Here is a 55,603-nt window from a genome sequence, read left to right as displayed (position 1 = left end):
CGTTGCTGGCTACTGATGCGGAGTTGTTGGATCGGGTGTTGACCGAGATGGCTCGGCAGGTGTGCGAGAGCGATCCGCGTACGTTCGGGCAGCGCCGCGCCGATGCGCTGGGGGTGTTGGCGGCCCGCGGCGACCGGCTGGTCTGTCAGTGCGGTGCCTCGGATTGCCCGGCGGCGGGGCCGGATGCGCGGGCGGCGGCGGTGATGATTCACGTGCTCACCGATGGCCTGCCGGTGCCGGTCGCTGATCCGCTGCTGTCCGGGGATCCGGCCGCACCGCTAGTGCCTGAGCCAGCGCCGCCCGCGCCTGTGCCTGAGTCAGTGATCGAGCCGGTGGTCACGCCCCAATCTGAGCCGGCAGCCGATTCGCGGCCTGCCGAGGCACCGGCCCCTGCTGCGGCCGACGCGGCCGGCGACCCCGCGCCTGCTCCGGCGGCTGACGCGGCGCCCAGCCCCGTTCCCGTCCCGTCTTCGGCTCAGCCCCCGGCGCCGGTGCGTACCCCGGTGGGCTATGTCGTCGGTGGCGGGGCGGTCCCGCCGGCGGTGCTGGCGGATCTGGTGGCGCGCGGCGCGACGGTCCGCGCCGTCGCCTCGGCTACCGATTTGGGCGCGGTGGCGCGGTACCGGCCGTCGGCGGCGATGGATGAGTTCGTGCGGATGCGGGCGATGACGTGCATGTTCCCGGGGTGTGATCACCCGGCTACCGCCTCTGATATCGACCACACGATTCCGTGGCCGGCCGGGCCGACCCATCCGGGCAATCTGAGCCCGAAGTGCCGCAAACACCACCTGCTGAAAACGTTTTACGGCGGGCCCGATGGGTGGCGGGACCGTCAGCAGCCCGATGGCACCGTTGTGTGGACCGCGCCCACCGGTCACACCTATATCAGCGTGCCCGGAAGCCGAATCCTGTTCCCTCGCAGGCGGGTTGACACGCCGTTACCGGACGGGCCGCCGCCGGATTCCGCCGACCTCGACACTGACGCTCCGCCGGCCCCCGGCCGGGGCGTCATGATGCCCATTCGCGGCCGCACCCGGGCGCAGAACCAGGCCCAGCAGATCGCCTACGAGCGCGCCCTCAACCAAGCCGACATCGACGCTCAGCAGGCCGCGCAAGAAGCCTTCGAGCGCCAACGCAAAGAACGCCAAGAACGCGAAGCCGCCCGCGAAAGCGGCCGCCAAGCCGATGAAACACCGCCATCCACCGAGCAACACACGCCCACTGAAAACGACATCCCACCACCGCGGTGAGTGCTCGGATCGATTGATCTGCCCGCCCGCGACGATCGTTGTGTCGGTCTGCGCCGGCCGGGGCACGTCTGCCATGCGCGGCAGGACTTGGTGCGGCTGACAGAATGGCACGGTGTCGGAAGGTCTCTGGATCGCGATAGCGATCGTTGCTGTTCTCGTTGTCACCGCTCTGGTGGTCGGATTCGTCCGCTACCGGCGCAGCAGGATTTCGTTGTCCGCGCCGGAGGAGACTCCGAAGCTGGACCGTTCCGGCGGCTACACGGCGTCATCGGGCATCACGTTCAGTAGTTCGGACACCGCGGAGAAATTGCCGACCGTCGGCGACGACGCCGAGATTCCGCGGGACTCGCGCAAGCGCACCATCGCCGATGTCCAGCTGCCCGAGCCGGAGGTCGTGGCCGAGCCGGAAGTGGTTGCCGAGCAGCCGGAAGTCGTTGCCGAGCCGGAGCCGACGGTCACGCCCGAACCTGAGGCAGCACCCGAGCCTGAACCGGAGGCAGCACCCGAACCGGAAGCTGAACCCGAGCCAGAGGTTGCTCCGCGCGATGAGATCGCACCGACCGCGGGCCGGTTGGAGCGCCTACGTGGCCGCCTGGCCAAGTCGCAGACAACGCTGGGCCGCAGCATGCTGGGCCTGCTGGGTGGCGGCGACCTCGACGAGGACTCGTGGGAGTCCATCGAAGACACTCTGCTGATCGCCGACCTGGGTCCGGTCGCCACCGAGTCGATCGTCAGCGCGCTGCGCAGCCGCATGGCCGAGGCCAACGTGCGCACCGAGACCGACGCCCGTGCGGTGCTGCGTGACGTGCTGATCAACGAACTGCGGACCGACCTGGACCGCTCCATCAAGGCGCTGCCGCACGCCGACAAGCCGTCGGTGTTGCTGGTGGTGGGCGTCAACGGAGCGGGCAAGACCACCACCGTCGGCAAATTGGCCCGCGTGCTGGTCGCCGACGGCCGCCGCGTCGTACTCGGCGCCGCAGACACCTTCCGTGCCGCCGCGGCCGACCAGCTGCAGAGCTGGGGCGCACGCGTCGGCGCTGACATCGTGCGCGGCCCCGAGGGCGCGGACCCGGCCTCCGTGGCGTTCGACGCCGTCGACAAGGGCATCGCAGCGGGCGCTGACGTCGTCGTGGTGGACACGGCGGGCCGGCTGCACACCAAGACCGGTCTGATGGACGAGCTGGGCAAGGTCAAGCGCGTCGTCGAGAAGCGCGCCAAGGTCGACGAGGTGCTGCTGGTGCTCGACGCCACCATCGGCCAGAACAGCCTGCCGCAGGCCCGCGTGTTCGCCGAGGTGGTCGACATCACCGGCGTGGTGCTGACCAAACTCGACGGCACCGCGAAGGGCGGCATCGTGTTCCGGGTGCAGCAGGAGCTCGGCGTACCGGTGAAGCTCGTCGGCCTCGGCGAGGGACCGGACGACCTGGCACCGTTCGAGCCTGCGGCCTTCGTCGACGCGCTCTTGGGCTAGCCGCCGCCTCCCGAGCTGTCGTGAACACTTGTGAAAACCCCCTATTTCGACCGAAATAGGGGGTTTTCACGACTGTTCACACGGCGCCGTAGGGCCGACGAAGAGGGCCTTAACCGCGCCGAAACGTAACTGGTCGATCCGTTCACATACGTGAAACGCCCGCGCGCCGTCGGCGAAACAACCGATGCGCAAAGTTCTGGCCTAGGTCATCGGCGTCTGCCCATGACATAGGTGAAGGAGGAAGCGGCCAGTGGATGGATTCCCTATCTTGGGCACGCCGGACACCGGTGACACAGCATGGATGTTGGCGAGTGCTGCGCTCGTGCTGTTGATGACACCCGGTCTGGCGTTCTTCTACGGCGGCATGGTGCGCCGTAAGGGCGTGCTCAACATGATCATGATGAGCGTCAGCGCCATGGGCGTCGTCACCGTGTTGTGGGTGCTGTTCGGTTACTCGTTGGCATTCGGCAACGACAAGTGGAGCTTCGTCGGCGATCCGACGCAGTACTGGGGACTCAAGGGCCTCATCGGTGGCAACTCATTGGTGCCGCACCTGGCCGCGGGAGCCACCGCGGCCGTCAAGATTCCTCTCGCCGGGACCATCCCACAGCTGGTGTTCGTGGCGTTCCAGCTGATGTTCGCGATCATCACCGTCGCCCTGATTTCCGGCGCCGTCGCCGACCGCCTCAAGTTCGGCGGCTGGCTGCTGTTCGCCGGCCTGTGGGCCACCTTCGTCTACTTCCCGGTCGCGCACTGGGTGTTCGCGTTCGACGGCATCACCGGCGAGCACGGCGGCTGGATTGCCAACAAGCTCAAGGCAATCGACTTCGCCGGTGGTACCGCGGTGCACATCAACTCCGGTACCGCGGGCCTGGTGCTGGCGATCATCCTGGGCAAGCGGGCCGGCTGGCCCACCACCCCGATGCGGCCGCACAACCTGCCGTTCGTGATGCTGGGCGCCGGGCTGCTGTGGTTCGGCTGGTACGGCTTCAACGCCGGCTCCGCGCTGAACTCCGACGGTGTCGCCGCGTCGACGTTCATCACCACCACCGTGGCGACCGCTGCCGCCATGCTGTTCTGGCTGCTGACGGAGAAGATTCGCGACGGTCACGCCACCTCCCTGGGCGCGGCATCGGGCATCGTCGCCGGCCTGGTGGCCATCACCCCGTCCTGCTCGTCGGTCAACGTGCTCGGTGCGCTGGCGATCGGTGCGGGTGCCGGTGTGGTCTGTGCGCTGGCGGTCGGCTTGAAGTTCAAGCTGGGCTTCGACGACGCGCTCGACGTCGTGGGCGTCCACCTGGTCGGTGGTCTGTTCGGCACTCTGATGGTCGGCCTGGTGGCCGCTCCTGAGGCCCCGGCCGCGGTCAAGGGTCTGTTCTACGGCGGTGGATTCGACCAGCTGTGGCGTCAGGCCGTCGGTGCGTTCGCGGTGCTCGCGTACTCGGCGATCGGTACCGCTATCTTGGCCTTGATCGTCAAGTACACCATCGGTCTGCGCCTTGACACCGAAGACGAGGCCAACGGTATCGACGAGGCCGAACACGCGGAAACCGCTTATGAATTCGCGTGATCGGGAAGGATTTACGGTGACATCCACGGGTACCGCGGTTATTTGGAAGGAATTGCTCAAATGAAGTTGATCACGGCGATCGTCAAGCCGTTCACGCTCGAAGACGTCAAGACCGGTCTCGAGCAGATGGGCATCCTCGGGATGACCGTCAGCGAGGTGCAGGGCTACGGGCGCCAGAAGGGCCACACCGAGGTTTACCGTGGCGCTGAGTACTCGGTGGACTTCGTGCCCAAGGTTCGAGTTGAGGTCATCGTCGACGACACGTCGGTCGACAAGGTTGTGGATGTCATCGTGCAGGCCGCGCGGACGGGCAAGATCGGTGACGGCAAGGTGTGGGTCACCTCTGTCGAGACCGTTGTCCGCGTCCGCACGGGTGAGCGGGGCAGCGACGCCATCTGACGTCGGCTGACCACCAGATGACAATGCAGACACCAGATTCCGCTGCCGGAGCCGACGATACTTCGGTTTCGCCTGCTTCGGCAGCGGGATCAACCCGTCCGGCAAGCGACCTGAGCGCTGCGGTCGAGCAGTTGCTCACCGGCGGCGCGCGCCGCCTCGATTCGGTGGCGTTGCGCGAGGCTCTGGTCGATCTGTATGAATTCTGGCTTGCCGCAAAGGCAACCGAGATCGGTATCACCGAGACCAGTGGATTCTCCATCGTGGCCACTGGCGGTCTCGGACGGCGGGAGATGCTGCCGTACTCCGACCTGGATTTGATGCTCCTGCACGACGACCTGCCGCAGGCCGACGTCACCGAGGTCGCCGAGGCGCTGTGGTACCCGTTGTGGGACGCCAACATTCATCTCGATCACAGCGTCCGGACGGTGCCGCAGGCACTCAAGACCGCGGCCGGTGACGTCTCTGCCGGGCTGGCCATGCTCGACGCCCGGCACATCGCCGGCGATTCGGATCTGTCGTCCCTGTTGGTCGGCGGGGCCCGGCGGCAGTGGCGGACCGGGATCACCTCACGCTTCACCGAATTGATCGAACACGCCGCGGCGCGGTGGGAGCGTTCCGGTCAGATCGCGCACCGTGCCGAACCGGATCTGAAGAACGGCCGCGGCGGCCTGCGTGATGTCCAGCTGCTCAACGCACTGGCCATGGCGCAGTTGGCCGACGTCTACCCGAGTCGTTCCGTGGCTTCGCCGATCGGCACCCTGGGCGACGCTCACCTGGCACTTCTCAACGTTCGCACCGAGCTCCATCGCGTCTCTCACAAGGGCCGCGAGATGGTGCTGGCCCAGTACGCCGACGAGGTCGGCGCCGCGCTGGGTATCGGTGACCGCTTCGATCTGGCGCGCATGATCAGCGATGCCGCCCGCACCATCAGCTTCTACGTGGACGCCGGCGTGCGGACCGCGGGGAATGCCTTGCCGCGCAGAGGCTTTGCGGCACTCAAACGGCCCGTCCGGCGACCGCTGGACGAGGGTGTGCTGGAGTTCGGCGGCGAGGTGATCCTGGCCCGCGACGCCAAGCCGCAGCGCGACCCCGGCCTGATTCTCCGAGTGGCCGCCGCGGCGGCCACCAACGGACTGCCCATCGCGGCCTCGACGTTGGCGCGGCTGGCCGAGTCGGCGCCCGAATTGCGGGCACCGTGGCCGAAAGAGGCACTCAACGACCTGCTGGTGATGCTGGCGGCCGGGCCGGGTGCGGTGTCCACCGTGGAGGCCCTCGACCGGACCGGCCTGTGGGGCCGGCTGTTCCCGGAGTGGGGCGCGATCCGTGACCTGCCGCCGCGCGACGTCGTGCACATCTGGACCGTCGACCGGCACCTGATCGAAACCGTTTCCCGGGCAAGCGCTTTCACCACCCGCGTGGACCGGCCCGATCTGCTGGTGCTCGGTGCGCTGCTGCATGACATCGGCAAGGGCCGTGGTGGCGATCACAGTGTGATCGGCGCCGAACTGGCCAATCAGATCGGTATCCGGCTCGGCCTGTGGCCGGCCGATATCGAGGTGCTGGTCAAGATGGTGCGCTACCACCTGCTGTTGCCGGAGACGGCGACTCGGCGAGACCTGCAGGACCCCAACACCATTGCCGCGGTGGTCGACGCGTTGGGCGGCGATCCGCTACTGCTGGAGCTGCTGCACGCGCTGGCCGAGGCGGATTCGCTCGCCACGGGTCCCGGCGTGTGGGGCGACTGGAAAGCCTCCCTGATCGGCGATCTGGTCCGGCGGTGCCGGCTGATGATGGCGGGGGAGGACCTGCCGCACCCCGATCCCATTGATCCACAATTACTTTCGCGAGCCGACCAGAGCGGTGTCCACGTAGAGCTCACCGCGGCGGACAGTGCGCACCTGTTCAACGTCACGATGCTCGCCCCGGATCGGCGCGGCCTGCTGTCCAAGGCTGCCGGTGTACTGGCCCTGCACTCGCTGCGGGTGCATTCGGCGTCGGTCAACAGCCACGAGGGGCTGGCCATCAATACGTTCGTGGTGTCGCCGCATTTCGGCGCGCCGCCGGCCGCCGAACTGCTGCGCCAGCAGTTCATCCTGGCGCTCGACGGCGATCTCGACGTGATCGCCGCACTCGAGCAGCGCGACGAGGAAACTCCGGCCGCGACGCGGCGGGCCGGTGAGATTCCGGCAGCGGTGCCGGGCTACCACGCGATCGCGCCACCCCGCGTGCGCTGGTTCGAGGGTTCCTCGGACGAAGAGTTCGTGGTGCAGATCCGCAGCGCCGACCGGCCCGGCCTGCTCGCCCGCCTGGCCGCGGTGATCGAGCGCAAGGGCGTGGACATCGCCTGGGCCAAGGTGACGACGCTGGGCGCCACCGTCGTCGACGCGTTCGGTCTGGTGGTTCCCGAGGACTTCACGGCCGCCGAGGCCCGGACCGCGTTCGAGCAGGATCTCTACGCGGTGTTGCCTGCGCCCGTGCCTGTCAAGCCAGCGGTGATCACGGCCGAGGTGAGTTAGCGAGCTCGGCGCTTCCGCACCAATTCGTGACGGCGTCAGGGGCTGCTGCCGCGTCCCCGGCCCACGCGACGTAGCCGTCGGGCCGGATCAGCACGGCGGGCGGCAACTGGTCATCGACTGTGACCGCGCAGGTGAGGTCGGTGCGGTCGAGCGTCAGACCCCTCTTGGTCAGCAGTAGGAATCGGCCGTCACGCAGCAGTTCGTAGACCCGGGTGCCGGTGCACGCCACGTCGGGCATCCGTCGCCCGACCAGCGGGTGATCGCCGCGCTTGCGGGGATAACTGATCCCGATTCCGCTGAGCCGCCCTCCCATGGCGCGCCTGGTCGGCCCGGTGCTCAGTAGCGCGGTGATCGCGATGCGCCGCAGGAGTCGCCGCGGCAGGCTGCGGCCCAGGACCAGTTGATTGAACGCGTCGGTGAGTTTGAGCACCTGTGCGCCGACGGCATGGCGTTCGCGCTGATAGCTGTCCAACAGCCAGGCCGGTGCGGTGCCCTTGACCGCCGACGCCAGCTTCCAGCCCAGGTTCATCGCATCCTGGATTCCGGTGTTCATGCCCTGTGCCCCGAGGGGTGAGTGGACGTGGGCCGCGTCCCCGGCGATGAAGCAGCGGCCGACGCGATACCGGTCTGCCTGCCGGCGCTCGGACAGGAATCGGGTACTCCAGCGCATCTCGCCGACGCCGAAGTCCGTTTTCGCGATGCGGTGCAGGGAGTCCGTGATCTCTGAAAGCGGTACCGGCTCGCCGAGTGGCACGTCTTCCCGGGTCCGGTCCCACGCGATGGCGCGGAACCAGCCGTCGCCGAACGGGACCAGCAGTACGACGCCGTCGGGACTGTTCGCGGCGGCCAGCCCACCGGCCGGGGGGTTCGCCAGCCGGACATCTGCCAGCAGGATGTGGGTCTGGTACTGCTTGCCGGCGAACCCGATGCCCAGCATCGTGCGCACCGGGCTGTGCGCACCGTCGCAGCCGACGAGGTAACCGGCGCGAACCGAGCTCTGGTCCGCGAGTCGCACGGTGACCCCGTCGCTGTCCTGTGCCAGGCCGACCACCTGCGCGCCGTAACGGATTTCGACGCCGAGTTCGATGGCGCGTGCGGTCAGCACCCGTTCGGTCAGGCTCTGCGGTGCCATCAGCACCATCGGGTAGCGCGTGGGTAATTCCTGCAGGTTGATCGCGGCGCCGGGAACGGGGCTCACGCTCTGGACGGGGAGCCCGCGCTGCACGAGTTCGTCGGCCAGACCGCGGGCGTCGAGCAGTTCCAGGGTCCGCGCGTGCACGCCGAAGGCCCGGGTGATGTTCGGGATGTCGCGGCGTTGTTCGAGCAACTGCACCGCGACACCGCGCATGGCGAGTTCGCATGCCAACGTCAGGCCCGTCGGGCCGGCGCCGACAACGACGACGTCCGTGGTGTTCATGGTGGTCATCTCAGACTCCTCAATTAATTCATCAGGTAATGAATTCATCGTGTGATGAAATACTGCGCGCCGGGACGTCACCGTGTCAAGGGCACGGTGGTGCCGAAGTACCGGCGACGGGCGCTGCGGTTAGGCTTAACCCCGTGTTTGAATCCCTGTCCGACCGGTTGACCGGTGCGCTGTCGGGTCTGCGCGGCAAGGGCCGGCTGACCGACGCCGATATCGACGCCACCGCCCGCGAAATCCGCCTGGCCCTGCTCGAGGCCGACGTGTCGTTGCCGGTCACGCGCGAGTTCATCGGCCGGATCAAGGAACGGGCCAAGGGCGCCGAAGTCTCCGGTGCGCTGAACCCGGCGCAGCAGGTCGTCAAGATCGTCAACGAGGAGCTCATCGGCATCCTCGGCGGCGAGACGCGCCAGCTGGCGTTCGCCAAGACGCCGCCGACGGTCATCATGCTCGCCGGTCTGCAGGGTTCCGGTAAGACGACCCTCGCCGGCAAGCTGTCGAAGTGGCTTAAGGATCAAGGACATACCCCACTGCTGGTGGCCTGTGACCTGCAGCGCCCGGGGGCGGTCAACCAGCTGCAGATCGTCGGTGAGCGGGCGGGCGTCAACGTCTTCGCGCCGCACCCGGGGGTCTCGCCCGACGGCGTGACCATCGACCAGATGACCACCGGTGACCCGGTGTCGGTCGCGGCCGCGGGTCTGGCCGAGGCCAAGGCCAAGCACTTCGACGTCGTGATCGTCGACACCGCCGGCCGCCTCGGTATCGACGAGGAACTGATGGCCCAGGCCGCCGCGATCCGTGACGCCGTCAAGCCGGACGAGACGCTGTTCGTCCTCGACGCGATGATCGGTCAGGACGCCGTCACCACCGCCAACGCCTTCCGTGAGGGTGTCGGCTTCACCGGTGTCGTGCTGACCAAACTGGACGGCGACGCCCGCGGTGGTGCCGCGCTGTCCGTGCGTGAGGTCACCGGTGCGCCGATCCTGTTCGCGTCTGCCGGCGAGAAGCTCGAGGACTTCGACGTCTTCCACCCGGACCGCATGGCCTCGCGCATCCTGGGCATGGGCGACGTGCTCACCCTGATCGAGCAGGCCGAGCAGGTCTTCGACCAGAAGAAGGCCGAAGAGGCCGCCGCCAAGATCGGCTCCGGGGAACTGACGCTCGAGGACTTCCTCGAGCAGATGCTGATGATCCGCAAGATGGGTCCCATCGGGAACCTGCTGGGCATGCTGCCGGGCGCCGGTCAGATGAAGGACGCCCTCGCGGCCGTCGACGACAGCCACCTGGACCGCATCCAGGCCATCATCCGCGGCATGACCCCCGCCGAGCGGTCCGATCCGAAGATCATCAACGCCTCGCGGCGCCTGCGCATCGCCAACGGTTCCGGTGTCACGGTGGCCGAGGTCAACCAGCTCGTCGACCGCTTCTTCGAAGCCCGCAAGATGATGTCGCAGATGGCCGGTCAGATGGGAATGCCGTTCGGCCGCAAGAACTCTCGTAAGGCCGCCAAGGGTAAGAACAAGCAGGCGGGCAAGGGCCGGAAGGGTGGCCGGGGCCCGACGGCGCCGAAGGCGCCGGCCAATCCGTTCGGCCTGGATCCGAGCGCGCTGCCGGGCGGTTTCCCGGACCTGTCGAACATGCCGCAGGGGCTCAACGAGCTGCCGCCGGGTCTTGCCGACTTCGATCTGTCGCAGCTGAAGTTCCCGAAGAAGTAGCCGTCGTGGCGCTGCACGTTCGCGGTCGGGGATTGCCCGATGGCGACGAGGTGCAGTGGTGGATACACAGCGGCGTGCTGTCGGCCGAGCCGATCGCCGGCGCCGAGACGATCTTCGACGGCGGCTGGATCATCCCCGGCCTGGTCGACGCGCACTGCCACGTCGGTATCGGGCCGGGCGGCGCCGTCGAGCCCGACGAGGCCGAGCGGCAGGCCGAGACCGAGCGGCAGGCCGGTGCGCTGCTGCTGCGCGATGCCGGATCGCCGGTCGACACCCGCAGCTTCGACGACCGTGACGATCTGCCACGGATCATCCGGGCGGGCCGGCACCTGGCCCGGCCCAAGCGTTACCTGCCCGGCCTGCCGATCGACATCGAGGACGAGTCGCAGCTGCCGCAGTACGTCGCCGAACAGGCCCGTCGCGGTGACGGGTGGGTCAAACTGGTCGGCGACTGGATCGACCGCGGCGTGGGGGACCTGGCGCCGTTGTGGTCCGACGACGTCCTCAGCCAGGCCATCGACGCCGCTCATGCGGCCGGTGCCCGGGTCACGGCGCACGTCTTCGGCGAGGACGCGCTGCCGGGGCTGATCAACGCCGGCATCGACTGCATCGAGCACGGCACCGGGATCACCGACGACATCATCGAGCTGATGCTCGCCCACGGCACGGCGCTGGTGCCGACCCTGATCAACATCGAGAATTTCCCCGGGATCGCCGAGAAGGCGGCCAAGTTTCCGACCTATGCCAAGCACATGCGCGATCTGTACGCGACGTGCCCGCAGCGCGTCGGTGCCGCCCACGAGGCCGGCATACCCATCTACGCCGGTACCGATGCCGGCGGCATGATCGCCCACGGCCGCATCGCCGACGAGGTTGCCGCCCTCGGCCGGGTGGGACTGAGCCCGACGGACGCCTTGGGCGCCGCCAGCTGGGATGCGCGAAAGTGGTTGGGGCGTCCGGGATTGGAGCACGGCGCCTCGGCCGATCTCGTCTGCTACGCCGAGGACCCGCGGCTGCCGGGCGTGCTCGACCACCCCACGTTGGTCATGCTGCGCGGCCAGGTCTACTGACTCAGGCGTATTGGCTGAAACCCCAGTCCAGCAGCTGCCGTGCCTGCGGGTAGAGATCGCCGGTGCCGTACATCTGCACCACGACCAGCCGGTGGTTACCTCGTTGCGCCGCGCCCACGTAGGTCTTGCGGGCCCGGTCCGTGTAGCCGGTCTTGCCGGCGACATCACCCGGGTATCCCGTCAGCAACTCGTTCTGACTGGTCAGGGTCTTGCCGGGAAACTGAGCCGACGTCTGCCGGAAGATCTCGGCGATCACGGGATACGTCAGCGCCGCCCGGTAGATCACCCCGAGATCGCGCGGTGTGGTGATCGACTCCCAGCCGGGTCCGTCGAGCCCCGACGGTGAACCTGCGCGGGTGCTGCGGGCGCCGAGCGCCGCGGCCTTGCGATTCATGGCGGCCACCGTGACGCGCTGGCCGCCGAGCATGTCCGCCAGCATGTTCGCGGCGTCATTGCCCGACACCATCAGCAGCGCATCCAGGAGCTGGCGCACCGAATAGACCTGGCCGGGTTTGAGCCCGACGCACGAACACTCGACCTTGGTGTGCGACTCGTTGGCGCGTCCCAGGGCATCCGGACGCAGGTTGTCCAGGACCACCATGGCCAGCAGCGGCTTGATGGTGCTGGCCGGCGCGTATGAGCCGCCCGGATCCTGTGACGCCAGCACCTGGCCGGTGTCGAGGTCGGCGACCAGCCACGCTTTGGCCGGGCCGTTGGCGAATGCCTGTGCGCCCGTGGGTTGCCCGGTGGGTTCGGCCGTCGCGAAGGGTGTTGCGAGCGGCGCCGCCAGAATCGCGCCGAGTGCCAGCGCGGTCGCCGTGAACAGTTTGCGCACGAGCGCCGACGCTACGGACTCCAGGCTGCGATCAGCTCGCGCCGAGATTCCGGTCGGGTATCGGTTGTTTTCGGGCTAGAGCGAGCCGACGCTGACCGAGCGGTCCTGCGCGAAGCCCCAGTCCAGCAGCTGCGCGGCCTGATCCCAGTAGGTCGGGCCGCCCTCGTGGACCAGGCCGTACATCATTGCGATGACCAGCCGGCGTCCGCCGCGGTCGGCGGCGGCCACGTAAGTCTTCTTGGCGGCGTTGGTGAAGCCGGTTTTGCCGCCGATGGTGCCCGGGTACCGCTGCAGCAGCTGGTTCTCGTTGACGATCTGCTCGTTGCCGTTCTTGCCGGGGAACGTCGCGGCGGGCTGCGCGGTGATCTGCGCGAAGTACGGGTTGGCCATCGCGGCGCGGAAGATGATGGCCAGGTCCCGGGGTGTGGTCCAGCCCGAACCGCCCGCGCCGTCGAGGCCCGACGGGGTGGCGGCGTGGGTGTCGACGGCGCCGATCGCGGCGGCCTTGGCATTCATCTTGGCAACGGCGACGTCGTAGCCGCCGATCATGTCGGCCAGGGCGTTGGCGGCGTCGTTGCCCGAGGCGAGCAGCACGGCGTCCAACAGCTGACGGGCGGTGTAGACGTGGCCGGGGACGATGCCGGCGCAGTTGCACTCCACCTGGGTGTCGGCGACGGTGCCGGCCACGGTCGCGTCCAGGCTCGGCAGCTCACTGAGCGCGGTCAGCGCCAGCAGCGTCTTGATGGTGCTGGCGGGCGGATGGCGCAGGTCGATGTCCTGCCCGGCGAGGATCTGGCCCGAATCCATGTCGGCGACGATCCAGGCCGGGGCCGGCCCCGCCGGAATCTGCACGGTGCCGACCGGCTGGATGTCGGGGTCGGCGGCCGCCACCGGCGGCGCGACGAGGAACACGAGCGTCAGGGTCGCCATGACGGCGGTTGCGAACCTTCCCATGGAGCCAGCAGCCTACTGGCCGAACCTGGACGGTGTCGTCTCGGCGACGGTCCGGTGGTGTTCAATCGGATGATGCTGAGTCTGGAAGAGATCTCGGACCGTCTGGAAATCCAACAGCTGTTGGTCGCCTACTCGACGGCCATCGACACCCGTCAATTCGACGATCTGGCACGGGTTTTCACACCCGATGCCTACATCGACTACCGGGCGATGGGCGGCATCGACGGACATTTCCCCGAGGTCAAGGAATGGCTGGCGCAGGTGCTGCCGAATTTCCCGGCCTACGCGCACATGCTCGGCAATTTCGACGTCACCATCACCGGTGACACCGCGAAATCGCGCACCATCTGTTTCAACCCGATGGTGCTGCCCACCGGGGCGAGCGAAGCGACGGGGCAAGGCTCGGCCGAAGCCGACGCGCAGCCCCAGGTGCTGTTCTGCGGTCTCTGGTACGAGGACGAGTTCGTCCGTACCGCCGAGGGGTGGCGCATGACGCGCCGCGTCGAGACCAAGTGCTTCGACCGGGTGGTCTAGCGCCGCCCACGGGATTTGGGCCGGTCGCAGCTGCTCTGGCAGAATGGTCGGCTGTCTGTCCGCGACTCGTTCAATGCGCCGCGCGGCAGTCACACACGTGAGGCAAGACCGGACCGGGCAATCCGCCTGAGTCGCTGAATTGCAGCGTGGCAATCATCAGGAGAAGTGCAGAACATGGCTGTCAAGATCAAGCTCACCCGGCTTGGCAAGATCCGCAACCCCCAGTACCGCATCATCGTCGCCGACGCGCGCACCCGCCGCGACGGCCGCGCCATCGAGGTCATCGGCCGGTACCACCCGAAGGAAGAGCCGAGCCTGATCGAGATCGATTCGGAGCGCGCGCAGTACTGGCTGGGCGTCGGCGCACAGCCGACCGAGCCGGTCGCCGCCCTGCTGAAGATCACCGGTGACTGGCAGAAGTTCAAGGGCCTGCCGGGCGCCGAGGGCACCCTGAAGGTCAAGGAGCCCAAGCCGTCCAAGCTGGACCTGTTCAACGCCGCGCTGGCCAACGCCGACGCCGCCCCCGGTGGCGAGGCCGTGACGCTGAAGAAGCGCAAGGACAAGAAGGAAGAGGCTGCTGAGGCGGCCGCCGAGACCCCTGCCGCCGACACCGAGGCTTCTGCATCTGAGGCCGAAGCGCCCGCCGAATGAGCAGTGTCGTCGTCGACGCCGTAGAGCACCTGGTCCGCGGGATCGTCGACAACCCTGACGACGTCCGGGTCGACATGGTGACCAGTCGCCGCGGTCGTACCGTCGAGGTGCACGTGCACCCCGACGACCTGGGCAAGGTCATCGGGCGCGGCGGCCGCACTGCCACCGCGCTGCGGACGCTGGTCGCCGGTATCGGCGGCCGCGGCATCCGCGTCGACGTGGTGGACACCGACCAGTAAATATGGACCTCGTGGTCGGCCGCGTCATCAAGGCGCATGGCATCAGCGGCGAGGTTGTCGTCGACGTACGTACCGATGATCCCGGCGAGCGTTTCTCGCCGGGATCATCGCTGCGTGGTAAACCGGGAGCCCGAAATCCCGGTCCCGAACGCACCTATGTCGTCGAATCGATGCGCGAGCACGGCGGCCGGCTGCTCGTGCGTCTCGAGGGTGTGGCCGACCGCAATGCGGCAGATGCGTTGCGCGGCACGCTATTTCTGGTGGACTCCGCCAGTCTGCCGCCCATCGAAGAGCCCGACGAGTTCTACGATCACCAGCTCGAGGGCCTCAAGGTCCGCACCGTCGACGGCGTCGACGTGGGTGTGGTGACCGAGGTGCTGCACACTCCCGGCGGCGAATTGCTCTCCATCCGAACAGAACCCGGTGCCGAGGTGTTGGTGCCGTTCGTCACCCAGATGGTGCCGACGGTGTCGCTGGCCGACGGTCTGGTGGAGATCGATCCCCCCGACGGCCTGCTCGAGATGGACTGACATCCATGCGGATTGACGTCGTCACCATCTTCCCGGCGTATCTCGATGCGCTGCAGCAGTCCCTGCCGGGGAAGGCCATCGCCAACGGCACCGTCCAGCTCGGTGTGCACGACCTGCGGAACTGGACGCATGACGTCCACAAGTCGGTCGACGACTCCCCGTATGGCGGGGGACCGGGCATGGTGATGAAAGCGCCCATCTGGGGCGCCGCCCTCGACGAAATCTGCACGCCGGAAACGGTTCTGGTGGTCCCGACGCCGGCCGGCCGGTTGTTTACACAGGAACACGCGCACCGGTGGACGACTGAGAAGCACCTGGTGTTCGCCTGTGGCCGCTACGAGGGCATCGACCAGCGGGTGGCCGACGACGCCGCCCGGCGCATGCGGGTCGAAGAGGTGTCGATCGGTGATTACGTGCTGCCCGGCGGCGAGTCCGCGGCGCTCGTGATGATCGAAGCCGTTGTCCGGTTGCTGCCCGATGTCCTGGGCAATCCGGCGTCGCACCAAGATGATTCGCATTCGGCGCACGTCGGGGGAGTGCTGGAGGGGCCGAGCTACACCCGGCCACCGGTCTGGCGTGACCTCGAGGTGCCGCCGGTGCTGCTGTCGGGCGACCACGCCAAGGTCGCCGCCTGGCGCCGCGAACAGGGCCTGCAACGGACGCGGGAAAGAAGACCTGACCTGTTGCGCTAGACCGATTCCGGCGTCGCTTCGCTCGCCCCGGCTAGCTGATCCGCCCGCCCGGGAACATCGTCTTGACGGCATTGGTGATCGTGGCGCGTGCCGTGGCGTCATCGGTGGGCTGCAGCGAGCCGATCGCCATCACGTAGCGCCGGTCGGCGCCGATCACGCCCGTCGACATGTGCATCCAGTTGTTGCCGCCCCACTCCGGCATCCAGCCTTGCTTCACCGCAACCGGTTCGCCGTAGAGGCCGTCCGGGATGCCGAAGCGCTGCGGGTAGCCGTCGGCGCCGGCAGGCGTGGACGCGGCCAGATTCGCCAGGATGATGCTGGCCCGCTCCGGCGGCAGCCCGCCGGAGCCGTTCAACAACTGGTCGTAGTAGTGCACCAGGTCGGTCGTGGTGCTCATGGTGTTCCACCACTTGCCGTCGTACGGCACCGACGTGGAGCTCAGCCCGTAGCGGGCCGCGACGCGCGTGATGACGCTGTTGCCGCCACTGCGATTCCAGAACACCTCGGCCGCGGAGTCGTCCGACGAGCGGAGCATGGTGTCCAGCGACTGACGGTCGGCCGCGGTGAGCTCGATTTGGCCCTTCGCCTCCTGCAACAGCAGATCGTCGGCAATGAACAACTTGGCCACCGACGCGATGGGCATGGCGGACTTGTCGCCGGTCGCGATCAGTTGGCCCGTGTTGCGATCGAGAACCGCGGCGCTGATCGACGCGCCGGCGGCGGCGGCATCGTTGGTGGCACTACGTTCGCGAGCATCGAGGCCCGTCAGGGCCGCGGCGGGCTCGGCGGCCGGAGCCTCCGGCATCTCCAGTGCGGTGACGACCGGTACGACGGTCAGCGCGATCTTGTTCGGCGGCGCGGCCCCGTAGACCTTGGCCTCGCAACCAGCTGTGAGCATCACCGTTGCCGCGGCAGCGGTGATGGTCAGCAGCTTCAATTGCTGCGGGCGCATGAGTCTCCTCGGATCACGACGGATAAAAATATGATTGATCAGCGTAACGGGTAATCGTGTGTTGGGTGTGACGTCTGTGGCGGCGCCGCGTGTGATGTCTGCTGCAGCGGGCCGGCTGGGGTCACGATTTCGTGACCCGGCGGCTGTCTGGCACAATTGAGCAGTTGTCTGCGCTGGGCGCGGGGTCGGCGTCTGTTTTCGGATGTGTCCCCGCCCGCTATGGCATCCGACCAAGTACGTCCGTAAAGAGAATGGCTTTCCGTCGCGCCGCATGGTGTCCGGCGGCTGTAGCCCGCGAGTTAGCAAGGAAGTGTCACCGATGAAAACGCTGGACTTCGTCGACCAGGCGTCGCTGCGCGACGACATCCCGGCCTTCAACCCCGGCGACACCCTCAATGTGCACGTCAAGGTCATCGAGGGCAACAAGCACCGCATCCAGGTGTTCAAGGGCGTCGTGATCCGTCGCCAGGGCGGCGGCATCGGTGAGACCTTCACCGTCCGCAAGGAGAGCTACGGCGTCGGCGTCGAGCGGACCTTCCCGGTGCACTCGCCGAACATCGACCACATCGACGTCGTCACCCGCGGTGACGTCCGTCGCGCCAAGCTGTACTACCTGCGCGAGCTCCGTGGCAAGAAGGCCAAGATCAAGGAAAAGCGCTGAGCTTGTTCGGCGACCTTTCCGCCGAGCTGATTAGCCTGGTGCCGTGACCGGCCCAAGCGAAGACAGCACCACTCCGGACAGTCCGACGACGGACGACGCCGACACGACAGCGAGCGGCAAGGCCGACGAGGCCGACGAGGCCGAAGCGACCGACGAGGCCGAAGCGACCGACGAGAAGCCCAAGTCGAAGCTCGCCGCGCTGCGCGAAGGTGTCGTCCTCGTTGTCACAGCGGTGCTGCTGTACTACCTCGTGCTGACGTTCGTCGCGCGGCCGTACCTGATTCCGTCGGAGTCCATGGAGCCCACGCTGCACGGCTGCAGCGGCTGTGTCGGCGACCGGATCATGGTGGACAAGCTGACCTACCGGTTCAGCTCGCCGGAGCCGGGTGATGTGGTGGTCTTCAAGGGCCCGCCGAACTGGAACATCAGCTACAAGTCGATCCGTTCGGACAACCCGACCATGCGCTGGATCCAGAATGCACTCTCGGTCGTCGGCTTCGTGCCGCCCGATGAGAACGATCTGGTCAAGCGCGTCATCGCGGTGGGTGGCCAGACGGTGCAGTGCCGCAACTCGACGGGGTTGACGGTCGACGGCAAGAAGCTCAAGGAGCCGTACCTGGACCCGGCGACCATGATGGTCGACCCGGCGACGGACCCGTGCCTGGGCAACGAGTTCGGCCCGGTGAAGGTGCCGGACGGCCGCCTCTGGGTGATGGGGGACAACCGCACCCACTCGGCCGACTCGCGCGCGCATTGCACGAACACGCCGACGGACGCCATCAACGCGCTGATGTGCACCGGCGATCCGACCGCGGGCACCGTGCCCGTTGCCAACGTGATCGGAAAGGCCCGGTTCATCGCCTGGCCGCCGTCGCGCTGGGGCGGTGTCGTCACCGTCAATCCACAGACCGGACAATAGGTTTTAGGATTTCCGTTGCCGGTTTGGCCGCCCCGCACAGTGATCCGCAAGTCCGCGGGCCTGCGCACCCTGGAGTCCGCGCTGTATCGCGGCGGCCTGGGGCCGGTTGCCGGGGTGGACGAGGTGGGCCGTGGCGCCTGCGCCGGCCCGCTCGTCGTCGCGGCCTGCGTGTTGGGCCCGAATCGACTGGAAAGCCTGACGGCACTAGATGACTCGAAGAAGTTGAACGAGGCCGAACGGGAACGGCTGTTCCCGTTGATCCGGCGTTATGCGCTCGCGTACCACGTGGTGTTCATTCCGTCGGTCGAGGTCGACCGGCGCGGGGTGCACATCGCCAACATCGAAGGCATGCGGCGTGCGGTCGCAGGTCTGCCGCTGCGGCCGGGCTACGTGCTCTCCGACGGGTTCCGGGTGCCGGGCCTGTCGGTGCCATCGCTGCCGGTGGTCAGCGGGGACGCCGCGGCCGCGTGCATCGCCGCGGCGAGCGTGCTGGCCAAGGTCAGCCGCGACCGGCTGATGGTCGAGATGGACACCGTGCATCCGGGCTACGGCTTTGCGGTACACAAGGGGTACAGCACTCCCGCGCACACCGCGGCACTGGCCGAACTGGGGCCGTGCCCCGAACACCGGTTCTCGTTCGCCAATGTGCGCAAGCTGGCTGCCAACCCGGCGATAGGGCAGCGCTGCCGATCCGGGTGAGGAAAAATGGGAACCAGTAGCCAATCCGAACAAGACATGGCCCGCAAGAACCGAAGGACCGCTGAACTGATGAGTCTGTGCCGATGAGTGCCGAGGATCTCGAGAAGTATGAAACCGAGATGGAGCTCTCGCTGTACCGCGAGTACAAGGACATCGTCGGGCAGTTCAGTTACGTCGTGGAGACCGAGCGGCGCTTCTACCTGGCCAACAGTGTCGAGCTGATCCCGCGCAACGCCGAGGGTGAGGTCTACTTCGAGCTGCGTCTGGCCGATGCCTGGGTCTGGGACATGTACCGGCCGGCGCGGTTCGTCAAGCAGGTCCGGGTCATCACCTTCAAAGATGTCAACATCGAAGAGGTCGAGAAGCCCGAACTGCGCCTGCCCGAATAGCCCGCGGCGCCCTGCGGGACGGTCAGCGGTAGCGCAACTCCAGGCGCCGGTGCCGGCGCACCATGAGGCTGGGCACCCATTCGGCGTCGGCGAGCTCGAACCAGTTCGTGGCCTCGAGCAGCATGGTGATCCCGATGCGCGCCTCGGTGCGGGCCAGGGCCGCGCCGACACAGAAATGCGGGCCCTTCCCGAATGCCAGGTGATTGCGCAGGTTCGGCCGGCCCAGCTGCAGCAGGTCGGGTTCGTCGAAGGCCGCCGGATCGCGGTTGGCAGACCCCCAGAGCAGCAGCAGATGCCCGTCTTTGGGCAGTGAAACGCCCGCCAGCGTGGTGTCCTGCCGGATGTGCCGGTGATGGTTGCGGAACGGAGACTCCAGTCGCAATGTCTCCTCCAGCAGCGCGGGCACCAGCTGCGGGTCGCTGCGCACCTGTTCCTGGACGTCCGGATGGGTGGCGAGGAGCCGCGCGGCGTTGCCGATCAGCCCGGCGGTGGATTCGCCGCCGGCGCCGACAAGCTGAACCAGCATCAGCACCGCCACCTCGGGCGCGACGGCGTTCTCGGCCACCGCGCGCACGAGGTCGCCGAGCAGGTCGTCGCCCGGATTCGCCTGCGCGTCAGAGAATTTGGCGTACAGGTAGCCGGCGAGTTGGGCCGATGTCTCGACCGCGGTGGCGATGTGATCGAGGTCGAAGACGCCACTGAGCAGTTCGGTGCTGCCGTAACCCCACTGCACCAGCTGCGGCACGTCGTCGTCGGGTAACCCGATGAGCCTGGCCACCAGCGTCATCGGCAGGCGGTCGCCGATGGCGGCCATCCACTCGATGCCGCCGTCCACCGCCGCGTCCTGCCACAACTGCCGGGCGATGTCGGTGATCGCCGGTTCGAGCGCCCGAACTCGCTTGGCCACCAGGGCCGGCAGCACCAGTTTGCGTTCGTGCGCATGCCGCGGGTCGTCGCCGGTGGCGAGGACATGCCCCGCGGTGTCGACGGCGCCCATGTCGAAGGTCCCCGGCCGAACCGTGCCGGTCTGCGCTCCGGCATTCACCAGGGTTGCCGTCAGGTTGGAGGAGAAATCCTCCGGGCGGCTGACGGCTTCCTGCACGGCATCCCACGTGGTGGCCAGATAGAAGTCGGTGCCCGGCACGCGGTGCACCGGACCGGCCAGGCGAAGCTGCGCATAACAGTCATATGGATCGTCCAGCGTCGACGGGCTGAGTAGATCTGAAACCATTTGCACGCCTTGAGCTTTGGTCTCCTGCACCGGCATGTCAAGGCCGGAATTCGGCTGTCTCACGCACCGTTCGCAAGCTGGGGCGACGCAGACGGAATCAGAAAAAGCGTCTCGCTGTGAGACAAATCAGTGGATTAGTATCAGCTGCATGGACTGGCTGATCGGTGCCGATCGCCGCGATGCGGGCGTCGAACGCATCTATGCCGCCGCGGCGGCGAGCGCCGCCGCCCGGGGCCTGGACCGGTTGAGCATCGATGACGTCGCCGCGAGCGTGGGCTGTTCGCGCGCCACGGTGTACCGGCACGTCGGCGGTAAACAGGCGCTGCGCGACGGCGTGTTGGTGCGGGCGATCATGCGGGTCGGGCAGGAGGTCGCCCAGGTGGTGGCCGGGCGCACCGGGCCCGACCGGATCGCGGCCGCCGTACTGTCGGCGGTGCGGGTGGTCCGCGCGGACCCGCTGGCTTCGGGTCTGGTGCGTTCGGGCGCCCTTGTCGACTTCGACTCGCCGCGGCTCGCGCAGGCGGCAGCCGAGCTGTCCGGGACCTCGGATCCGCTTCTCGCGGACTGGATCGTGCGGGTTGTGTTGTCGTTGCTGTGTTGGCCGTTGGCTGATGAAAAGGCCGAAGAGCTGGTGGTCCGCCGGTATGTGGCTGCTGTAGCCCCGCCGGTGGTCCGTCGATGACTGTCCCGACAGGCGGTCATGACTGGGGCCTTAGAGGCAATAGATTGTTAGGCTAAGCAGATGGCAAGCAAGCCGCAGAGCAAACCGTCGCTGGCGGCGACGAGTTGGACGCTGCTGGGCATGTTGTCGTACGAAGAGGAACTCAGTGGCTACGACATCAAGAAGTGGATCGACTGGAGCGTCGGTTTCTACTACTGGAGCCCGTCGTACAGCCAGATCTACACCGAGCTGAAAAAGCTTGAGGGACTTGGTTATCTCGAGTCCCGCGTGGAGCAGGACGAAGGTCTGCGCACGCGCCGTCTGTACAAGATCACCGAATCCGGCATGGCCGCCGTGACCGACTGGACCAACAACGCTCCCGTCGACCCTCCGGTGCTCAAACACAGTGTGCTGCTGCGGGTTACATTCGGTCACCTGAGCAACCCGACCCGGCTGCGGGAACTGCTCGAGCAGCACGTCGCCTACTGCGAGGCCATGGAGCGGCAGGCCGCCGAGGACTCCGATGGCGCCAAGGCTCAGCCGGTGTGGGCATATTCGGTGATCGCGCTGCGCTGGGCGGCCAAGTACTACGCCGCCGAGCGGGAACTGGCGCTCGAACTGATGAAGGACATCGACGACGCCGACGCGGTGCTGCAGACCGCGGCGAAAGGCGTTGCGGGCCTGCCGCGTTCGATGCCGGGTCTGTGGCGCGAGGTCGAGCGCGAGGTTCAGGGCCGGCACGACGTCTAGCGACGGCACGGGTGCCGTCGCTAGAGGATCTCGGCGATGTCGTTCTTCAGGGCTTCGGCGCCGGTGCCGAAAACCGCCTGGACACTGTTGCCGACCTCGATGACACCTGCCGCACCCAGACTCTTCAGCCGGTCCTGATCCACCTTGCTCTTGTCGGCGACCTCGATGCGCAGCCGCGTGATGCACGCATCGACGGCGACGAGGTTGTCCCGGCCGCCGAACGCCGCGATCACCTGCTCCGGCCTGCTCACTGCCGCGCCGCCGGCGGCCACCGCGGTGGCCGAGTCCGCGCCTTCGCCGAGGTTCGCCTGCTCCTCCGCCTCGAATTCGGTTTCCGGTTCCCGTCCCGGGGTCCGCAGATTCCACTTCGTGATGGCGAACCGGAACAGCACGTAGTAAACGACGAAGAAGACGACGCCCATGCCGATGAGCAGGGGGATGTTCTTCGCGGCGGGGGCGGTGCCGTACAGCAGGAGATCGGCCAGCCCCGCGGAGAAGGAGAAGCCGAGGTGGATGTCGAGGAGATAGGCGATCGCCAACGACAGCCCGGTCAGCACGGCGTGGATGACGTACAGCGGGAACGCCACGAACATGAACGAGAATTCGAGTGGCTCGGTCACCCCGGTCAGCAGCGCGGTCAGCGCGGCGGCCGACAGGATGCCGACGGCGACCTTCCGCTGTTTCTTGTTCGCCACGTGGATCATCGCGAGAGCCGCGGCCGGCAGGCCGAACATGAGCACCGGATAGAACCCCGACGTGAGGATGCCCGCGGTCGGGTCGCCCGCGGCGAAGCGCGTGAGTTCACCCGTGACGACGTGACCGTCGGGAGTCTGGTAGTCGCCGTAGAGGAACCACACGTAGGAATTCGGGATGTGATGCAGGCCCAGCGGAATGAGCATGCGGTTGGCGAATCCGTACACGAAGGCGCCGAAGGCACCCGAGCCGCCGATGAACTTGCCCAGGCCTGTCAGGCCCGCATCGAAGAGCGGGTAGCAGTAACTCATCGCGAACGCGAGGAACAGACAGGCGACCGACACCACGATGGGGACGAACCGCCTGCCCCCGAAAAATCCGAGGTACGCGGGCAATTGGATGGTGTGGTAGCGGTCGAAGAGCCACGCGGTGAGCAAGCCGACGACGATTCCCGCGAACACGCTGTAGTTGATCTGGGCTTGGGCGCCTGCCTTGTCGACCTCGCCGGCGAGCACGACCGGCGACATGGTCTTGAACACCGACTGCACCACGAGGTAGCCGACGACGGCGGCCAGTGCTGTCGAGCCGTCCGCCTTCCTGGCGAACCCGATGGCCACACCGACGGCGAACAACAGGGGGAGATTGGTGAATATCGCGTCGCCGGCAGCGCTCATCGCGTGGACGAACGGCCCGATGACGGGAGCCTTGATCCTGCCCAGCAGATCATCTTGGCCCAGACGGAGCAGGATTCCTGCCGCGGGCAGCACCGCGATCGGCAACATGAGGCTCTTGCCGAGCCGTTGCAGCTGAGCGAAGCCGGGAATGCGCAGGTCCGACTTTTCCTGTGCACCTGCGATTTTCGCTGTGTCGTTCATCTGCGAGACCCTTCTCTGCCGCAAAAACGCCACTCGGCGCGCAGGTTGTGCGGAAGCTTAGACGAGAACATGCGCCGGTGAGAGGGCGTTCGGCGGCGCTCGTATTGTTGGTGCGCAAGAGCAGAGGAGATACGACAGTGAGTCAGACGCCAGTTCTCGCCCCGGTCGCTGGGCGTGCCGTTCGGCTCGAGGACGTCCCGGACCCCGTGTTCTCTGCGGGCATGGTCGGCTACGGCGCCGCGATCGACCCGCCGCGCGGGGTGATCGAGGCGGTCGCCCCGGTCAGCGGCAGGCTCGTGAAACTGATGCCACACGCCTACGTCGTCGTGACGCCCGACAACGTGGGCGTTCTCGTGCACCTCGGTCTGGACACCGTCACGCTGAACGGTGATGGCTTCACGGCTCATGTCAGTCAGGGTGACGACGTCACCGCGGGGCAGCTCGTCATCGGCTACGACGTGCCCTCCGTCGAGGCGAGGGGGCTCAATCCCGTTGTGGCCGTTGTGGTCATGGACGAACGCGTGCCGGAGAACGTGACCTTGTCCGCCGCGGTTGCCGCGGGTGCGGACATCGATTGCGGGGCAATCCTCTTCACTGCGAACAAGGTAAGGCAGGATTGAGCGGTGGCAGATCGCAATGTGCTCGGTGCCCCGCTGGACCCGTGTGGCACCGAACCGCTGACGGGCTTCTACCGCGACGGCTGCTGCTCGACCGGACCCGAGGACGCCGGCCGGCACACCATCTGTGCGGTCGTGACCGCCGAGTTCCTGGCGCACCAGCGTTCGATAGGCAACGACCTGTCCACGCCGATGCCGGAATACCGCTTTCCGGGCCTTTCGCCGGGTGACCGCTGGTGCGTGACCGCGGTGAACTGGCTGCGGGCGCACAACGACGGATACGCGGCACCGGTGGTGCTCGCCTCCACGCACGAGCGGACCCTTGAGGTCGTGCCGCTCGAGGTGCTCAGCGCGTACGCCGTCGATGTGCCCGACGATCTGGGTGGCCTCGGCGGTCTCTGACCGCTACAGCTTGCCGGCGGCATCCCGTCCGGCGATGTAGCCGTACACCAGGCCCTGCGCGATGGTCGCGCCTGCGCCCGGGTACACCGCGCCGAAGGCGTTGGCCGCGGTGTTCCCCAGCGCGTACAGCCCCTCGATGACGCCGCCGTCCTCGCGGTGCACCCGGCCGCGCTCGTCGGCCACCACGCCGCCGCAGGTGCCGAGGTCGCTCAGCGTCATCTTCACCGCGTAGAACGGACCCTTCACCAGCGGGCGCAGGTTCGGGTTCGGCGTGACGGTCGGATCGCCGTAGTACCGGTCGTAGGCGCTGAGACCGCGTGCGAAGTCGGGGTCGATGCCGGCGGCCGCGCTCTCGTTGAACCGCGTCATGGTGTACTCGAAATCGGCGACCGGGACACCCATCTGCGCCGCCAGGTCGGCGAAGTTGGTGGCCTTGGCGGCGATACCGGCCCGGTACCAGGACTTGGGCAGCGGCATCCGTGGGAACGACCCGGCGGCGAACACATAGCTGTTGCGGTACTTCTGGTCGAACACGATCCACATCGACTCGACCGGGGTGCCGGCCCGCTCGAGTTCGAGGACGCGCTGGCCGAACGACATGTAGTCGGTCGACTCGTTGGCGAAGCGCCTGCCGTCCTGATCGACGATGAGCGATCCGGGGAGCGAGCGCTCGGCCAGCAGCACGGCCGGCGGACGGCCGTTCGCGGACGCGACCGCCGGGAACCACCAGGCCTGGTCCATCAACGCCGTCGCGGCACCCAGATCGGTGGCGGCCCGGATGGCCTCACCGGTGTTGGAATCGGCGCCGAGGCTCTCGTGGTCGCCGAGCGAATCGGACTGATACTTGTGGCGCATCGCCATGTCGTGGTCGAAGCCACCGGCCGCCAGCACCACGCCGCGCGTGGCGGTGACGGTGACCTCGCGGCCGTCGTGCGACAGCACCGCACCCGCGACCCGCCGGCCGTCGCCGGTCAGCCGGACCAGCGCGGTGTCGGTCCAGATCGGGATGCCGGCCTGCAGCACACCGGCGAACAGCCCGGCCGCCAGGGCCTGGCCGCCGGCGATGTACTCGCGCCCCAGCAGCTTGCCGCCGACGCCCTGTGCGAGCCGTTTTGCGATGAGCGGCAACCCTTTTCGCGGCACCCGCGTCATCAGGTTCATCCACTTGTAGTCCGCGCCGGTCGTCGGCATCGGGACCTTGACCTCCATGACACCGCCGCGCAACCGGTCCCGGTACCGGCCGAGTACGCGGGCGTTGAGCGGGCGGCATTCGCACGTGCGCCCGGTGGCGCGGCCGCCGGGCCGCTCCGGGTGGTAGTCGGAGTACTCGCGGGCCCAGAACAGGCGCATCGGAGTGGTGCGGCTCAGCATGTCGACGGTCGCATTGACGTGCTGCAGGAAGCCGGCGGAGCGGGCCGCGGGTGCGGTCCCGTCGACGACGGCGTCGAGATAGGTCGAGGCGCGGTCGGCGGTGTCGGGGGTGCCCTTGTCGGTCAGCAGGGGAGTGGTCGGCAGCCAGAGGGCGCCACCAGAGCGCGCGGTCGAACCGCCGACGTCGGACGCCTTCTCGACAACGAGGACGTTGAGGCCCGACTCGTGGCCGCTCAGCGCGGCGGCCAGGCCGGTGCCGGAACCGATCACCAGCAGATCGACGGTGGTGTCGGTGATGTCGAGGCCGGCCGGAATCGTGGCCGCGGCAGATGTCGTCACGGCCGCTAAGCGTATTGCGGCAGACGGGTTTCCGGCCTCCGACGTCCCTGCCAGCGGGAGAACACGTGCATTGCCCGCCCCGTTGCTGTTAGACCTGAAACATCAAACTGCAGCCCAGTTTTCAATGTGAGGATGGTCATCAGATGTCGGTGGAGGATGTCGATGTTCGCCAGATCGAAGCCGGTGAAGCGCCGACCCGGTTCGCCCGCGGCTGGCACTGCCTTGGCCTGACCAAGGACCTCGGTGACGGCAAACCGCACTCGATCAAGGCCTTCGGGCAGAAGCTCGTCGTGTTCCGCGGTGCGGACGGCCGGCTCAATGTGCTCGACAGCTACTGCCGGCACATGGGCGGTGATCTGAGCCAGGGCACCGTCAAGGGCAATGAGATCGCCTGCCCGTTCCACGACTGGCGCTGGGGTGGCGACGGCAGGTGCAAGCTGGTGCCGTACGCCAAGCGCACGCCGCGGCTCGCGCGCACCGCGAAGTGGGAGACCCTCGAGCAGGACGGGATGTTGTTCATCTGGAACGACCCCGAGGGCAGCGCCCCGCCGGCGGACGTCTACATCCCGCGCATCGAACAGGCGGGCAGCGATGAGTGGACCGATTGGCATTGGTACACCACGGTTGTCAACGTCAACTGCCGCGAGATCATCGACAACGTCGTCGACATGGCGCACTTCTTCTACATTCACGGCTCGGTGCCGTCGCACTTCAAGAACATCTTCGAAGGCGAGGTCGCGACGCAGTACATGAACGGTGGCGGCCGCGAGGACATGCAGGGCACCGAGGGCGCGAAGATGCTCGGTTCGACGTCGGTGGCGTCGTACTACGGACCGTCCTTCATGATCGACGACCTGACGTACCACTACCCGGAAGCCGACCACAAGACCATCCTGATCAACTGCCACTACCCGATCGACGCGAATTCCTTTGTGCTGCAGTACGGAATCATCGTGAAGAAGATGGCGGGTCTGCCCGAGGACGCAGCCGTCGCGACGGCACACGCGCTCGGTGACTGGGTGAAGCAGGGCTTCGAGCAGGACGTGCAGATCTGGAAGAACAAGGCCCGCATCGACAATCCGTTATTGGTCGAAGAGGACGGCCCCGTCTACCAGCTACGCCGGTGGTACGAGCAGTTCTACGTCGACGTCGCCGATGTGGTGCCGGAGATGACCGACCGTTTCGAATACGAACTGGACACCACCGTTCCGCGTGAGGCGTGGACCAGGGAGATGGAAGCCAACATCGCGGCACGGGCCGCGGAGTCGGTCTGATGACTGCGCGGCCCGACATCCGGCTGGCCGATATGCCGATGGTGCCGGTGGCGTGCCGTGCCTGTGGCGCAGAGGTTTTGGCGCGCAAGGGCAGCTGGCAGCAGACCAGCGTGCAGTGGACGCGCGAGTCGGCCGCAAGGTGTGAGGAGCGCCGGCGGGCCGAGTGCCTGCCGGGGCGGATCTTCCTGGCCTGCGGCCAGCTGAGGGAATCCATTGCCGACGCGGTGACGGCGGGTGTCGTGCACGTCGTTCAGGACGAACTGGGCGTGGCACCATAGCCGCATGAGCGCAGAGAAGCGGGTCGCGGTCGTCACCGGTGCCAGCAGGGGTGCCGGCAAGGGCATTGCCGCCGCGTTGGTGGCCGACGGCTGGACGGTGTACCTGACGGGCCGTACCGTCACCGATCCCGGCGACGGCGGCATCGCCGTTCCAGTTGATCACCGTGACGACGAAGCCGTGGCCGCGTTGTTCGCGCGGGTTGCCGACGAGGCCGGCCGGCTCGACCTGCTGGTCAACAACGCCGCGGTGGTCCATGACAACCTCGTCGACCCGAAGCCGTTCTGGGAGAAGCCGATCGGCCTCGGTGACGTGCTCGACGTCGGCCTGCGGTCGGCGTACGTGGCGTCGTGGCACGCCGCGCCGCTATTGGTGGCGCAAGGACGCGGCCTGATCGCGTTCACCTCGTCGCCGGGCGGCGTCTGTTACATGCACGGCCCTGCCTACGGTGCGCAGAAAGCCGGTGTGGACAAGATGGCCGCCGACATGGCCGTCGACTTCCACGGCACGGGCGTGTCGACGTTGTCGATCTGGATGGGCATCCTGCTCACCGACAAGTTCAAGCAGGCATTCGACGCCGAGACGCTGGCCAAGGCCGCAGGTAATTTCGAGACGCCGGAGTTCATCGGGCATGTGATCAACGCGCTGTACCAGGACCCGGATCTGGACGGCATCAGCGGGCAGACCGTGATCGCCGCGGAAGAGGCCCAGCGTTACGGCATCACCGATGTCGACGGCCGCACGCCGCCGTCGCACCGGGCGATGCTTGGTGATCCGCGGGTGCCCAGCGAGGTGGTCGTCCGCTGAGCGGACGAGTCGGACTCAGTCCGCTGAGCGGACAAATCGGACGCTGGTCAACTGGACACCCGCGGAAGTACTAGCAGTGCGCGCCGCCGTCGATCCGGATCTCGGTGCCGGTGAGGAAGGCGCCGTCGTCGGACGCGGCCATGGCGACCACCGCGGCGACCGCGCTGGGGTCGCCCAGGTTCGCGTCGTTGCCGGTGTTGAGCATGGGGACCTGCTTGGTCCACAGCCCGTAGTCGGTGCCTTCGGGCATCTTGGCGAACGTGCCGTTGGCCAGCGGGGTCGAGACGCCACCGGGCTGGATGTTCACGGCGCGCAGGCCCTGCTTGGCGTATTCGAGCGCCAGCGAGTGGGTGAAGCTCAGGATGCCGCCCTTGCTGGCGGAGTAGGCCGCCATGTAGGGGTGGGCATAGCTCGCCGAGGTCGAGGTGAAGTTGATGACCACACCGCGCCCCGACGCCAGCAGGGCCGGCAGGGCCTGGCGGGTCATCAGGAAGGTGCCGGTGAGGTTGACGGCGATGATGCGGTTCCAGTCGGCCAGGGTGGTTTCGTGGGTGTGCGAGCAGGTTTCGATCGCGGCCACGTTGACCAGGACGTCCAGGCCGCCCATGTCGGCGATAGCGGTATCGACGCCCTTGATGACGTCCACTTCGGACGAGATGTCGAGCACGGTGGTCGTCAGACGTGCTGCGGTGCCGGCCTTTTCGGCGGCGTCCCGGGTCCGTGCCAGTCCCTCGGCGGAGATGTCGCACGCGACGACGGTGCCGCCCTCGTCCAGCAGGCGGGCCACGGTGGCCTGGCCGATACCCGACCCGGCGCCCGTCACGATGACCTTGCGGTCGCTGAATCTATCCATGCTGCAAGTCCTTTCGTTGCCGAAGGATTCTTGCGGCACCCGTGTCGTACTGGACGGCCGTGGTCCGGTCACTGGGATGTCATCTCAACCGGTGGTCGGCGTGAGTTTGCGGATGGTGCCGAAGAGATCGGTGCTGTACAACGCGTGGGGGTCCCAGCCGGGCCCCGCGCCGAAGCGCACCGAGGTACTGCCGAACAGACCCGAGGCCAGGATGCAGGCGGCGTGCCGATCGGGGTCGATGCGGACGATGTCGCCGCCGTCCATCGCCAGGTAGATGAGGCCGTCGGGGCCGACCGTGAGGTCATCGGGGAACCCGAACAAGCCGAACAACCCGAGGTCGACGGTGCGGATGTGGGCGGGGTCGTTGATGTCCACGAGGGCCAGGGTGCTGACGGGGTGCAGGTCCATCGACGCGATGACGGTGCCCCGCGCGGGGTCGTATGTCAGGCCGTTGGCCATGGTCACCGCGGGCGCGAGCCGGGATTCGCGGGTGCCGTCGGCGCTGATCCTGGTCAGTCCGGTGGTCCAGCCGATGTTGCGGGAGACGACGAACGAACCGTCGGGCAAGCGGACCATGCCATTGGGCATCGTGAGCTTGGTTGCGATCGTCGTCGGTGCGCCGGTGCCGAGGTCGACGCGCGCGATGCTGCCGTTCTTGTTGCCGAAGATTCCGGACAGGAAGTTGTTACCGGTGGTGAAGTAGGCCGCCCCGTCGGCGACGGTGATGCTGCCCGGCGCAGCAACATTCGGTAGGAGGGTGCTGCCCGTGCCGTCGGGGGTGAGGCGGTAGAGCTGCCCCGAACTGCCGACGGTGCGCGAGACGAGCATGGTGCCCGCACCGTCGAACCCGAGGTTCTCCAGCGAACCGAGCCCGCTCGCGACGGTGGTGGCACGCCAGGGGCAGGGCGTGATCGCCACGGCGGACGCCGGTACCGGCGCCGCACCGACAACGGCCGTCAGTGCCACCGCCGCGGTCGACGCCAGGCGGGCGACGGCGCCGCGTCTCCGGCGTCGCGCATCACTCATCATCGTCTTCCCCATCTCTGAGTACGACCTCGTACTCGCACGTCAGGGGACAGTACGATAACGTACTGCCATGCGCAACACGGAGGATGACGACGCCCGTCAGCGATTCGTGGACGCCCTTGCCACGTTGATTGCCGAACGTGGCTACGCCACGACGTCCGTGGTCGACATCGTGCGGGTGGCGCAGGCCTCCAAGACCACCTTCTACCTGTATTTCGCGAACAAGCAGGAGTGCTACCTGGCACTGCTGGCCTCGGTGACCGACGATCTGGTCGCCGACATCCGGCAGGCCGTCGATTCAGATGCGCACTGGCACAATCAGATTCGCCAGATGTTCACCGCCTACATCGCGCATCTGACTGCGCGCCCGGCGATTTCACTGAGCTGGATCCGCGACCTGCCCGCGTTGGGGGCGGCCGCCCGCCCGATTCAGCGGCGCAATTTCGCGGAACTCGCCGCGCTGCTCGGCGAACTCGCCGCCAATCCGGGATTTCAGCGTGCGGGGCTGCCGCCGATCACCAAGCCCAAAGCCGTGATGCTGCTGGCCGGTGTGCGCGAGCTGGCCGCCCAGACCGCCGAGGACGACCTGGACATCGAAAGTGTCATCGGCCCGGCCACCGATATCGCGATCAGCATCCTCGCAGCGGGGCAGTGACCTCGGTTCAGTTGTCGACCGCGTCGACCGGTACGCGGCTGTTGTCGCCGAGCGGAACCGGGGCTGCGGGCTCGGCTGGGGTGCGCCGCCGGACCACCTCGAACGAGACGAGGATGACGGCCAGGGTGACACCACTCATCAGGAACTGGGACCGGGTGTCGGGCAGGAACGCCATCGCCAGGATGACAGTGGCCATGAGGGCGATGGTGGCGTAGCTCAACCAGGGGAACAGCCACATCTTCAGCTTGAGCGTGCCCGGGGCGGTCCGCTCGATCCGGCGCCGCAGGACGACCTGCGATATCGCGATGATCAGGTAGACGAACAAGGCGACGGCGCCGTAGGAGTTGATCAGGAAGTTGAACACCACGTCGCCCCACACGTAGGTCGCGGCGACCGATGCGTAGCCGACGGCGGTGCCCAGCAGGATCGCACGGCGCGGGACGCCACTGGGGGACAGCTTGGTGAAGAACCGCGGAGCGTCGCCGGAGGTGGTGAGCGCGAACAGCATTCGTGAGGTCGTGTACAGCGCCGAGTTGAGGCAGGACAGCACGGCGGTCAGCACGATGAAGTTCATGATCGTCGCGACGCCGGGGATGCCCAGAACGGTGAGCACCGAGGCGTAGGGGCTGATGCTCACGCTCTTGGTGTTCCACGGCTGGATGGCCACAACCACGAGGATCGATCCCACGTAGAACCCGATGATGCGGAACACGATCGACTTCATCGCCCGCGTCACCGCACGCTCGGGTTCGTCGGACTCGGCTGCGGCTATGGTGACGATCTCGGCGCCCGTGTAGAACGCGACGCAGGGCACCACGGCCGCCAGCACCGCGCCCCAGCCGAGCGGAGCGAAGCCTCCGTGATCGATGAGGTTGGCCAGACCGGGTGTGGAGTGCGGCCACAGGCCGGAGATCCAGAGTGCGCCCATGCCCAGGAACACCACGATGGCAATGACTTTCACCGACGAGAACCAGTACTCGAACTCGCCGAACGAGCGCGCCGAGACCAGATTGCTTGCGGTGAGGGCCAGCATCAGGCCGAGGCTGAGCACCCACAGCGGCACCGCGGGCAGCCACAGATGCAGGATGCGCCCGCCCGCAACGGCTTCGACCGCGACCACGATGACGAAGAAGTACCAGTACATCCAGCCTGTGACGAAGCCACCACGGCGCCCGAGCGCCTGCCGGGCGTAGACGTAGAACGAACCGACCACTGGTTGCGCGACCGCCATCTCGGCGAGCATCCGCATGATCAGCAGGGTGATGATGCCGGCGATCAGGAACGACACGATGGCCGCGGGCCCGGCACTGCCGATCACGACACCGCTGCCGACGAACAGCCCGGCGCCGATCACCCCGCCGAGGGCGATCAGGTTCAAATGCCTGCGCCGCAGGCCTTTCGCCAGCTGCGCATCACTGGCCTTGATCTCTGAACTCACCACCGACGCGACGATGCCGCAGTTCTGCGCGCCGGCCCATGGTTGTGGTCACCGTGCGCAAATCAGCCGTCAACCGCGGACCGGCACGGCGAGGGCCCAGCCCAGGACGCCGGTGGCCGCGGTGTTGGCCAGCGCTCGGATAATGTTCCAGCGCACCCACGACGACTCGAACTGCTCGCGGAGCGACGCGAGATCGGCGGGATTGGTCGACGCGGCCGCGGTGGCGAGCTTGTCGTTCAGGGGGACGTTGATCACCGACGTGATGGCGAGGCTGGCGATGTTGAGGGCCAAGCCGATGCCGATCCAGACCAGGACGGGGCGGGCGCCGGGCTTGAGGAAGAACGCCCCGGCCAGGGCGCTGAAGCCGACCGAGCCGAGGAAGGTCAGCAGGAACGGCGGATTGACGATGACGACGTTGATCTTGTTCATGACGTCGATGAAGGTCCGGTCGTCGAACGCGCCGAGTGCGGGCATCACCGACACCGCGTAGGCGTAGTAGAGGCCGGCGAGCAGCCCGGAGGACAACAGGGCGACGATGAGCGCCGTCGTGCCGAGTGGCTGGGGGAGCTTGGTGAATGTCATGTGCTGACCGTATTGACTTCAGGTCTGGACGATCCATCGCCAAAAGGCTCACTTCCATACGTGAGCGTCTACGCTTTCCCTGTGGACGCCCTGGCGGGGTTGCTGGAAGGGCCACGTGCGCGTGGCGCATTTCTGATGCGGTCGTTGCTCGACCCGCCGTGGTCGTTGCGGGTGCAGGACCAGGCTCCGCTCACCATCGTGGTGGTCGCCCGCGGGGCGGCCGCCGTCCTGCCCGACAATGCCGCCGGCCGGCGGCTCGAGGCAGGTGACATCGCGATCTTCCGGGGGCCCGACGGCTATACCGTCGCCGACGACGTGGCCACCGCGCCCGGAGTCGTCGTGCACCCGGGGCAGGTCACCACGACCGTCGATGGTGAACCACTGTGCGAGGCACTGAGTCTGGGTATCCGCAGCTGGGGCACCCGCCCCGACGCGGAGACCTTGTTGATCACCGGGGCCTACGAAGAAGTCGGGGCGGTCTGCCGGCGGCTGCTGACCGCGCTGCCGCCGCTCGTGGTGGTCCGGCGGGGCGAGGTCAACAGCATGCTGGTCGATCTGCTGCTCGACGAGATGTCGCGCGACGAGCCGGCCCAAGGTGCGGTGCTCGACCGCATGCTCGATCTGCTCACCATCGCGGCATTGCGCAGCTGGTTCTCCCGTGAGGAGGCGCCGGCCTGGTATCGCGCGTATCGGGACCCGCAGGTGGGCACGGCACTTCGGCTCATCGAGAACAATCCGGCACATCCCTGGACCGTGGGATCGCTGGCCGCCGAGGTCGGGCTGTCGCGGGCGGCACTGGCGCGGCGATTCACCCAACTCGTCGGCGAGCCGCCGATGGCGCTGCTCACCGAGATTCGCCTGGCGCTGGCCGTCGACCTGCTGCGCGGGTCCGACGCCACCATCGAAGCCGTTGCGGGCCGCGTCGGCTATGGCACCGCCTTCGCGCTGAGCACTGCGATCAAGCGCCGTTACGGCATGAGCCCCAAGGCAATCCGCGCCGCGTCTCCCTAACGGGTCTTGGCGAAGCGGCGGTGCCGCCACACATACCGCGGAATGTCGCGCACGGGGGCGCTCTTGGGCCAGCCGTCGGGCCGGAAGTAGGCGTCGGTACCGCCGTCGACGAAAATGACGCTGCCGCACAGGAAGTCGGCAGAGTCCGAGAGCATGAAGGTGATCCAGTTGGCCAGGTGCACGGGATCGCCGAAGCCGCCGGTCGGGATCGGGAAGGCGCGCACGGCCTTGCCCTCACGCGGTGAATCGAGCTGGGCCTGCAGCAGCGGGGTCATGATGGCCCCGGGCGCCAGGACATTCAGCCGGATGCCGCGCCCGGCCCAGTCGGCCGTCACCGCGGTATGCCGGACCCAGCGGGCCACGGCGATCTTGGACGCGGCGTACATGAGCGCGGAGGCGCCGCCGCCGAAGAAGCGCACGGCCCGGGCCGCGCGGTCGGCGTCACCGGCCAGCAGGGCGCGGATGGCGCGGCGGGGGACCGCGGGCACCGTCGTGCTGGAGTTGCTGCCCAGCGCAACGACTTTCGCGTTGCCGGCGGCGGCGAGTGCCGGGCGCCAGGCCGTCACCAGGTCGACGGTGCCGAGGTAGTTGATCTGGGCGATCAGGCGGGCGCGGTCGGCGCCGGCCCCGGGGCCGATCCCGGCGGCCAGCACGGCACCGTCGAGCGTGCCTTCGGACAGCTCCAGTACCCGGGTCGCGGCGGTACGCCGACCGTCGGCGGTCGACAGGTCCGCGATGATCTCGGCGTCCTTGAGGTCGACCCCGATCACCGTGTGGCCCTGGGCGCGCAATTGCTCTGCCGCCTGGTATCCCATGCCGGATGCCGAACCGGTAACAGCGTAGGTGCCGATGATGATCTCCTCGATTGTTCGGTGCTCGCGTCTAGTCGGCGAGCAACTTGGTCACGGCGTCGGCCACGTCGCGACGGGCGCGGTGCGCGATGTCGAGCACCGGCATGGTCAGAAAGCCGTGGATGGCGCCGTAGTACAGCTCGGTCACCGGCACGCCTGCCTCGCGCAGTGCCTCTGCGTAGGCGAGGGCCTCGTCGCGCATCGGGTCGTAGCCCGTGACCACGAGCACGGTCGGGGCGACGCCCTCGACGGATGCGGACAGTGGTGCGGCATAGGGGTTTTCGCGGTCAGTGGTGTTGGGCACGTACTGGTCCCAGTACCACTGCATGGCAGCGGTGGTGTTGTAGTAGCCGGTGCGGAACTCGTGGTACGAGCCGTAGGTGAAGTCGGCGGTCAGTACCGGGTAGAGCAGTACCTGCGCGGCCAGCGGCGCACCGCCGCGGTCGCGGGTCATGAGCGCGGTGACGGCGGAGAGGTTGCCGCCGGCGCTGTCGCCACCGACCACGAGCTTCGTCGGGTCGCCACCGAGTTCGGTGGCATGCGCGGCAGCCCACTGGGTCACGGTGTAGACGTCTTCGGCGGCGGCCGGCCACCGATGTTCGGGCGCCAGCCGGTAGTCGACCGAAACCACCACGGCAGGAATCGAATTCGCGAAGCTGCGGCAGAGACCGTCGTGCGAGTCCAGATCGCAGAAGACGAAGCCGCCGCCGTGCGCGAAGACGAAAACGGGAAGTCCGTCCTCTGTGTTGCGCCTGCTGGGGCGGTAGATTCGGACGCCGATGCCGTCGACCTGGGTATCGGTGACGGAGCCGACCGCCTCGGGTTCGGCAGGTGCGACGAACCGTGCGCGGATGGCAGCGCGCGCTTGCGCGCCGGTCATGTTCGGCAGGTCGGGAAAGCCGCCGTTGAGTGCCTCGAGGAGACCGGCGATCTGTGCGTCGAGACTCACGCGTACTGCAGCGCCGGGCCCATGCGCAGCGGGCGCATCGGCTGCAGCGTCGGTGCCACACGGGAATCCTCGGCGTTGCGCCAGATGCCCATGGCGGTCATGCGCACCGGCGCGGTCAGCTGTTCGAAGGCCATGCGGTTCATTGGACCACACACGGAGACGGCGGCGACGGCCTCACCCTGGCGGCCGATCGGCGCTGCGACACAACCGAATCCGGGCACCGACTCTTCGCGCTCGAAGGCGACGCCGTGCGAGCGGACCTTGGCCAGTTCGGTGGCGAGTTGGGCGCGATTGGCGATCGAGTACTTGGTCTTGCGGCTCATGAGGTCGACCTCGGCGTCCTGGTTGTAGGCCAGGATCGCCTTGCCGACGGCGGTACAGTGCGCCGGCTGGCGGCCACCCACTCGCGACGGCAGCACGGTCATCATGCCGTTGCCGACCTTCTCCAGGTAGACGACGTCGCCGCCGTCGAGCACCGCAAGGTGCACGACCAGGCCGGTGGCGCGATGCAGTTCATGCAGCAGCGGGCCGGCGGCACGGTGCAGGCGATCCTGGTGCACGGCCAGCGAGCCGAGCTCCACCAGACGCATCCCCAGTTCGTAGTCGCGGCCGTTGCGGCGCAGCCAGCGCAGCTGCACCAGTCGCTCCAGCATCCGGTGGGCAGACGAGCGGGGCAGACCCGTGCGGCGCACGATCTGCGCCAGGGTCAGGCGGCCGGGGCCGTCGAACGCGTCGAGGACCAGCGATACCCGGTCGATGACCGCGCTGGGGGTGGTGGATTCGACTGCTGCTGTCATGTCGGCCTCCAAGCTCCGTTGCTCCGTGTAGATATTACTATTAGTAATATGCCTGTTTGTATCACATGGCGGTGGGGCTTGTCACACATTTCGCGGGAGCGCGGGAGAATATATGCACGACGAGGCGCCCCGAGCCGGGCTGGCAAGGGACGCCTCGTGTGTCGATTCTGCAGCTCATGACCCAAATCTGGGACACGGCTGCGGGATCGTCATGGTGTCGACACGCGCGGTGGCGACACGCCGGACTGGTTCAGCTCTGCGCCGCGGACCTCCCGGCACGACGCCCGTAGAAGCTGCCATCGCCGAGGGAAACGCCGCTGGCATAACCCCAGGCAGCCAGGCCGGCCGCGCTCCGGCCGGCCGCGAACAGCCCGGGAATCGGCTCGCCGCCGACGTGCAGTACGCGGCCGTCCAACGTGGTCAGCAGGCCACCGAGGGTGAACCCTCCGGTGCTGCCGCGCAGGTCGATCGCACCGACCGGGGACCCGATCGGGCGCAGCCACTGCGGCTTCTTGTGCAGCAATGGGTCCTCGCCGCGCGCGGCATGCTCGTTGTAGTAGGCGACGGTGTGCTGCAGGACGCCCTCGGGCAGACCGATCTCGGCTTCGAGTTCGGCGACCGTCTCGCACACCCAGGTGGCCGGGCGCCGCAGGAACGGCGTCGCCGAGGTCGCGGCCATGGCCTCCTCCTGAGCATCGCCGTCGATGATCAGATAGGCGGTGTTGTCCTGGTAGTACAGCGTCTGCTGGCCGATGCGTCCGGCATAGGTGTCCTCGGCGATGTAGCGCTGACCGAAGCCGTTGACCAGGATGCCGCGGACCAACTGCTGCGGGTCGCAGAAGAACGCCACCTCGGTGGCGTCCATGTGCGCCAGGTCGGCGCCGAGCGCCTGCGCCATCCGGATCGCCCGGCCGTCGTGCTGCTCGATACTCGCCGCCGGACGGCCCGCGATGCGGGGCGCGTACTGCGCGACCATCGCGTCGCTGTAGGCGAAGCTGCCCGAGGCCAGCACCACGCCGCGGCGGGCCCTGATCGCCACGGTGTCGCTGTACCGGCGCGCGACGATGCCGACAACCCGGCCGTCGGCATCGGTGACGGGCGACTGCACCTCGGTGTCGTAGACCGACCGGACGCCCTGCGCCGTCGCGGTCTCCACGAGTGGCTTCATCAGCATGTAGCCGCCACTGCGCTCGCCGGCGACCTTGTCGGTCATCTGCGGCACGTGACCGCGCGGCGCGGGAGTGGCAATCGTGTTGTACGGGAAGGCATTTTCGCCGCCCGTGAACATCAGGCCCTCGTCGCTCGGTGGCTCCCAACCCGGTTCGCCCCAGAACACCGGCTTGAACGGCACGCCGCAGCTCACCAGCCAGTCGTAGTGGGCGACACTACCCGCGCAGTAGTCGTCGATCCGTTCGGCGTCGGCGCCGGGACCCATGGCCACCTTCAGGAAGGCGGCCATGTTCTCCACGGAATCCTCGAAACCGCAGGCTTTTTGGAGCTCGGTGCCACCGCCGAGGTAGATGAACCCACCGGCCATGGCGGCAGCGCCGCCCCAGCCGCCGGTGCGCTCGACGACCAGGACGTCGGCGCCGGCTGCCGAGGCTTCCACCGCGGCGGCCGCACCGGCGATGCCGTAACCGACGATGACGACGTCGGCCTCGTCATCCCACGAGGTGATGGACGATGCCGGGACCGGTGACAGCGCGGCGCTCATGGCAGCATCGCCCGCGGCGGAACGCCCATCCACTCATGGCCCCAGTAACTGTCGGCGGTGATTTCCTCTGCGGTGTAATACCGTTCGTCGACCTTCATGCCCTCGGTGCCGAACTCGATGTCCCAGTCGCCGGGCGACCGCACGTAGAACGACACCATCTTGTCGTTGGTGTGCCGCCCCAGCGTGGACGACAGCTGGAAGCCGTCCCGGTTCACGCGGTCGAGCGCCTGCCCGACGGCGTCGAGCGTGTCGACCTCGACCATGAGGTGGATCAGTTTCGGGTCGCGCAGCGTCGCGGCCGGGCAGATTGCCAGGCTGTGGTGCCGCTCGTTGATGCCCAGGAACCGCACCCGCAACGGACCGAACTCCGGGGGAGCGGGCACTCGGAAGGCGCCGCGGGGCAGGAAGCCCAGCACATCGGTGTAGAACGCGGTCAACCCGTTGGCGTCCTGCGCGGGCAGCACGACGTGGCCGAGCCCGAGGCCCTCGGTGACGAAGCGGGCACCGAACGGGGTGACCACAGGGCTGTGGTCCAGCACCGCACCGTGGAACACCTCGACATCGTTGCCGCCCGGGTCGACGAAGGCGATGACCTCGTCGACGCGGCGGGCGTCGGCCTCTTCGAGGGACAGCTGCTTCCATGGCACGCCGGCGCCGTCCAGGGTGGCCTGCACCCGGCGCAGCGCGGCGCCGTCGCGGACCTCCCAGCCCACGGTGACGATGCGGTCGGCGTCGCCCGGCACCACGATGATGCGCGCGGTGCGCTCGTCCATCCGCAAGTACAGCGCATCAGGGTCGGGGCCGCTACCTTTCGCGAAACCCAGTACGTCGAAAGCGAATTGGCGCCAGCGTTCGATGTCGGCGGTCTGGACCTTCACATAGCCCAGGCTCTTCAGATCAGTCACGTCAGATCATGCCTCGCAGCGGGCCCTGCGGGTCCACGCCGAGGCTGCTGAGCGCCGACGCGTGGTAGGTCGTGCCCGGGACATGGATGGCGTGGGCCTGGCCGACGTGTGCGTCGCGCCAGTACCGCTGCAACGGCTTGTCCATCCGGGTGGCGTTACCGCCGCAGCGGGCGAAGATTTCGTCGACCGCGGAGACCGCGCGCCACACCGACCGAATCTGGGTGCGCCGGCCGGCGGCGCGGTCCTCGAACGACACGTCCTTGCCGGCCTCGACCATGTCGTAGATCCGGTCGACGTTGGCCAGCAGTTCCTGGCGGGCCGCGTTGATGTCGGCGGCCGCCTCACCGATGGCGTACATGACGTACGGGTCGTCCTTGATGGCCACGCCGCTGGAGTTGACGCGCTCACGCTGGTAGTCGAGCGCGGCGGCCAGCGCGCCCTCGGCGATACCGATGACGGCCGACGAGATGCCCAGCGGGAACATCGTCGACCACGGCATCAGGTACAGCGGCGAGGTCATGCCGGCCTCGATCTGGGCCCGCCCGTCCATCACCTTGGTGGCGTCCATGGTGCGGTAGGTGGGGACGAAGGCGTCCTTGACGATGACGTCCTTGGATCCGGTGCCGCGCAGGCCCACCACGTTCCAGGAGTCCTGGACGATCTCGTAGTCGCTGCGGGGCAGGATCATGTGCAGCATCTGCGGCGGCATGAGGGGCTTGCCCTCAGCGTCGCCGAGCATGGCGCCCAGGAAGATCCACTCACAGTGGTCGGTACCCGAGCTGAACTGCCAACGGCCGTTGAAGATGTAGCCACCGTCGACGGGCCGGGCCACGCCCTGCGGGGCGTACGGCGACGCGACCCAGGTGTCGGTGTCGGATCCCCAGATCTCGGCGGCGACCTTCGGGTCCGCGTAGGCGAGCTGGTACGGGTGCACACCGACGACGCCGTTGATCCAGCCGGCGGCCGGGTCCAGCGCAGCGGTCGCCATCACGGTCTCGGCGAACTCGCGCGGATGCACCTCCAGGCCGTCGTATTCCTTGGGCTGCAGCAGCTTGATGTTGCCGGCGGCCTTCATCAGCTTCACGGTCTCGTCGGGCAGCTGGCCCAACTTCTCCGCCTCCCAGGCCTGCTCGCGAAGCTGGTCGGCGATGTCACCGAGTTTGTCGATAACCCGCTGGGTCATGGTCGTTTTCCTAACTCCTGTGATGGGCTAATCAATGGTTTACCGCACCCCCGGCGCACCGGAAGGCGCTTCCCGGTCAGCGGGCGAAATTCGGGTACCCGACGTCGATTCGGGTACCCGCCGGCCCAATGGTCGGGACCGGATTCGGTGGGTCGTCCGGTCACCGGGACGCCTCGTACTGGGGCATTCGAAGGACGGCTAACTTCGCACTATGAGCAGCGCACAACAGGTTGACGTCGTGGTTGTCGGTGCCGGGTTCGCCGGTCTCTACGCACTGCACAAGCTGCGGTCGGAGGGCCATTCCGTCGTGGTGTTCGAGGCGGCCTCCGACGTGGGCGGCACCTGGTTCTACAACCGGTACCCCGGTGCTCGCTGCGACGTGGAGAGCATCGACTACTGCTACTCGTTCGACAAGGACCTGCAGCAGGAGTGGACCTGGACCGAGAAGTACGCGACCCAGGCCGAAATCCTCTCGTACATCAACCATGTCGCGGACCGGTTCGACCTGCGCCGCGACATCCGGCTGAACACCCGCGTCGTCTCGGCGACGCTCGACGAGGAGACGTTGCGCTGGACGGTCACCACCGACACCGGTGAGACGGTGGACGCACAGTTCTGTGTCATGGCCACCGGCGCGCTGTCCGACCCGCTGTTGCCCAACATCCCCGGGGTCGAGACCTTTGCCGGCGAGACCTATCACACCGCGAACTGGCCGCACGAGGGCGTCGACTTCACCGGTAAGCGCGTCGGCCTCATCGGCACCGGTTCGTCGGGCATCCAGAGCACGCCGATCGTGGCCACACAGGCCGCGGAACTCGTTGTCTTCCAACGCACTCCGAACTTCTCCGTGCCGGCCGGCAACGAGCCGCTGACGGCCGAGCGCGAAGCCGAGATCAAGGCGCACTACGACGAACGGCGTGAGCTGTCGTGGCGCAGTGGCGGCGGCTCTCCGCATATGGCGCACCCCAAGCTCACGATGGAGCTGTCCGAGGAAGAGCGCCGCGCCGAGTTCGAAAAGCGTTGGCAGCTGGGCGGTGTGCTGTTCAGCAAGACCTTCCTGGACCAGATGGTCGACCCGGTGGCCAACGCCGAAGCCAAGAAGTTCTATGAAGAGAAGGTGCGCGCGGTCATCGACGATCCCGAGGTCGCCGACATGCTGATCCCGAACGACCACCCAATCGGTGCCAAGCGAATCTGCACCGATACCAACTACTTCCAGACGTTCAACCAGCCGCACGTGAAGCTGGTCAGTGTGAAGCAGACGCCGATCGAGAAGATCGATGCCACCGGCATCACGACCACCGAGGCCCGGTTCGACCTGGACGCCATCATCTTCGCCACGGGGTTCGACGCGCTCACCGGAGCGCTGGGCCGCATCGACATCACCGGCCGCGGCGGGGAGAAGCTCAAGCAGAACTGGGTCGACGGACCGCGCAGCTACCTGGGCCTTGGTGTGGACGGCTTCCCGAACATGTTCCTGGTGAACGGGCCCGGTGCGCCCGCGGTGCTGGCCAACATGGTCCTGCACGCCGAAGCGCACGTGAACTGGATCGCCGATGCCATCGAGTACGTCGGCAAGCACGGTTACGCGGCCATCGAGGCCACCACCGATGCGGTCGACGCCTGGGGCGCCGAACTGGTGCGCCGCGCCGACCAGACGCTGTTCCCGAAAGCGAACTCCTGGTACATGGGCGCGAATGTGCCCGGCAAGCCAAGGGTTTTCATGTTGTTCATCGGCGGCTTCGCCGCCTACAACGACATCTGCGCCGAGGTGGCGGCCGCCGGGTACAAGGGATTTGAACTGACCAAGGCCGGCTGATGTCAGGGCTGCTGAACAAGGTCGCCCTGGTGACCGGCGCCGCCCGCGGCACCGGTCGGGCCCACTGCGAGCGCTTCGCCGACGAGGGCGCCGACATCATCGCTCTCGACGTCGCCAATGCCGTAGCCGATCTGGCCGACCTGGCGGACGCGGTGAAGCAGCGCGGCCAGCGTTGTTACACCAGCGTGGCCGATGTGTCGTCGTTCGACGAGATGCAGGCCGCCGTCGACGAGGGTGTCTGGGAGTTCGGCCGGCTGGACGTCGTGGTCGCCAACGCCGGTATCCACTCGGCGTCGGCGCCCGCCTGGGAGGTGAGCGCCGAAGACTGGCAGCGTGTCATCGGCGTCAACCTGACCGGCGTGTGGCACACGGTCAAGGCCGCGATCCCGCATTTCGGTCCGGCCGGCGGATCCGTGGTGATCATCAGCTCCACCAACGGCCTTCGTGGCACCGCGAACACCGCGGCGTACACCTCCACCAAGCATGCGGTGGTCGGCCTGGCGCGCACCCTGGCAAACGAGCTGGGCCCCAAGCGGATTCGCGTGAATACCGTCCACCCCGGAGCGGTGGGCACTCCCATGGTGCTGAACCCGGAGACCTTCAAACGCATCCGGCCCGACCTGGAGAATCCGACGGCCGAGGATGTCGCAGAAGTCCTCGCCGCACGAAACCTCTTGCCGGTGCCGTGGGTGGAGCCCGAGGACATCAGCAACGCGGTGGTGTTCCTGGCGTCCGACGAGGCCCGCTACATCACCGGCACCCAGCTGGTCGTCGATGCGGGGCTGACGCAGAAGGCGTGACCGGCTCGGGGCTACTGGCGCTCGACGATTCCGGCCGCGACCTCGAGTTCGCGGAGCGCCGGTTCGATGGCGTCGGCCATGGCATCGATGTCGTTCGCCATCTCGGGTGTGGTGACGAAGCCGAAGTCGATGCGGTCCCGGTAGCTGAAGCAGGTGACATTGAGTCCGACGTCCATCAGCAGGGGGCCCATCGGCATCATCTGCTCGAGGACCGCGCCGTCCATGTAGAGCGGCACGGGCGGTCCGGGGACGTTGGAGACGACCAGGTTCATCGGCTTCAGGGTGCCGCCGAGCTTGCTCGCGGTGTAGGCCCGGGCGGCCAGGGCGACCAGGCCGGGCGGCGTGGTGTCGGTCAACCCCATGATCTGGTGCGCCGTCAGGGCTTTGGCCATTTCCTTGGCACTCTGGGAGCTGGCGTAGATGGCCTTGATCCGCTCGGCGGGGTCGACGATGTCCGATGCCAGCGAGACCGCCATCGCGCTGACCTGGTTGCCCACCTGGTCGCTCGAGCTCTCGGTCCGGGTCGACACCGGGACCTGGGCGATCAGCGACTTCTCGGGCAGCTCGCCGCGGTCCTCCAGATACGTCCGCATGGCACTCGAGACCAGCGCCAGCACGACATCGTTGACCTTCACCCCGAATGCTTCCTTGACGGCTTTGACGCGCCCGAGGGAGACGCCGGAATTGCTGACCCGGCGGTGCGGTGAGATCGGGCCGTTGAACCGGGTGGGCGGTGCGTCGAAGATGCCGGGCGGTTTGTTGGCGACGCCGAGCGCCGCGATCTGCTGTCGCACGGTCTGCTCCAGGAAGCGTGCGATCCGGTAGGGCGTCTTGATGCCGATGTTGATCAGTCCGCCCAAGGCCTGCAATTCCATCCCGGGTGCCTTGACACCGACCAGTGACCGGGTCGGTTCGGCGGCCGGCGGCCGCGGAGTGGGGGTGAGGTCCAGCAGAATCTCGCCGAGGCCTGCGCCAGAGACGCCGTCGATGATCGCGTGGTGCATCTTCATCAGCACCGCGACCCGGCCGCCTTCGACGCCTTCGATGAACCAGAGTTCCCACAGTGGCCTCGACCGGTCCAGCTTGTAGGACATGAGCCGTCCCACCAACTGGTCGAGTTCGCGGCGGCCGCCGGGGGCCGGTACCGCGATGTGGCGGACGTGGAAGTCGATATCGAGTTCTTCGTCCTCGACGAACCACGGCCGGTCGAGGCCGAGCGGTGCGCCGGTGACCCGCCAGCGCAACTGCGGCATCTCCGGCAGGCGGGCGGCGATGAGTGCCTTCACTGACTCGAAGCTGAAATCCGGTGCGTCCGTGGGGTCGTAGATCGATGATGCCGCGACATGCATATGCCAACTGTTGGTTTCCGCGAACCAGAAGGTCGCGTCGGCACCCGACAAGCGATTCATGCGGCTGATCCTAAGGCGCTCGCGGAGGCGCGGGCTCGAATTCGGCCTTTTGGTATGGAATCCGCGGTGGCAGCGCTGACTCTGGTCGCCCAGGACGGTCAATCGTGTTGGCGCGCAACGTCAGCGGGTGTCCCGGCTGTCGCGATGTATGTTCCACATCGGTCAATTCGCAAGCCTGGCAATATCTTCCACTGACGAAAACGACCGCGTCCGCACACCAAGGTGCGCGGACGCGGCCGCCCGTGAAGAGGATCAGCGCTGCAGGAAGCCCAGCACCGTGCTCTCGAACGCCTCCTTGGCCTCGATCATCGCCCAGTGCCCACAGTTCGGGAATACGTGCAGCTCGGCGTTGGAGATGGTGCGCATCGGGATCAGCGCCATGTCCAACGGGCTCACGCGGTCGTCGCGCCCCCAGGTCAGCAGCGTCGGGGCCTTCACCTTGTGCATCTGCGCCCACGGCTGCGGCGGTGCCGCATCCGACCGCATGAACTTCATCATCATTTTGAACGCGGCCTTGCCGTACATGCGGCGAGCCGACTCCAGGGTCTCGGGGTCCGACGCCAGCTTCATGCGCTCTTCGATCAGCTCCTCGGTGACGATCTTCTCGTCGTAGACCATCGAGTTGAGCCAGTCGACCAGGCGCTGGCGGGTCGGGTCCTCGGTGAACTCCTGCAGGAGGCGGATGCCCTCGCTCGGGCCGGGGCTGAAGATGTTGGTGCCGATACCGCCGATGGTGACCAGCTTGCCGATGCGGTCGGGATTGTTGATGGCGAAGTTGATGCCGACGCCGCCGCCCATCGAGTTGCCGACGATGTCCACCTTCTCCACGCCGAGCGCGTCGAGGAAGGGCACCACGGCGGACTGGGCGTCGATCATCGGGTGGCCGCCGAAGTCGTCGCTGACGCCGAAGCCGGGGAACTCCAGGATCAGGCAGCGGAAGTGTGCCGCGAAGGTCGGCAGGATGCCGCGGAAGTTCCGCCAGCCGGTGACGCCCGGGCCCGAACCGTGCAGAAACAGCACTACAGGGCCGGTTCCCTCGTCGTAATAGCGCAGCGTGCCGCGCTCCGTCTGGACTTCCTTCAGCTCAGTCATACGTTCCAAATTACGGTGTGATTGTCACGCGGTCGCGACCGCCTCCCGTCCGGTGGGACGCGAGGCGCCCGGGGGCTCCCGATTGTGCAGCCCAGGGCCTTTATGGTGTCCAGATGACCGTGCCAGAGTCTGGGCGTCCGCTGGCGGGCGTGCGCATCGTCGAAATCTCCAGTTTCGTCGCGGTGCCCCTGGCGGGGATGACGCTGACGCAGCTCGGCGCCGAGGTCATCAGGATTGATCCCGTCGGCGGCGCCGCGGACTATCACCGCTGGCCGGTCACCGATGACGGCGAGAGCATCTACTGGGCGGGCCTGAACAAGGGCAAGCGATCGGTCGCGGTGGACATGCGCTCACCGGAAGGCCAGGAGTTGGTGACCCGGCTGATCGTCGACGCCGGTGTCTTCATCACCAATGTGGCGGGCCGGCAATGGCATTCGTACGAGACCCTGCGCGCGGTGCGGCCCGACCTGATCCACGCCGAGGTGTGCGGCCGGGCCGACGGCGGCACGGCCGTGGACTACACGGTCAACGCGGGGCTGGGCTTTCCGTTGGTCACCGGACCCGCCGAGCTGCAGACCCCGGTGAATCACGTGCTGGCGGCCTGGGATGTGTCGTGCGGCCTCTACCTGGCGCTGGCGGTGACTGCGGCGCTGCGGCACCGCGACGGCAGCGGTCAGGGCCAGCGGGTCAGCATCCCCTTGGAGAACGTGGCCCTGGCCACCGCCGGGAATCTCGGTTTCCTGACCGAGGTCATGATCAACGGCGTGAGCCGCGAACGCATCGGCAACTCGATCTTCGGGCAGTACGGGCAGCAGTTCGTCAGTGCCGACGGGGCCGCGTTCATGATCGTCGCGCTGACCGGTCGGCACTTCCGGGACCTGGTCGAGGTCACCGGAACCACGAAAGCCGTTGCCGCGCTGTCGCAGTCACTCGGAGCGGACTTCACGGACGAGGGGCAGCGATACCTGCACCGAGATGCACTCACCGGTCTGTTGACCGGGTGGTTCTGTGCGCACACCGCCGAGCAGATCACGGTGGCGCTGGGCGCGACGTCGATCTTGTGGGAGCGCTACCGCGACTTCGGCGAGGTGGCGGTGAGCCCCAAGGTGACTGAGAACCCGCTGTTCACCGAACTCGACCAGCCCCGCATCGGCCGCCACCTGGCGCCCGGACTGCCGCTGCGGATCGACGGCGAATATCCGCCGGCGCGGCCGGCGCCGGCGCTCGGCGACGACACCGCCGCGGTGCTGACCGAACGCCTGGGTCTCACCGCAGATGACGTCGCACGGTTGTCGGAGGCGGGGACCGTGGCGTGAGCGTGCTGCCTGATCTGTTGGTGGTGTCGCCCGGTGCCGGGCCCGACGCCTGGGTGGGTGAGGCCGGGGGACCGGGCGGCAAGCGGGCCTTCGGCGGACTGCTGATGGCGCAGAGCCTGTCCGCGGCGTGCCAGACCGTGGATCGGGAGATGCGCCCGACCGCCATGCACCTGCAGTACCTGCGGGGTGGAGAGGCCGGTGCCACCACGGATTACACGGTGGCCCGGGTGTACGACGGACGGACCGCGGCGGCGCGGCGAGTCGAGGCCTTCCAGGCCGGGCGGCTGCTGACCGTCGCGACGGTGTCGTTCTCGGTGGATCTGGCCGGGCCCGAACACGATGAATCCTGGTCGCTGCCAGACGATCCCGAGCAGCTGCCGATGACCGGGCCGCCCGGGCCGGCGCCGGCGGTGCCGCTGGACGAAATCGACATCCGGATCGTCGACGACCGGTCGTCGGGCGAGTTCGTGCGACGCATGTGGTGGCGGGCCACGGTGCCGATGCCGCCGGAACCGTTGCCGCACATGATGATTGCCTGCTACATCACCGACCTGTACGGGATCGACCCGGCGCTGCAGGTGCACGGACATTCCATGCAGGCACGCACCCACCGCAGCGGCACCACCGATTTCTCGATCTGGTTTCACCACCCGATCCGGGCCGACCGGTGGAATCTGCTGGAATCGCGGTCGCCCGCTGCGGGACGCGGACGCGGGGTCATCACCGGGAGTCTGGTGGACGCGGACGGATCCCGGGTCGCGACGCTGGTGCAGGAAGGTCTGATCGCGGACCGGTAGTACCGTCGTCCGCAGGCTGGTGAGAAACCCCGAAGGAGAACGATGAACGGCGCACAGGCACTGATCCGCACACTGGTCGACGCCGGCGTCGACGTCTGCTTCGGCAATCCCGGCACCAGCGAGATGCACTTCGTCGCGGCCCTGGACTCGGTGCCCGAGATGCGTGGTGTGCTCTGCCTTTTCGAGGGTGTGGTCACCGGCGCCGCCGACGGTTATGCCCGCATGGCGGAGAAGCCGGCGGCCACTCTGCTTCATCTGGGACCGGGCCTGGGCAACGGCATTGCCAACCTGCACAACGCCCGGCGGGCCTATTCGCCGGTCGTGAATGTCGTCGGCGACCACGCGCTCGGCCACAAGAAGTACGACGCGCCACTGGAATCCGATATCGACGCGATGGCGAGTACGGTGTCGGGCTGGGTGCGCCGGTGCGAGAAGCTGGCCGACATCGCCACCGACGCGGTGGCCGCGATCGAGGCCGCGCAGCAAGGGCAGGTGGCCACCCTGATCCTGCCCGCCGACGTGTCGTGGACCGAGGGCGCCGAACCGGCGGTGGGGGAGCCCGCCCCGAGCGCGGCGTCGTTCGACTACCGGGCCGGTGTCGACCCGGACGAACATGAATTGCTCGACGCCGGAGCTGATGTCTTCGGCCCCGGCACCGTCCTACTGATGGGAAGCGCGGCGTGCCGCGAACGCGGTCTGCGCGCGGCCGGCCGGATCGCCGAGGTGACGGGGACCAAGGTGCTGATCGAGACCTTCCCGGCCCGGCTGGAACGCGGCGCCGGACTACCCAACTTCGAACGGCTGGCGTACCTCGCTGAAGCTGCCCAGTTCCAGCTGACCGGCGTCGAGCATCTGGTGCTGGCCGGCGCCCGGTCGCCGGTGTCGTTCTTCGCCTATCCGGGCAAGGCGAGCGATCTGGTGCCTGCCGGCTGTCGCGTGCACACCGTGGGCGGCGACGTCGTCGCGCGTCTGGAAGAACTGGCCGATGCGGTGGCGCCGGGTATCGAGCCGGTGCTGACCGAGCTGAAAACGCCGGAGCTGACGGCAGATTCGGCGCTGACGACGCAGAACTGGGTCGACGTGGTGGCTGCGACGTTGCCCGACCGGGCGATCGTCGTGGACGAGTCCAACACCAGCGGTTTCCTCCTGCCGCAGGCGACGATGAGCGCGCCGCGGCACGACCTGCTGACCCTGACCGGCGGCGCCATCGGCTTCGGGCTGCCGAGTGCGGTCGGTGCCGCGGTGGCCCGCCCGGACCGTCCGGTGCTGTGTCTGCAGGCCGATGGCAGTGCGATGTACACGATTTCAGCGTTGTGGACCATGGCGCACGAGCAGCTCGACATCGTGACGGTGATCCTCAACAATGCCGCGTACGCGATCCTGCGCATGGAGCTGCAGCGTGTCGGAGCGCAAGCCGGCGGACCGAAAGCCGCGGCAATGCTTGACCTCTCGGGCCCGACCACAGATTTCGCGGCGTTGGCAGGGGCCATGGGCGTGCCAACAGGCAAGGCGACGACCACCGGTGAGTTGGCCGATCAGCTTCGCGTCGGCTACGCCACGCCCGGGCCGTACCTCATCGACGCGGCGGTGCCGGCGCTGCTGTAGGTCAGTAACCGCTGAGCAGCGTGCGCAGCCGGCCCAGTTCGAGTGGGCCGGCGGCGCTACGGATTCGACCGGGGTCGGCCGGACGGCGCCCCCACAGAAGCAGCACCCGGGTTGCCGCGTCTGTCTCGATGGTCGCCGATCCTTCGGGCGGAGCCAGGGTGATGGCGGTGGTCTCGGCGTCAGCGGTCACCACGACGTCGTCGGCACCGGCAACCCGGATCCGCGCCTCCATGGGCCCGTCGTCATCCAGCGTCAGGATTTCGCGGCCACGGCGCAGCAGTGGCACGCCTACCGCGTACACGCTGTGGTCCGTCATCCATGGTTGCGCCAGCCGGTCCCGAGCGGGCGCGCCGTCTCCTGTGATGTCCCAACTGTGCAGGACGAGTTCCTCGCGCATGTGCTCGGCGAACCACGGCACTTTCATCGTGCGGCCCGTCCAGGCGACGTCGGTGTCCGCGGGTAGCTCATCGGCAGCGGCAGTGACCCTGCCGAGGTGCGCCATGCGGTCGTTGAACGCCGTCCACAGGTCGGCATCGTTCATCGCGCGGTACGGCTGCTCGCGCTCCTCGAACCCGCGGGTCGGAACCGGTTCGCCGGTCAAATGGCCGGCGAGGACCCGGGCGAGTTCTTCGGCGTTGCCGGTCTGATGGATGACGATGTCGCGCACGGTCCAGGCCTCGCACCAGGTGCCGGTCTGGGGGCTGCGCCGCTGTACGGCCTCGGCGAATGGGGCGAATTCGGGGAAGCGGTCGATGTCGACGGTGTCCATACCTCCATCGGTACCCCGCAATTGGTTCGGTGAACGCCGAACCAACCCTCGGCGCGTAAAAAAATTCGGGGCCCCTCGGTGAGGGGCCCCGAATCCTGCTGACGCTCAGCGGCTCTGATGCACGCTGCTGTCTACCTGCGGCGCCTCGGCGCGCGGGTGGATGTCGTTGACCCAGTCGTGGTGGGAGTAGTCCGCCGATGCCGGCGCGGCCAAACCCAGGACGGCTGCTGCCAGTCCGTTCGCCACCAGTGCGGCGATTCCGAGCTTCTTCATTGTCCCCAACTCCTTGTATCTGAAGCTTTGATGCTCGGTTCAACGGGTCAGGGCCCGGCGGTATTTCGGCACATTGGGCGTTGGCAGCAATTGATCGCTCTTCGGCAGGAATCAGTCTTTTCGAGAAGCCCTCGATGATGGCGTGGCCGGGTTATGACCGGCCCAGGGCAGAGGTCAGTTCAGGTCGCGGCCGGTCAGCGCCACGCTGAGGGTCCACAGTTCGGCTGCCTTGTCGCGGTCCACCGCATAGCACTTCACCCCGCTGCCGTCCGCGCTGGCCGGGCCCGCGACGTCGCAATCCTCGAGATACAGACCACCGAGGGCGGACAGTTGCGGGCTGGTCGCCGCCCATAATCCTGTTGCGGCGCCCTGGGACACGGTTTTGAACGTCGGGTCTGCGACGTTGCCCCGTTCGTCGATCCAGCCGCGATCGACCATCTCGGCCGACGCAAGGTGCCGTTGCAACGGAGTGAGGATGGACCCCGGATGCAGAGAGAACGCGTGCACTCCCGTGCCCGCCGCGAGTGAATCAAGGTGCAACGCGAACAGGATGTTGGCCGTTTTGGCCTGCCCGTAGGCCTCCCACTTGTCATAGCCGGTGGTGAAATGCGGATCATTCCAATGGATGTCCGAAATATGGTGCCCAGCCGACGAATACGCGATCACCCGGGCGTTGCCACGCACCAACGCGGGCCACACCTCGGCGACGAACGCGAAGTGGCCGAGGTGGTTGACGGCGAATTGGCTCTCCCAACCCGGACCTACACGCCGCAGGGGAGTGGCCATGATGCCGGCCGCGCCGATGAACAGGTCGATCTGTGACCACGCGTCGCGGATGCGCTGCGCGCACACGGTCATCGAATCGAGGTCGGCAAGGTCGGCGTGGAACATCGTGACGGAGTCGCCGAGATGGTCGACTGCGCGGCCGGCCGCATCGACACGGCGCGCGGGGACAATCACGTGCGCCCCTGCGTGGACGAGATGATTGGTGGTTTCCAGGCCCAAGCCTGAATAGCCGCCCGTGACGACTGCCACGATGCCGGAGAGGTCCACACCGGCCATGACGTCCTGACTGCTCGATTCATGGCCGAACCCAGAGGCGATGGGGTGCTGTGTGGTGGTTTCAGTCATGCCGTCACGCTAGGATCTAGAGTGCGCTCTAGGTCAACCTCGGGGATGAATACTCTTATGACACAAACCTTTACGATCGGGCACGTAGCAAAATGCACTGGCCTGAGCGTCCACACCCTGAGGTTCTACGAACGCGAGAACCTACTGGTCAGCAACGTCAAGCGCACCAGCTCCGGCCGCCGCCGCTACACCCAAACCGACATCGAATGGTTGGCAATTTGCGTCCGACTACGCGAATCCGGAATGCCGCTTGCCCAACTCGCCGAATTCGCCGCCCTGGTACGGCAAGGGCCAGGTAACGAAGCCCAACGACTGGAGCTCCTGCGCCAACACGAAGCGCACGTCCGGGCGCAACTGGCCAGCCTCCAGCACTGCCTCGACGTCATCGGAATGAAAGTGGCGATCTACCAGAGGCAAGTCGAAGATTCCTCGGCACACGGGCTCTGGGACCCCACCGTCACCCAGCACTGAACCGCCCCAGCGAACTGCCCTACCTGTGGATGAATCGCGCACTGTGCATAACTGACTCCCGGGCGCCGGATTCGGGGTCTTCACTACACGATCTGTCGGTGGCACCGGCCACGGTGACGGCATGAACACACCACCACGCATGACTCGTGCCGAGATCGGAGCGCTCGGCGAACAACTCGCGGTCGACCACCTGATCTCGCTGGGGATGACGGTCCTGGCCCGGAACTGGCGCTGCCGGTGGGGCGAACTCGATGTCATCGCCACCGAAAGGGACCACGGTGCCGTGGTTTTCGTCGAGGTGAAGACCCGCACCACCGCCGAGTTCGGCGGTATCGAAGAAGCGGTGACGCCCGAGAAGGCCCGCCGGTTGCGTCGGCTGGCGGGTATCTGGCTCGCCGAACAGGACTCGCGCTGGCCTGATGTTCGGATCGATGTGGTCGGCGTCCGCCTCGGCGGCCGGCAGCCGGAATTGGTGCACCTGAAGGGCATCGGCTGATGGCGCTGGGCCGGGCCTACTCGGTGGCCATCCGCGGCTTGGACGGCGTCATGGTCGAGATCGAGGCCGACATCACCTCGGGGCTGCCGGGGGTGCATCTGGTCGGCCTGCCCGACGCGGCGCTGCAGGAGTCGCGGGATCGGGTCCGTGCCGCGATCACCAACTGCGGCAACAGCTGGCCGATGTCACGGCTCACCCTTGGGCTGTCGCCGGCGACCCTGCCCAAAGGTGGATCGATGTACGACCTGGCGATCGCCGCGTCGGTGCTGTCGGCGCACCTGAAGACGCACTGGGGGCGGCTGGAGAAGACGGTCCTGCTGGGCGAACTGGCGCTGGACGGTCGGGTGCGCCCGGTCAAGGGTGTGCTGCCTGCCGTCATGGCCGCCAAGCGCGAGGGCTGGCCCTCGGTGGTGGTGCCGGCGGAGAATCTGGCCGAGGCGAGTCTGGTCGACGGCATCGAGGTGTGGGGCGTTCGCACCCTCGGGCAGATGCAGGCGTGGCTCAACGGGAAGGCGGCCCTGGACGGGCGGGTCGACACGACGGCGCCGGCCGTCGACGACAGTGTCGACCTCGCTGACGTGGTCGGTCAGACCCAAGCGCGGTGGGCGGTCGAGATCGCCGCCGCCGGCGCCCACCACCTGATGCTCACCGGGCCGCCCGGGATCGGCAAGACGATGCTGGCCCAACGGCTTCCGGGGTTGTTGCCCGACCTGACCGACGACGAGGCGTTGGAGGTCACCGCCATCCATTCGGTGGTGGGGATGCTCACCGGTGATACGCCGCTGATCACGCGCCCGCCCTTCGTCGCGCCGCACCACACGTCCAGTGTCTCGGCGCTGGTCGGCGGTGGCTCCGGGATGGCGCGGCCCGGCGCGATCAGCCGGTCGCATCGTGGCGTGTTGTTCCTCGACGAATGCGCCGAGATCGGGACCAGCGTGCTCGAAGCCCTGCGAACCCCGTTGGAGGAAGGCCAGATTCGGCTGGCCCGCCGCGACGGCGTGGCGTGCTATCCCGCTCGCTTCCAGCTGGTGCTCGCGGCCAATCCGTGCCCGTGCGCACCGCCCAACCCGCGGGACTGCGTGTGCCCGTCGGCCGACCGGCGCCGGTATCTGGGCAAGCTGTCCGGGCCGTTGATGGACCGGGTCGATCTGCGCGTGGACATGCACCCGGTGCTGGCGGGGGCTTTCGGCGACCACGCTGCGGAGTCCACCAGTGCTGTCCGTGCCAGAGTCGCCGCTGCCCGGGCCGCCGCAGCCGAGCGGTGGCGGGAGGTCGGGGTCCGGACCAATGCCGAGGTGCCGGGGCCCGTGCTGCGCCGCAGATTTCGGCTCAGCCGAGACGCGATGAAACCGCTGCGTCAATCGCTCGATTCGGGGCGGTTGAGTATCCGCGGCGTCGACCGCACGTTGCGCGTTGCGTGGTCCCTGGCCGATCTGGCCGGCCGCGATTCCCCCAATCTCGAAGACGTCAGTACCGCGCTGGGCTTCCGTGAAGGAGATGTGCGATGACTACCGACGACGTGGAACGACGGGCGTGGGCGTACCTGTCGCGCGTGGCCGAGCCACCGTGCCCGCGGCTGACCCAATTGGTGGCCGAGCGCGGCCCGGTGGCGGTGGCGGACATGATCCGGCGCGGTAACGAGGACCCGGACCTCACCGGAAGCGTCGCCGCCCGCAGGGAGGTCGACTGTGCCGCCAGGGATTTGGAGATCCTCGATCGCCGCGGCGGGCGGCTGATCACACCCGACGATGACGAGTGGCCGTACCTGTCGTTGGTCGGATTCGCGAACAAGGCGGTGAGGGATCGGCCATGGGGTTATCCGCCGATGGTGCTGTGGGCACTCGGCCCGGCCCGGCTCGACGACATCGCCGAGCGTGCCGCCGCGATCGTCGGTACCAGGGCCTGCACGTCGTACGGCGAACACGTCGCTGCCGAGATCACGGCGGGTCTCGTCGAACGTGATGCCGCGGTGGTCTCGGGTGGTGCCTATGGCATCGATGGGGCGGCGCACCGCGCGGCGCTGGCGGCGGACGGTGTCACCATGGCGGTGCTGGCCGGTGGTGTCGACGTGCCGTACCCGTCCGGGCATTCGGCGCTGCTGCACCGGGTGGCTACCTCGGGACTCCTGCTCAGTGAGTACTCACCAGGGGAGCGGCCGACCCGGTACCGGTTCCTGACCCGAAACCGGTTGGCGGCGGCGCTATCCGGTACCACCGTGGTGGTGGAGGCGGGGCTGCGCAGTGGGGCGGCGAACACGGCGGCTTGGGCGCATGCGATGGGCCGCAAGGTGTGTGCAGTGCCGGGACCGGTGACGTCGGCTGCGTCGGCGGGCTGCCACGTCCTCATCCGTAACGGCGCGGTCCTGGTCGACCGGGCCGAGCAGGTCATCGAATTGATCGGGCGGATGGGCGAACTCGCCGACGAACCCGAGCATCCGGAGACGCCGCTGGATGACCTGACCCCTGAACAGCTTCAGGTGTACGAGGCACTGCCGGCGCGCGGGTTCCGCAGCCTGGAGCAGATCTCCGTCGGCGCCGCGCTGCCGCCTGAACGGGTACTCGGGCCGCTGGCACTGCTGGAGATCAGCGGGTTGGTGGAGAAGCAGGACGGGCAGTGGCGGATCAGACGGGCGGGGTGAGGCGTGCTCATTCGAGGACCACCACGGAGCGCAGCACCTCACCGGAGTGCATCTTGTGGAAGGCGTCCTCGATCTGGTCGAGCCCGATGCGCTCGCTGACGAACTTGTCCAGCGGGAGGCGGCCCTGCAGGTACAGGCTGATCAGGGTGGGGAAGTCGCGCTCGGGCAGGCAGTCGCCGTACCAGGATGATTTGAGGGCGCCGCCGTGGGAGAAGAAGTCGATCAGCGGCATCTCGAGTGTCATGTCGGGTGTCG

56 protein-coding genes and 1 pseudogene are annotated in these 55,603 nt (G+C 67.7%); 34 read left to right on the top strand and 23 right to left on the bottom strand.

Annotated features, from left to right (window positions below; translation table 11 throughout):
* The 5 genes from QRN63_RS26990 to QRN63_RS26970 all read left to right on the top strand — a co-directional run.
* On the top strand, positions 1-1,250 hold a 1,250-nt coding region (locus QRN63_RS26990; RefSeq protein ID WP_285034003.1), incomplete at its 5' end, for an HNH endonuclease signature motif containing protein.
* Between the two features lie 112 nt (positions 1,251-1,362).
* Positions 1,363-2,724, top strand: coding sequence for a signal recognition particle-docking protein FtsY (ftsY, locus tag QRN63_RS26985; RefSeq protein ID WP_267316921.1), 1,362 nt, complete (start codon positions 1,363-1,365; stop codon positions 2,722-2,724).
* 250 nt (positions 2,725-2,974) lie between these two features.
* The gene (locus QRN63_RS26980; RefSeq protein ID WP_285034001.1) at positions 2,975-4,294 is read left to right on the top strand and encodes an ammonium transporter; all 1,320 of its coding nucleotides are present in this window, start codon (positions 2,975-2,977) and stop codon (positions 4,292-4,294) included.
* Between the two features lie 60 nt (positions 4,295-4,354).
* Complete coding sequence (locus QRN63_RS26975; protein ID WP_155905933.1) at positions 4,355-4,693, top strand: P-II family nitrogen regulator; 339 nt, start codon at positions 4,355-4,357, stop codon at positions 4,691-4,693.
* Between the two features lie 23 nt (positions 4,694-4,716).
* A complete protein-coding gene (locus tag QRN63_RS26970; protein ID WP_502888199.1) occupies positions 4,717-7,209 on the top strand; it encodes a [protein-PII] uridylyltransferase in 2,493 nt (830 codons plus the stop codon).
* On the opposite strand, the gene QRN63_RS26965 is transcribed toward QRN63_RS26970, so the two are convergent.
* Complete coding sequence (locus tag QRN63_RS26965; protein ID WP_285033997.1) at positions 7,190-8,635, bottom strand: FAD-dependent monooxygenase; 1,446 nt, start codon at positions 8,633-8,635, stop codon at positions 7,190-7,192. The genes QRN63_RS26970 and QRN63_RS26965 overlap by 20 nt on opposite strands.
* 134 nt (positions 8,636-8,769) lie before the next feature.
* Here QRN63_RS26965 and ffh point away from each other — a divergent pair, with 134 nt between their 5' ends.
* Positions 8,770-10,347: a signal recognition particle protein gene (gene ffh, locus QRN63_RS26960; protein ID WP_285033995.1), complete on the top strand. Its 1,578-nt coding sequence runs from the start codon at positions 8,770-8,772 to the stop codon at positions 10,345-10,347.
* A gap of 5 nt (positions 10,348-10,352) precedes the next feature.
* On the top strand, positions 10,353-11,417 hold the full coding sequence (locus QRN63_RS26955; protein ID WP_285033993.1) for an amidohydrolase family protein: 1,065 nt from the start codon (positions 10,353-10,355) through the stop codon (positions 11,415-11,417).
* A 1-nt stretch (position 11,418) separates the two neighbouring features.
* On the opposite strand, the gene QRN63_RS26950 is transcribed toward QRN63_RS26955, so the two are convergent.
* Positions 11,419-12,252 carry a D-alanyl-D-alanine carboxypeptidase family protein gene (locus QRN63_RS26950; protein WP_285033992.1) on the bottom strand — a complete coding sequence of 278 codons (834 nt, stop codon included), beginning with the start codon at positions 12,250-12,252 and terminating at the stop codon, positions 11,419-11,421.
* A 75-nt stretch (positions 12,253-12,327) separates the two neighbouring features.
* The gene (locus QRN63_RS26945; RefSeq protein WP_410506042.1) at positions 12,328-13,206 is read right to left on the bottom strand and encodes a D-alanyl-D-alanine carboxypeptidase family protein; all 879 of its coding nucleotides are present in this window, start codon (positions 13,204-13,206) and stop codon (positions 12,328-12,330) included.
* A 72-nt stretch (positions 13,207-13,278) separates the two neighbouring features.
* Between QRN63_RS26945 and QRN63_RS26940 the strand changes: the two genes are divergently transcribed.
* From QRN63_RS26940 to trmD, 5 genes are all read left to right on the top strand, one after another.
* Entirely contained in the window at positions 13,279-13,740 is a 462-nt protein-coding gene (locus tag QRN63_RS26940) for a nuclear transport factor 2 family protein (RefSeq protein WP_285033990.1), read from the top strand.
* A 174-nt stretch (positions 13,741-13,914) separates the two neighbouring features.
* Positions 13,915-14,391, top strand: a complete 477-nt coding sequence (gene rpsP / locus QRN63_RS26935) for a 30S ribosomal protein S16 (RefSeq protein WP_135356993.1) — start codon at positions 13,915-13,917, stop codon at positions 14,389-14,391.
* Positions 14,388-14,630: an RNA-binding protein gene (locus QRN63_RS26930; protein ID WP_003881089.1), complete on the top strand. Its 243-nt coding sequence runs from the start codon at positions 14,388-14,390 to the stop codon at positions 14,628-14,630. Before rpsP ends, QRN63_RS26930 begins: the two co-directional genes overlap by 4 nt.
* A gap of 2 nt (positions 14,631-14,632) precedes the next feature.
* A complete protein-coding gene (gene rimM, locus QRN63_RS26925) occupies positions 14,633-15,160 on the top strand; it encodes a ribosome maturation factor RimM (protein WP_285033954.1) in 528 nt (175 codons plus the stop codon).
* A 5-nt stretch (positions 15,161-15,165) separates the two neighbouring features.
* Positions 15,166-15,852, top strand: a complete 687-nt coding sequence (gene trmD, locus QRN63_RS26920; protein ID WP_267316930.1) for a tRNA (guanosine(37)-N1)-methyltransferase TrmD — start codon at positions 15,166-15,168, stop codon at positions 15,850-15,852.
* 31 nt (positions 15,853-15,883) lie between these two features.
* On the opposite strand, the gene QRN63_RS26915 is transcribed toward trmD, so the two are convergent.
* Complete coding sequence (locus QRN63_RS26915; RefSeq protein WP_267316931.1) at positions 15,884-16,804, bottom strand: serine hydrolase; 921 nt, start codon at positions 16,802-16,804, stop codon at positions 15,884-15,886.
* Between the two features lie 319 nt (positions 16,805-17,123).
* Between QRN63_RS26915 and rplS the strand changes: the two genes are divergently transcribed.
* The 4 genes from rplS (at position 17,124) to QRN63_RS26895 (ending at position 19,472) form a co-directional block, all read left to right on the top strand.
* A complete protein-coding gene (rplS, locus tag QRN63_RS26910; RefSeq protein WP_020103768.1) occupies positions 17,124-17,465 on the top strand; it encodes a 50S ribosomal protein L19 in 342 nt (113 codons plus the stop codon).
* Positions 17,466-17,508: 43 nt separating this feature from the next.
* Positions 17,509-18,384 carry a signal peptidase I gene (lepB, locus tag QRN63_RS26905; RefSeq protein ID WP_285033950.1) on the top strand — a complete coding sequence of 292 codons (876 nt, stop codon included), beginning with the start codon at positions 17,509-17,511 and terminating at the stop codon, positions 18,382-18,384.
* Between the two features lie 15 nt (positions 18,385-18,399).
* On the top strand, positions 18,400-19,083 hold the full coding sequence (locus tag QRN63_RS26900) for a ribonuclease HII (protein ID WP_502888198.1): 684 nt from the start codon (positions 18,400-18,402) through the stop codon (positions 19,081-19,083).
* 83 nt (positions 19,084-19,166) lie between these two features.
* The gene (locus QRN63_RS26895; RefSeq protein ID WP_267316933.1) at positions 19,167-19,472 is read left to right on the top strand and encodes a DUF2469 domain-containing protein; all 306 of its coding nucleotides are present in this window, start codon (positions 19,167-19,169) and stop codon (positions 19,470-19,472) included.
* Positions 19,473-19,494: 22 nt separating this feature from the next.
* Here QRN63_RS26895 and QRN63_RS26890 read toward each other — a convergent pair whose 3' ends face one another.
* Entirely contained in the window at positions 19,495-20,703 is a 1,209-nt protein-coding gene (locus QRN63_RS26890) for a cytochrome P450 (protein WP_285033948.1), read from the bottom strand.
* A gap of 148 nt (positions 20,704-20,851) precedes the next feature.
* Here QRN63_RS26890 and QRN63_RS26885 point away from each other — a divergent pair, with 148 nt between their 5' ends.
* Together QRN63_RS26885 and QRN63_RS26880 are read left to right on the top strand one after the other, a co-directional pair.
* Positions 20,852-21,385: a TetR/AcrR family transcriptional regulator gene (locus QRN63_RS26885; protein ID WP_267316935.1), complete on the top strand. Its 534-nt coding sequence runs from the start codon at positions 20,852-20,854 to the stop codon at positions 21,383-21,385.
* Positions 21,386-21,445: 60 nt separating this feature from the next.
* Entirely contained in the window at positions 21,446-22,114 is a 669-nt protein-coding gene (locus QRN63_RS26880; RefSeq protein WP_285033946.1) for a PadR family transcriptional regulator, read from the top strand.
* Between the two features lie 20 nt (positions 22,115-22,134).
* Here QRN63_RS26880 and QRN63_RS26875 read toward each other — a convergent pair whose 3' ends face one another.
* Complete coding sequence (locus tag QRN63_RS26875) at positions 22,135-23,682, bottom strand: PTS transporter subunit EIIC (RefSeq protein WP_285033945.1); 1,548 nt, start codon at positions 23,680-23,682, stop codon at positions 22,135-22,137.
* A 137-nt stretch (positions 23,683-23,819) separates the two neighbouring features.
* On the opposite strand from QRN63_RS26875, the gene QRN63_RS26870 reads away from it, so the two are divergent.
* Together QRN63_RS26870 and QRN63_RS26865 are read left to right on the top strand one after the other, a co-directional pair.
* A complete protein-coding gene (locus tag QRN63_RS26870; protein WP_285033943.1) occupies positions 23,820-24,302 on the top strand; it encodes a PTS sugar transporter subunit IIA in 483 nt (160 codons plus the stop codon).
* A 3-nt stretch (positions 24,303-24,305) separates the two neighbouring features.
* Positions 24,306-24,701 carry a DUF2237 family protein gene (locus tag QRN63_RS26865; protein WP_267316937.1) on the top strand — a complete coding sequence of 132 codons (396 nt, stop codon included), beginning with the start codon at positions 24,306-24,308 and terminating at the stop codon, positions 24,699-24,701.
* A gap of 3 nt (positions 24,702-24,704) precedes the next feature.
* Here the strand turns inward: QRN63_RS26865 and QRN63_RS26860 are convergent, their stop codons facing one another.
* Complete coding sequence (locus tag QRN63_RS26860) at positions 24,705-26,369, bottom strand: 3-ketosteroid-delta-1-dehydrogenase (RefSeq protein ID WP_502888200.1); 1,665 nt, start codon at positions 26,367-26,369, stop codon at positions 24,705-24,707.
* 185 nt (positions 26,370-26,554) lie between these two features.
* On the opposite strand from QRN63_RS26860, the gene QRN63_RS26855 reads away from it, so the two are divergent.
* Genes QRN63_RS26855 through QRN63_RS26845 form a run of 3 tightly spaced genes read left to right on the top strand, consistent with a single transcriptional unit; the run spans position 26,555 to position 28,768 of the window.
* The gene (locus QRN63_RS26855) at positions 26,555-27,685 is read left to right on the top strand and encodes a 3-ketosteroid-9-alpha-monooxygenase, oxygenase component (RefSeq protein ID WP_285033939.1); all 1,131 of its coding nucleotides are present in this window, start codon (positions 26,555-26,557) and stop codon (positions 27,683-27,685) included.
* On the top strand, positions 27,685-27,963 hold the full coding sequence (locus tag QRN63_RS26850; RefSeq protein WP_267316940.1) for a ferredoxin: 279 nt from the start codon (positions 27,685-27,687) through the stop codon (positions 27,961-27,963). Before QRN63_RS26855 ends, QRN63_RS26850 begins: the two co-directional genes overlap by 1 nt.
* A 4-nt stretch (positions 27,964-27,967) precedes the next feature.
* The gene (locus QRN63_RS26845) at positions 27,968-28,768 is read left to right on the top strand and encodes an SDR family NAD(P)-dependent oxidoreductase (RefSeq protein WP_267316941.1); all 801 of its coding nucleotides are present in this window, start codon (positions 27,968-27,970) and stop codon (positions 28,766-28,768) included.
* A 70-nt stretch (positions 28,769-28,838) separates the two neighbouring features.
* On the opposite strand, the gene QRN63_RS26840 is transcribed toward QRN63_RS26845, so the two are convergent.
* On the bottom strand, positions 28,839-29,621 hold the full coding sequence (locus QRN63_RS26840; protein ID WP_285033938.1) for an SDR family NAD(P)-dependent oxidoreductase: 783 nt from the start codon (positions 29,619-29,621) through the stop codon (positions 28,839-28,841).
* An 84-nt stretch (positions 29,622-29,705) separates the two neighbouring features.
* Positions 29,706-30,647 carry an SMP-30/gluconolactonase/LRE family protein gene (locus QRN63_RS26835; protein WP_285033936.1) on the bottom strand — a complete coding sequence of 314 codons (942 nt, stop codon included), beginning with the start codon at positions 30,645-30,647 and terminating at the stop codon, positions 29,706-29,708.
* Positions 30,648-30,717: 70 nt separating this feature from the next.
* Between QRN63_RS26835 and QRN63_RS26830 the strand changes: the two genes are divergently transcribed.
* Complete coding sequence (locus QRN63_RS26830; RefSeq protein ID WP_267316944.1) at positions 30,718-31,302, top strand: TetR/AcrR family transcriptional regulator; 585 nt, start codon at positions 30,718-30,720, stop codon at positions 31,300-31,302.
* A 7-nt stretch (positions 31,303-31,309) separates the two neighbouring features.
* Here the strand turns inward: QRN63_RS26830 and QRN63_RS26825 are convergent, their stop codons facing one another.
* Complete coding sequence (locus QRN63_RS26825) at positions 31,310-32,740, bottom strand: amino acid permease (protein WP_285034005.1); 1,431 nt, start codon at positions 32,738-32,740, stop codon at positions 31,310-31,312.
* A gap of 69 nt (positions 32,741-32,809) precedes the next feature.
* The gene (locus tag QRN63_RS26820; RefSeq protein WP_267316945.1) at positions 32,810-33,322 is read right to left on the bottom strand and encodes an anthrone oxygenase family protein; all 513 of its coding nucleotides are present in this window, start codon (positions 33,320-33,322) and stop codon (positions 32,810-32,812) included.
* Between the two features lie 81 nt (positions 33,323-33,403).
* Here QRN63_RS26820 and QRN63_RS26815 point away from each other — a divergent pair, with 81 nt between their 5' ends.
* The gene (locus QRN63_RS26815; RefSeq protein ID WP_285033934.1) at positions 33,404-34,333 is read left to right on the top strand and encodes an AraC family transcriptional regulator; all 930 of its coding nucleotides are present in this window, start codon (positions 33,404-33,406) and stop codon (positions 34,331-34,333) included.
* Here QRN63_RS26815 and QRN63_RS26810 read toward each other — a convergent pair.
* The 6 genes from QRN63_RS26810 to QRN63_RS26785 all read right to left on the bottom strand — a co-directional run bounded on the left by QRN63_RS26810 (position 34,330) and on the right by QRN63_RS26785 (position 40,732).
* On the bottom strand, positions 34,330-35,184 hold the full coding sequence (locus QRN63_RS26810; protein WP_285034004.1) for an SDR family oxidoreductase: 855 nt from the start codon (positions 35,182-35,184) through the stop codon (positions 34,330-34,332). The genes QRN63_RS26815 and QRN63_RS26810 overlap by 4 nt on opposite strands.
* Before the next feature lie 31 nt (positions 35,185-35,215).
* Positions 35,216-36,133 carry a LipP1 family hormone-sensitive lipase gene (gene lipP1, locus QRN63_RS26805; protein WP_267316947.1) on the bottom strand — a complete coding sequence of 306 codons (918 nt, stop codon included), beginning with the start codon at positions 36,131-36,133 and terminating at the stop codon, positions 35,216-35,218.
* On the bottom strand, positions 36,130-36,930 hold the full coding sequence (locus QRN63_RS26800; protein WP_073695215.1) for an IclR family transcriptional regulator: 801 nt from the start codon (positions 36,928-36,930) through the stop codon (positions 36,130-36,132). Before QRN63_RS26800 ends, lipP1 begins: the two co-directional genes overlap by 4 nt.
* A gap of 250 nt (positions 36,931-37,180) precedes the next feature.
* Entirely contained in the window at positions 37,181-38,644 is a 1,464-nt protein-coding gene (locus QRN63_RS26795) for an FAD-dependent oxidoreductase (RefSeq protein ID WP_285033930.1), read from the bottom strand.
* The gene (gene bphC, locus QRN63_RS26790) at positions 38,641-39,549 is read right to left on the bottom strand and encodes a biphenyl-2,3-diol 1,2-dioxygenase (RefSeq protein WP_285033928.1); all 909 of its coding nucleotides are present in this window, start codon (positions 39,547-39,549) and stop codon (positions 38,641-38,643) included. Before bphC ends, QRN63_RS26795 begins: the two co-directional genes overlap by 4 nt.
* A 1-nt stretch (position 39,550) precedes the next feature.
* Complete coding sequence (locus QRN63_RS26785) at positions 39,551-40,732, bottom strand: acyl-CoA dehydrogenase family protein (RefSeq protein WP_267316950.1); 1,182 nt, start codon at positions 40,730-40,732, stop codon at positions 39,551-39,553.
* A gap of 211 nt (positions 40,733-40,943) precedes the next feature.
* On the opposite strand from QRN63_RS26785, the gene QRN63_RS26780 reads away from it, so the two are divergent.
* Together QRN63_RS26780 and QRN63_RS26775 are read left to right on the top strand one after the other, a co-directional pair.
* Positions 40,944-42,551, top strand: a complete 1,608-nt coding sequence (locus QRN63_RS26780; protein ID WP_285033926.1) for a flavin-containing monooxygenase — start codon at positions 40,944-40,946, stop codon at positions 42,549-42,551.
* Positions 42,551-43,351 carry a mycofactocin-coupled SDR family oxidoreductase gene (locus QRN63_RS26775; protein WP_267316952.1) on the top strand — a complete coding sequence of 267 codons (801 nt, stop codon included), beginning with the start codon at positions 42,551-42,553 and terminating at the stop codon, positions 43,349-43,351. Before QRN63_RS26780 ends, QRN63_RS26775 begins: the two co-directional genes overlap by 1 nt.
* A gap of 11 nt (positions 43,352-43,362) precedes the next feature.
* Here QRN63_RS26775 and QRN63_RS26770 read toward each other — a convergent pair whose 3' ends face one another.
* Entirely contained in the window at positions 43,363-44,760 is a 1,398-nt protein-coding gene (locus tag QRN63_RS26770) for a WS/DGAT/MGAT family O-acyltransferase (protein WP_267316953.1), read from the bottom strand.
* Positions 44,761-45,012: 252 nt separating this feature from the next.
* Positions 45,013-45,852 carry an alpha/beta fold hydrolase gene (locus QRN63_RS26765; RefSeq protein WP_267316954.1) on the bottom strand — a complete coding sequence of 280 codons (840 nt, stop codon included), beginning with the start codon at positions 45,850-45,852 and terminating at the stop codon, positions 45,013-45,015.
* 113 nt (positions 45,853-45,965) lie between these two features.
* Between QRN63_RS26765 and QRN63_RS26760 the strand changes: the two genes are divergently transcribed.
* From QRN63_RS26760 to QRN63_RS26750, 3 genes are read left to right on the top strand one after another with little or no spacing between them, the layout of a single operon-like run.
* A complete protein-coding gene (locus tag QRN63_RS26760; protein WP_285033923.1) occupies positions 45,966-47,168 on the top strand; it encodes a CoA transferase in 1,203 nt (400 codons plus the stop codon).
* Positions 47,165-47,965 (top strand): acyl-CoA thioesterase, encoded by an 801-nt coding sequence (locus tag QRN63_RS26755; RefSeq protein ID WP_285033921.1) that lies wholly within the window; start codon positions 47,165-47,167, stop codon positions 47,963-47,965. Before QRN63_RS26760 ends, QRN63_RS26755 begins: the two co-directional genes overlap by 4 nt.
* Before the next feature lie 42 nt (positions 47,966-48,007).
* On the top strand, positions 48,008-49,570 hold the full coding sequence (locus QRN63_RS26750) for an acetolactate synthase large subunit (RefSeq protein ID WP_285033920.1): 1,563 nt from the start codon (positions 48,008-48,010) through the stop codon (positions 49,568-49,570).
* Between the two features lies 1 nt (position 49,571).
* Here the strand turns inward: QRN63_RS26750 and QRN63_RS26745 are convergent, their stop codons facing one another.
* The 3 genes from QRN63_RS26745 to QRN63_RS26735 form a co-directional block, all read right to left on the bottom strand.
* Positions 49,572-50,339 (bottom strand): maleylpyruvate isomerase N-terminal domain-containing protein, encoded by a 768-nt coding sequence (locus QRN63_RS26745; RefSeq protein ID WP_285033918.1) that lies wholly within the window; start codon positions 50,337-50,339, stop codon positions 49,572-49,574.
* A 105-nt stretch (positions 50,340-50,444) separates the two neighbouring features.
* A complete protein-coding gene (locus tag QRN63_RS26740) occupies positions 50,445-50,612 on the bottom strand; it encodes a hypothetical protein (RefSeq protein WP_267316959.1) in 168 nt (55 codons plus the stop codon).
* A gap of 174 nt (positions 50,613-50,786) precedes the next feature.
* Positions 50,787-51,743: an oxidoreductase gene (locus QRN63_RS26735; RefSeq protein ID WP_285033917.1), complete on the bottom strand. Its 957-nt coding sequence runs from the start codon at positions 51,741-51,743 to the stop codon at positions 50,787-50,789.
* A gap of 57 nt (positions 51,744-51,800) precedes the next feature.
* On the opposite strand from QRN63_RS26735, the gene QRN63_RS26730 reads away from it, so the two are divergent.
* The 4 genes from QRN63_RS26730 to dprA all read left to right on the top strand — a co-directional run bounded on the left by QRN63_RS26730 (position 51,801) and on the right by dprA (position 55,348).
* Entirely contained in the window at positions 51,801-52,214 is a 414-nt protein-coding gene (locus QRN63_RS26730) for a MerR family transcriptional regulator (protein WP_285033915.1), read from the top strand.
* Between the two features lie 139 nt (positions 52,215-52,353).
* Positions 52,354-52,710, top strand: a complete 357-nt coding sequence (locus tag QRN63_RS26725; RefSeq protein ID WP_267317969.1) for a YraN family protein — start codon at positions 52,354-52,356, stop codon at positions 52,708-52,710.
* On the top strand, positions 52,710-54,218 hold the full coding sequence (locus QRN63_RS26720; RefSeq protein WP_285033914.1) for a YifB family Mg chelatase-like AAA ATPase: 1,509 nt from the start codon (positions 52,710-52,712) through the stop codon (positions 54,216-54,218). The genes QRN63_RS26725 and QRN63_RS26720 overlap by 1 nt, the downstream gene beginning before the upstream one ends.
* Entirely contained in the window at positions 54,215-55,348 is a 1,134-nt protein-coding gene (dprA, locus tag QRN63_RS26715; RefSeq protein WP_285033912.1) for a DNA-processing protein DprA, read from the top strand. Before QRN63_RS26720 ends, dprA begins: the two co-directional genes overlap by 4 nt.
* 7 nt (positions 55,349-55,355) lie before the next feature.
* On the opposite strand, the pseudogene QRN63_RS26710 reads toward dprA, so the two are convergent.
* A pseudogene (locus QRN63_RS26710) lies at positions 55,356-55,603 on the bottom strand (S-(hydroxymethyl)mycothiol dehydrogenase); the annotation flags it as partial.

It is taken from the genome of Mycolicibacterium sp. lyk4-40-TYG-92 (assembly GCF_030209435.1).
In the GTDB taxonomy this organism is placed as follows: Bacteria; Actinomycetota; Actinomycetes; order Mycobacteriales; family Mycobacteriaceae; genus Mycobacterium.
The sequence above is the reverse complement of the archived record's forward strand: the minus strand, read 5'-3'. Positions and strand labels throughout refer to the sequence as shown.

Bases quoted from the DNA above. Each gene is read 5' to 3' on its own strand.
- QRN63_RS26975 (WP_155905933.1), top strand. From the start codon at position 4,355: ATGAAGTTGATCACGGCGATCGTCAAGCCGTTCACGCTCGAAGACGTC.
- QRN63_RS26970 (WP_502888199.1), top strand. From the start codon at position 4,717: ATGCAGACACCAGATTCCGCTGCCGGAGCCGACGATACTTCGGTTTCG.
- QRN63_RS26965 (WP_285033997.1), bottom strand. From the start codon at position 8,635: ATGACCACCATGAACACCACGGACGTCGTCGTTGTCGGCGCCGGCCCG.
- QRN63_RS26945 (WP_410506042.1), bottom strand. From the start codon at position 13,206: ATGGGAAGGTTCGCAACCGCCGTCATGGCGACCCTGACGCTCGTGTTC.
- QRN63_RS26940 (WP_285033990.1), top strand. From the start codon at position 13,279: ATGCTGAGTCTGGAAGAGATCTCGGACCGTCTGGAAATCCAACAGCTG.
- rpsP (WP_135356993.1), top strand. From the start codon at position 13,915: ATGGCTGTCAAGATCAAGCTCACCCGGCTTGGCAAGATCCGCAACCCC.
- QRN63_RS26930 (WP_003881089.1), top strand. From the start codon at position 14,388: ATGAGCAGTGTCGTCGTCGACGCCGTAGAGCACCTGGTCCGCGGGATC.
- rimM (WP_285033954.1), top strand. From the start codon at position 14,633: ATGGACCTCGTGGTCGGCCGCGTCATCAAGGCGCATGGCATCAGCGGC.
- trmD (WP_267316930.1), top strand. From the start codon at position 15,166: ATGCGGATTGACGTCGTCACCATCTTCCCGGCGTATCTCGATGCGCTG.
- QRN63_RS26915 (WP_267316931.1), bottom strand. From the start codon at position 16,804: ATGCGCCCGCAGCAATTGAAGCTGCTGACCATCACCGCTGCCGCGGCA.
- rplS (WP_020103768.1), top strand. From the start codon at position 17,124: ATGAAAACGCTGGACTTCGTCGACCAGGCGTCGCTGCGCGACGACATC.
- QRN63_RS26895 (WP_267316933.1), top strand. From the start codon at position 19,167: ATGAGTGCCGAGGATCTCGAGAAGTATGAAACCGAGATGGAGCTCTCG.
- QRN63_RS26890 (WP_285033948.1), bottom strand. From the start codon at position 20,703: ATGGTTTCAGATCTACTCAGCCCGTCGACGCTGGACGATCCATATGAC.
- QRN63_RS26885 (WP_267316935.1), top strand. From the start codon at position 20,852: ATGGACTGGCTGATCGGTGCCGATCGCCGCGATGCGGGCGTCGAACGC.
- QRN63_RS26880 (WP_285033946.1), top strand. From the start codon at position 21,446: ATGGCAAGCAAGCCGCAGAGCAAACCGTCGCTGGCGGCGACGAGTTGG.
- QRN63_RS26875 (WP_285033945.1), bottom strand. From the start codon at position 23,682: ATGAACGACACAGCGAAAATCGCAGGTGCACAGGAAAAGTCGGACCTG.
- QRN63_RS26855 (WP_285033939.1), top strand. From the start codon at position 26,555: ATGTCGGTGGAGGATGTCGATGTTCGCCAGATCGAAGCCGGTGAAGCG.
- QRN63_RS26850 (WP_267316940.1), top strand. From the start codon at position 27,685: ATGACTGCGCGGCCCGACATCCGGCTGGCCGATATGCCGATGGTGCCG.
- QRN63_RS26845 (WP_267316941.1), top strand. From the start codon at position 27,968: ATGAGCGCAGAGAAGCGGGTCGCGGTCGTCACCGGTGCCAGCAGGGGT.
- QRN63_RS26840 (WP_285033938.1), bottom strand. From the start codon at position 29,621: ATGGATAGATTCAGCGACCGCAAGGTCATCGTGACGGGCGCCGGGTCG.
- QRN63_RS26835 (WP_285033936.1), bottom strand. From the start codon at position 30,647: ATGAGTGATGCGCGACGCCGGAGACGCGGCGCCGTCGCCCGCCTGGCG.
- QRN63_RS26830 (WP_267316944.1), top strand. From the start codon at position 30,718: ATGCGCAACACGGAGGATGACGACGCCCGTCAGCGATTCGTGGACGCC.
- QRN63_RS26820 (WP_267316945.1), bottom strand. From the start codon at position 33,322: ATGACATTCACCAAGCTCCCCCAGCCACTCGGCACGACGGCGCTCATC.
- QRN63_RS26800 (WP_073695215.1), bottom strand. From the start codon at position 36,930: ATGACAGCAGCAGTCGAATCCACCACCCCCAGCGCGGTCATCGACCGG.
- QRN63_RS26795 (WP_285033930.1), bottom strand. From the start codon at position 38,644: ATGAGCGCCGCGCTGTCACCGGTCCCGGCATCGTCCATCACCTCGTGG.
- QRN63_RS26785 (WP_267316950.1), bottom strand. From the start codon at position 40,732: ATGACCCAGCGGGTTATCGACAAACTCGGTGACATCGCCGACCAGCTT.
- QRN63_RS26780 (WP_285033926.1), top strand. From the start codon at position 40,944: ATGAGCAGCGCACAACAGGTTGACGTCGTGGTTGTCGGTGCCGGGTTC.
- QRN63_RS26775 (WP_267316952.1), top strand. From the start codon at position 42,551: ATGTCAGGGCTGCTGAACAAGGTCGCCCTGGTGACCGGCGCCGCCCGC.
- QRN63_RS26770 (WP_267316953.1), bottom strand. From the start codon at position 44,760: ATGAATCGCTTGTCGGGTGCCGACGCGACCTTCTGGTTCGCGGAAACC.
- QRN63_RS26765 (WP_267316954.1), bottom strand. From the start codon at position 45,852: ATGACTGAGCTGAAGGAAGTCCAGACGGAGCGCGGCACGCTGCGCTAT.
- QRN63_RS26760 (WP_285033923.1), top strand. From the start codon at position 45,966: ATGACCGTGCCAGAGTCTGGGCGTCCGCTGGCGGGCGTGCGCATCGTC.
- QRN63_RS26750 (WP_285033920.1), top strand. From the start codon at position 48,008: ATGAACGGCGCACAGGCACTGATCCGCACACTGGTCGACGCCGGCGTC.
- QRN63_RS26745 (WP_285033918.1), bottom strand. From the start codon at position 50,339: ATGGACACCGTCGACATCGACCGCTTCCCCGAATTCGCCCCATTCGCC.
- QRN63_RS26740 (WP_267316959.1), bottom strand. From the start codon at position 50,612: ATGAAGAAGCTCGGAATCGCCGCACTGGTGGCGAACGGACTGGCAGCA.
- QRN63_RS26735 (WP_285033917.1), bottom strand. From the start codon at position 51,743: ATGACTGAAACCACCACACAGCACCCCATCGCCTCTGGGTTCGGCCAT.
- QRN63_RS26730 (WP_285033915.1), top strand. From the start codon at position 51,801: ATGACACAAACCTTTACGATCGGGCACGTAGCAAAATGCACTGGCCTG.
- QRN63_RS26725 (WP_267317969.1), top strand. From the start codon at position 52,354: ATGACTCGTGCCGAGATCGGAGCGCTCGGCGAACAACTCGCGGTCGAC.
- QRN63_RS26720 (WP_285033914.1), top strand. From the start codon at position 52,710: ATGGCGCTGGGCCGGGCCTACTCGGTGGCCATCCGCGGCTTGGACGGC.
- dprA (WP_285033912.1), top strand. From the start codon at position 54,215: ATGACTACCGACGACGTGGAACGACGGGCGTGGGCGTACCTGTCGCGC.